Below are 57,671 nucleotides of genomic sequence, written 5' to 3' on the forward strand. Positions count from 1 at the left end.
GCTTGGCCACTCCGAACATCTCGGCGATGGCCGGGATGGACGGAAGCCGCTCGCCGGGTCCCCAGTCCCCGCGCCGCACCTGTGCCTTCAGTTGCGCGGCGATCTGGCGGTGCGGGAACTCGGCGGCTCCCGGATTGATCTGCATGGTGCGCTCCTCCCCAGCCGAACAGCTAGGTTCCTAGGATGCCCTGCGCGGTGTGCCGCGCGCCACCCGGCTCGCCGAAGACCGCTCCGAACAGCACGCTAAGCACGGCGTTCGCGCCGCACAACGAAACCTGCGGCGAACCCCGTCAGGGGAAGACGAACGGGCCGGACGCGTCATCCCTGACGCGTCCGGCCCGCAGAAGACGACGGACGGTTACCAGGAGCCGGCGGTGGGGCCGGCGGAACCGCCCCGGCGGCGCAGGTACTTCTCGAACTCCTGGGCGATCTCGTCCCCGGTCAACGGGGTGATCCCCGCGTCGCCGACCCGTTCCTCCAGCTCACGCACGTACTCGCCGAGTTCGGCGTCCTGCTCGGCGGCACTGCGGACCCGCTGCTCCCATTCGGCGGCCTCCTCGGCCAGGTCGGCCATCGGTACCGGCAGGTCGAGCACCTCCTCGACCCGGTGCAGCAGGGCCAGCGTGGCCTTCGGGCAGGGCGGGTTGTTGGCGTAGTGCGGCACGTGCACCCAGAACGAGACCGCGTCCACCTCGGCGCGGCCGCAGGCGTCGTGCAGCACCCCGACGATGCCGGTCGGCCCGTCGTACCGGGTGGGGGTGAGCTGGTACCGCTGCGCGGCTTCGGCGTCCGACGCGCTGCCGGTGATGGGCAACGGCCGGGTGTACGGCACGTCGGCCAGCAGCGCGCCGAGCAGCACCACCCGCTCGACCTCCAGGCTGTGGCAGATCTCCAGCACCTGCTCGCAGAAGGTGCGCCAGCGCATGCTCGGCTCGATGCCCCGGATCAGCACCACGTCCCGCTCGGTGCCCTCCGGACTGGCGACCATGAACCGGGTGGTGGGCCACTCGACCCGGCGGGTCGCGCCCTCGGCCATCGTGATGGTCGGCCGGCTGACCTGGAAGTCGTAGAAGTCCTCCGGGTCCAGCTCGGCGACCTGGCGCGCCTGCCAGACCTGCTCCAGGTGTTCGACCGCGGCGGTGGACGCGTCCGCGGCGTCGTTCCAGCCCTCGAAGGCGGCGATGGCCACCGGTGAGCGCAGCACCGGCAGCCCGTCGAACTCGGTCACGCCGTCACCTCACCCTGCTCGTTCCGGCCGACGCCGGCAGCACACCCGGTCGTGTCCCCGTCCCGAGTGCTGGCGTCCCTGTTCTCCTTCACGCCGTCAGCCTACGTGCCGGCGCGGGATGCGGCCCGTCGGCCGCGCCGGTCCGCGTGCGCACCGCCCCGGCGAAAGCCTCGAAACGGACGGATGAATCGGGTCGGAGTCGTGTCCGGCGGGATCCGGGCGGGCGAACGGGCCTGCGTCGGGCCGCAGGATCGGCCGTGGGGCCTGCCGTGCGTGCGGATCGCCGGGCTGTGGCCGGTGCTCGACGCGCGGTCCCGTCGCCAGCTGCGCTCTCCCGGGGAGGACGTAGGCCGCCACCCGGTGGGCGAACTCGGCCGGGTCCAGCCGGTGTGCGTGCAGGTGCTCTTCGAGGGCGGTTTCCGCCGCCCGGCGTTCGGGTGTGCCGACGCGTACCTCGGGCGGGTCTTCGGCGGAGTCCGGACGAGGGGCGTCGGCGGTGGTCACGGCAGCAGGTTAGCCGGGATGATCAGGCCGACGGAACGGGCGACCGGGCGGGCTACCGGTGCTCGCCGAAGAGCGGGTCGCTGGTGCGGGGCCAGGAGCCCGCCGATCCGGCCACGGTGGCCTCCAGCCGGGCGAGCCGGTCCTTGATCTGCCTGAGTTCCGCCGCGACCGCTCCCGGCACCGCTCCGGCTGTCGGGTCGGTGCCCGGAGCCGCTCCGTGCCCCAGTTGGGCACGCAGTGACGCGACCTCGGCGGTCAGCGCGGCGATGGTCTGTTCGACGGCGTCGAGGAACGCGTCCACCTCCTCCTCGTCGTAGCCGCGCTTGCCGAGCGAGGGCTTGCGGAACGCGACGTTGTGCACGTCGGCGGGGGTGAGGTGGGGCATGGCTGGGCCTCCAGGAGGGATGTCCGGACCCCGAGCCTAGGCGGGGCGGGCCAGCCCGGGTGCGGTGGTGGCCGATCGACCGCCTGCCGTCTGCCGCTGTCCGTCTGCCGCCCACCGCCGGCCGTGGACGGTGTCCGTGGTGGCGGGTCGGGCGGCTGGCCAGCGTGTGGGGTGCGGTCCGGACCAGCCGCCGTCGACTGTGGTGGGTGGGCAGCTCAGGCCGGCTGCCGCCCGGTCGATCACCGAGCGGAGTCCCTTTCGTCCCGCAGGGCAGCGTGGCCGGAACGGGATTGGCTATGGTGCGTTTTCTGCACGCGTTCCATCACGGCGCGTGACGAACCACGGGGGAAGGTAGTTCTGAGTATGTCCGTCACCCTGTCCACCGGGCGTCGTGTCGCCGCTGTCGTGCTCGGCACGGCGGTCGTTCTGGCCGGTGCCACGGCCCCCGCCGTCGCCCACCCGCCCGGGACCGGTTCCGGTACGTTGTCCGTCACCGCGCAGCGGTTGGTCCTGGAGCCGACCGCTCAGGGCTACGTCGGCATCCTCGATGTCACGGTCACGAACGGCACCCCGACGGCCGCCGGCTTCTACAGCCTGACCTTCCTGGAACCGGCGGGTGCTTCGGACGCCCGTATGGTCGTCGAGGACGCCTGCGTCCCGCAGGGCGTGGTCGGTCTGCGTCAGGTGGTGAACTGCGGCACCGGGGGCGTCGAGCTGGCCCCCGGCGCAAGCTCGACGCACAGTGTCCGGTTCCAGGTCTGGACGACCCCTCGGGACTATCCGATGGTGGTCGGCGACAGTTGGATCGGCGTGGTGCCGGACGGTGATCAGGAACCGGTGCACAGCGTTCCGTTCACCACCCTGTTCCGGTCCACCAAGGGCCAGCTCAGCAAGCCTCGGCCGTACGTGCAGGCGACGCAGACCGACGTGGCGCTGACCGCGGGCGCGGTCACCCTCGACCGGCTGCCCGACGGGAGCCTCCAGGGCCGGATGCCGGTGACCGTCCGGTACGGCAACGACGCTCCCTCCAGCGACCTCAAGGTCGACGCCCTCCTACCGGCCGGGGTCGTGGTGGACCACACCGAACCGGAGGACGTTCCGGGCTCCTGGCACGCGTTCATCGTGCCGGGCGGCCGGTTCATGCCGGGCGAGGTGCGCACCTTCGACGTCATCCTCACTGCGCCGGCCGGTACTCCGGCGGGTGTGCTGGGCACCGCCTCGTACACGGCGGGCTCGCGCTACCAGGTCAGCCTGACCGACGTGGATCCGGCGGACGACACGACCTCGTTCACCGTCACGGCGGGCTGAACCCGGGTCGGCACCGGACGGCCCGGACTCCGCCCCGGTTCCGGGCCGTCCGCCTTCCGGGCAGGGTGGTGCTCGGCTAGGGTCCGTCCACATGGGAGAGAACATCGCCGTGCGGGTGGCGACGCCGGACGACGTCGACCGGCTCGTGGAGGTGCACACGCAGGGGCGGCTGGCGTACTACACGGCGGGTGGGTTGAGCCCCGAGGAGGTCGACAGTCCGGTCTGGCGGCAGGAGCGGCACACCGGGTGGTCCCGGGGGATCGAGTCGGCCCAGCAGCAGGTGTGGTGCGCCACGCTGGGTGGCGAGGTGGTCGGTGCGGCCGCGATGGGTCTGCCGCACGCACCGGAGGTCGACGACGGGGCGACCGGGCAGCTCTTCCAGATCCACGTGCTGCCCGACCGCTGGGGGCACGGGGTCGGCGGGCTGCTGCACGGGGTGTTCCTCCGCTACCTGGCCGAGGTGTCCCGCCCGACCGGGTTCCTGGAGGTGTGGGAACGCAACGAGCGGGCGCGGTCGTTCTACGCCCGGCACGGTTGGCGACCGGACGGGACGTCCCGGCCCGGTCCGGCCGGCTCCCGCTACCTGAACCTGCGGCTGGCGGTGTCGGCCGGAACCTGATCGGTGGGGTTCTCCTCGTCCGGCCCGGTGCACCGCAGGCCGTGGTGAGCGGTGGCGCATCATCCGTGCCGGGGTGGGGTACTGCTGGCCCAGCGCTGACGCCGGGGAGGGCACCGTGACGCGTGGTTCGGCAGGTTGGCTCGGTGGGTTGCTGGCGGCCCTGGTGGCGGTGGGGGCGTGTGCGGTCGGGCCGGTCACCGAGGGTGGAGAAGGCGGCCCGCAGGAGCCCGGTCCGGGGGTGACCGAGGGGGACGGCGCCACCCGGGCGGACACCCCGACGAACGTCGAGGACTTCAAGCGGGACATCACCAGCGCGGTCCGGTCCGCCGAGACGTACTGGTCGGCGCAGTTCGAGGCGTCGGGGCAGCGGTTCCAGCCGGTCCGGCGGATCATCGCGTACACCCGGGAGGGGGAGGTGTCCTGCGGCGGGCAGGGGTTGCCGCGCAACAACGCCGTGTACTGCTCGGCGGGGGACTTCATCGCCTACGACGTGAACTGGGCGGTGGCGGCGTTCCGGCAGATCGGTGACGCGTTCCTGTACTACCTGCTCGGTCACGAGTACGCGCACGGCGTCCAGATCCGGCTGGGGGTCCGCTACGAGTACACCATCCAGCAGGAGTTGCAGGCGGACTGCATGGCCGGGGCGTACCTGGGCGGGTCGATCCAGGCGGGGGTGCTGGAGTTGGAGGACGGTGACCTGGAGGAGTTCCGGGAGGGGCTGCTCGCGGTCGGTGACGATCCGGGGCAGCCGTGGTTCGCCGAGGGCGCGCACGGTACCGCCGAGCAGCGCACCCAGGCGTTCTTCTCCGGGTACGAGAAGACGCTGTCCGCCTGTGACCTGGGCTGACCGGCTGTCACCAGGGGCTGAGGTGGTCTGCGGGGGCCGGTGACCCGGGCTGACCGGCGGTTGACGCAGGTCTCGTCGGTGGGGTCCGCCGTCGGTGGCGGCCGGTGCGGCTGCGAGGATCGCACCCGATCGCCGTACCCGGGGAGGAACCGCTGAGCAGCTCGCATCCCGCCGCCGTGCTCTTCGACATGGACGGCACGCTGGTCGACAGTGAGAAACTGTGGGACGTCGCCCTGTACGAGTTGGCCGCCGAGTACGGTGGCGCGCTCTCGGATGCGGCCCGGCGGGCCATGGTGGGCACGAGCATGGCGGTGTCCATGCTGATCCTGCACGAGGACCTGGCCCAGCCGTGGCGGGATCCGGCGGCCAGCGCCGCCTGGATCGACGCCCGGATCGTGGAGCTGTTCCGTACCGGTCTGCGGTGGCGGCCCGGCGCGTTGGCCCTGCTGGATGCGGTCCGGGTGGCCGGCGTGCCGACCGCTCTGGTGACCTCCAGTGGCCGGCGGCTGGTGGAGGTGGCCCTGGATACGTTGGGTCGGCACAACTTCGACGCGGTGGTGTGTGGCGACGAGGTGGAGTCGGCGAAGCCGCACCCGGAGCCGTACCTGACCGCGGCCCGGCTGCTCGGCGTGCCGATCGGGCGGTGTGTGGCGATCGAGGACTCGCCGGCCGGGGTGGCCAGCGCGGTGGCCGCCGGGGCGGCGGTGCTGGCCGTGCCGGCGGAGGTGCCCCTCGACGCGGTCGACGGCGTGCACCTGCGGGACAGCCTGACCGGGGTGGATCTGGCGGTGTTGGCGGCCCTGCTCACCCCGCCGCCACCCCCGCCCGGGTCCGATCGGTAGGCCTCCCGCCCAGGGCCGGTCCCCCGCCCGGGACCGGGCAGGGGAACCGACCGGGACACCGGTCCGTGGGTCCCCCCGGCCGTGCGACGGCGGAGGGACCCACGGACGGGATCAGTCGTGGGCGATGGCGCCGAGGACGTTGATCCGGGCGGCCCGGATCGCCGGTACGACGGCGGCGACCACCCCGATCAGCGCGGCCAGGCCCAGGAACAGGGCCATCTGCGACCAGGGCAGGACCAGGTCGGTGATGCCCTCGTCCTTGAGGGCCTCGACCACGGCCGCGCCGAGACCGGTGCCGACCACGATGCCGAGCAGCGCGCCGAACACCGAGATCACCACCGCCTCGACGGTGATCATCCGCATGGTCTGGGCGCGGCGCAGTCCGATGGCCCGCAGCAGGCCCAGCTCCCGGGTGCGTTCCAGCACCGACAGGGCGAGGGTGTTGATGATCCCGAGGACGGCGATCACGATGGCCAGCGTCAGCAGGATCTGGATCATGGTGAGGAGCTGGTCGAAGCCGCTGGTCTGCTGTTCGACGTAGGCGGCCCGGTCGACCACCGACACCTCCGGGCTGTCGGCGACCAGCGCGTCCAGTTGGGCCTGCACCCGGGCCTGGTCGGCACCGTCGGCGAGCTGCACCAGCGCCAGGTACGCCTGCGGCACCGTGAAGTCGGTGGCGCTCTCCCGGGGCAGCAGGTACGAGCCGGGCAGCTGGTCCTCCGGCACGATCGCCGACACCGTGTAGGTGTGTTCGGCGCCCCGGGAGTACCGGATGGTGAGGGTGTCCCCGATGGCCTTGCCGCGGTTCTTCGCGAGCGGTTCACTCAGCGCGATCTGGTCGGGTCGCAGCGTGTCGAGGCTGCCGGCGGTGGCCTGCGCGCCGTAGATGCGCTGCACGGCGGCCAGGTCGGAGGCGGCGTTGACGTAGCGTCGTTCCCCGTCGACCTCGGCGAAGTCGTTGAACAGGCCCAGCGCGGCGCTCACCCCGGGCAGCGCGGCGGCCTTGTCCACCACGGCCGGGTCGAAGGTGGGCTGCCGGGGTCCGGTCTGCGCGCCGGAGATCGCCAGTTCCGCGTCGAGGTTGTCCTCGACCTGTCCGGCGATGCTGGACTTGGCCGAGTCGAGGATCACCGTGACGCCGGTGACCAGGGCGATGCCGACCATCAGCGCGGCGGCGGTGATGGCGGTGCGGCGCGGGTTGCGACCCGAGTTGAGCCGGCCCAGCTTGCCCGGCACCGACCAGGCGAACAGCGCGCCCAGCAGGGACACCACCGGCCGGCTGATCAGCGGGGTCAGCAGCGCCACCCCGACGAAGGCGAACAGCACCCCGCCGAGGATGGTGGCGAGGGTCTGCCCGCCGGCGTTGCCGGTGAGCCCGAGCGCCAGCAGCGCCGCCCCGATGGTGGTGACCACCGCGCCGGCCACGGTGACCTTCGTCAACGGCCGGTCGGGGGTGGCGACGTCCTGCATGGCGGCGATCGGGGGGATCCGGGCGGCCCGCAGCGCCGGCAGCAGCGCCGCGACCAGCGTGATCAGCATGCCGACCGCGAAGGCGCTGATCACCGCCGCCGGGGGCACCGCGATGCCGGCCAGCGCCAGGTCACCGCCGAGCTGCCCGAACAGGTACGCCAGCAGCGCGCCCACGCCGACGCCGGCGGCCAGGCCGAGTAGTGAGGCGAGCAGCCCCACCGCGAGGGCCTCCAGCACCACCGAGCCGATGATCTGCCGGCCGCTGGCCCCGATGGCGCGCATCAGCGCCAGTTCCCGGGTCCGCTGCGCCACGATGATGGAGAACGTGTTGAGGATGAGGAAGGTGCCGACGAGCAGCGCCACCCCGGCGAAGCCGAGCAGGATGCGGTTGAAGAAGGACAGCCCCTCCTTCAGTCCGGCGGACGCGTCGTCGGAGAGCTGCCGGCCGGTCTTCACGTCGTACCGGTCGCCGAGGGCGGCGGTGATGTCGTCGCGCAGCGCTTCGGGGCGTACCCCGGCGGCGGCCTCGACGGCGACGCTGCTGACGGTGCCGGGCTTGCCGAGCATCAGCTCCTGCGCGACCGGGGTGGTGAACGCGATGTTCTGCGCGCCGCCGATGCTGTCCCGGTCGCCGCTGAAACCGAAGACCCCGACCACGGTGAACTCGCGTTTCGGCGCGAGGGTCAGCACCCCGACCCGGTCACCGACGGCGACCTTCCCGGCTTCGGCCAGGCCGGCGTTGATGGCGATCTCGTCGGCGGCCTGCGGTCCGCGTCCCTCACGGAGCTGGATCAGGTCGCTCTCGCCGAGCCAGTTCTGACCGAACTGCGGTGCGCCCAGGGTGCCGACGACCTTGCCGTTGCCGCCGATGAGCCGGGCGCCGTCGGCGCTGACCATGCCGGTCGCCTCGGCCACCCCGGGTACGGCGGCGACCTGGTCGACGACGGTGGCCGGGAACGGTACGGCGCTCAGCGGGGTCTCGTTGCCGCCGGCGATGTTCGGTTTGGCGGCGACGTTGACGTCGAGTTCCTCGAACGCGTCGGCGAAGATCGCGTCGAAGGAGCGGCCGAGGGTGTCGGTGAGCACGAAGGAGCCGGAGACGAACATCACCCCGAGCACCACCGCCAGCCCGGAGAGGATGAGCCGGACCTTGCGGGCCAGCAGGCTCTTCAGCGTGGCCCGGAACATCAGCCGGTCACCTCGGTGACCGGGGTGTCCAGCTTCTTCATGGTGTCCAGCACCGTGTCGGCGGTCGGCTCGATCAGCTCGGAGACGATCTGCCCGTCGGCGAGGAAGACCACCCGGTCGGCGTACGCGGCGGCCACCGGGTCGTGGGTGACCATGACGATGGTCTGCCCGTGCTCGCGGACCGAGTTCCGCAGGAACCGCAGCACCTCCGCGCCGGAGCGGGAGTCCAGGTTGCCGGTCGGCTCGTCGGCGAAGATCACGTCCGGGCGGGAGACCAGGGCCCGGGCGCAGGCCACCCGCTGCTGCTGGCCGCCGGAGAGCTGCGCCGGCCGGTGGTCCAGCCGGTCCCGCAGCCCGACCGTGTCGATGACCGTGTCGTACCAGGCCGGGTCGGGTTTGCGGCCGGCGATCGACAGCGGCAGCAGGATGTTCTCCTTCGCGGTCAGCGTCGGCAGCAGGTTGAACTGCTGGAAGATGAAGCCGACCTGGTCACGGCGCAGCTTCGTCAGGCCGGCGTCCTTCAGCCCGGTGACCGTGGTGTCGCCGATCGCCACCGTGCCCCGGGTGACCGAGTCCAGCCCGGCGAGGCAGTGCATCAACGTCGACTTGCCCGACCCGGACGGGCCCATGATCGCGGTGAACCGGCCGCGTTCGAACTCCACACTGACTCCGCGCAGCGCGAGGACCTGTGCCTCGCCGCTGCCGTACACCTTCCACACGTCGCTGGCACGGGCCGCGACCTGCGCCTGACGGTCCACCGCAGTGGTCACCGTTCCCCCTCGAGTAGGTTCCTGTCGCCGCACCGCCCCCGCTGGCCGGTACGGCCTGTTTCTCATCCTCGGTGCCGGGCCGGGGTGATCCGTCCGTCCGTAGGCGGACCGGGAACGGATTTCCCGCTGCGGGTCAGGCCCCGATCCGTACTCAGGGTCACCCCTGAGTACGGTCCGGACGGTGCCGGCCCGGCTGACGCTAGGCTAGGAGCTGACGCCGCGTCAGGGTCCAACGACCGTACCGGAGGGCCTGACCCGCCCGTGACGCTACGTGGTCCCGTCAACCGGATTGGTGGGGACGTCGGTCAGGCCCGGGGACGGACCAGCCCGGTCTCGTAGGCCAGCACCACCGCCTGGACCCGGTCCCGGAGGCCGAGCTTGGTCAACACGTGTCCCACGTGGGTCTTGATGGTGGTCTCGCTGACCGACAACGCCCGGGCGATCTCCGCGTTGGACAGGCCCCGGGCGACCTGGACCAGCACCTCCCGTTCCCGTTCGGTCAGCGACGCCAACGTCTTCGGTGGCGTGTGCGACGGATCGGGCAGCAGGTCGGCGAACCGGTCCAGCAGCCGCCGCAGGATCCGTGGCGCCACCACCGCCTCACCGGCGGCGACCGTGCGGATCGCGGTGACCAGGTCCTCGGCCGGTACGTCCTTGGCGAGGAAGCCGCTGGCCCCGGCCCGCAGCGCCCCCACCACGTACTCGTCCAGGTCGAAGGTGGTGAGGATCAGCACCCGCACCGGCAGCCGCGCGTCGACGATCGCCCGGGTGGCGGCCACCCCGTCCATCCGGGGCATCCGGATGTCCATCAGCACCACGTCGGGCAGCAGCCGCCGGGCCAGGTCCACCGCCTCCGCGCCGTCCCCGGCCTCGGCGACGATGTCCAGGTCGTCCTCCGCGCCGAGCACCATCCGGAAGCCGGTACGCAGCAGCGGCTGGTCGTCGGCGAGCAGCACCCGCACCGGCCGGCTCGTGCCCTCGGTCATTCGGTTCTCCTGCCGTGCCGTGCGCTCGGACCGCCGTCGGCGGCGAGCTGGTCCATCGGTAACGTGGCGCGCACCTGGAAGCCGCCGCCGGGGCGGCGACCGGTGTGCAGGACCCCACCGTAGAGGCCGACCCGTTCGCGCATCCCGACCAGGCCGTGCCCGATCCGGTCGGGTTCCCGACCCGGCCCCCGGCCGGTGTCGGTGACCTCCACCACCAGCCACACCTCGCCGAACAGCAGCCGTACCTGGGCGGTCGCCGGTCCGGCGTGCTTGAGGGCGTTGGTCAGCGCCTCCTGCACGATCCGGTAGACGGTCAACGTCACCCCCTCCTCCAACGGGCCGGGGGTGCCCTCGACGGTGAGCGTCACCGGCAGCCCCGCCTCCCGTACCTGCTCGGTCAGGGCGGCGAGGCCGGCCAGTCCGGGCTGCGGGGTCAGCTCGGCGACCGGCTCGTCGGTGCGCAGCACGTCCAGCAGCCGGCGCATCTCGCGCAGCGTGGCCCGGCTGGTGTCCTCGATGGTGGCGATCGCCTCGTCGGCGGCGTCCGGGTCCCGGCGCAGCACCCGACGGGCGCCGGTGGCGAGCACCCCCATCACGCTGACGTGGTGGGCCACCACGTCGTGCAGTTCCCGGGCGATGCGCCGCCGCTCGTCGGCGACCGCCTGCTCGGCCAGGGACCGCTGGTTGGCCTCGGCGACCCGGGCCCGTTCCCGCAGCGCCTCCGTGGAGGCCCGCCGGGCGTGCACCGCCCGTCCCACCGCGAACACCCCCACCGCGACCAGGACGTTGTTCAGCACCGCGGCGGTCGGGGACACCTCCAGCACGCTCTCCAGCGGGGCCACCACGTTGAGCACCATCACCGGCACCCACAGCACCACCGTCGCGACGATCGCCGGCCGCAGCGAACGGTTCGCCGCCATGGTGTACGTGAGCACCACGAACGTGAGGCTCTGCGTGGTCGGGGCGTACCCGAGCACGGCCGGCAGGATCAGCGTCGCCACCGCCGCGCCGACCGCCACCCAGGGCACGACCCGGCGTACCGCCACCGGGGCGGCGCACAGCACGCTCCAGCCGATCGCCACCGGCAGCTGCCGGGGCCAGAACTCGCGGGGGGTCACCAGGGTGAACGCCACGTCGAGCAGCACCAGCCCGGCCGCCGCGAGGATGTCCACGGCGAGCGGGTGGCGGCGCAGCCAGGGCGGTGCCTCGATCACATCACGACGCTAGCTGCCACCGGGGCGCAGTGATCGTCGCCCACGACGAACCCGGGCTCATCCTCGCGGAGGAGAACCACTCGTCCGTACGGGCCCGGCCGGCCGGCACCCGTCGGCGCCGGGGCCACCCGGTTGGCCTCCGTCGTGGCGGCCTGTGGGGGTCACCGGTCCGCCGTCACTCGTCGGCGCCGGGGGCGGCCGGCCGGGACCGCGCGTCCTGGAGCGGGTCACCGGCCCCCGCCTCCGGGAACGGCGGCGGGGTGCCGCCGAACGTCGGGCAGAGCGCCTGGTGGCTGCACCAGTCACAGAGCCGGCTCGGCCGGGGCCGGAAGTCCCGCTGCTCGGTGGCCTGCTCGATCGCCCGCCACAACGCCACCACGGTCCGCTCGAACCGGGCCAGCTCCTCGGCGTCCGGGGTGTAGTCGCAGACCTCGGCGTCGCGCAGGTAGAGCAGCCGCAGCACCCGCGGCACCACGCCCCGGGTCCGCCACAGCACCAGGGCGTAGAACTTGAGCTGGAACAGGGCGCGCGCCTCGAACGTCTCGCGGGGCGCGCCGCCGGTCTTGTAGTCGACCACCCGCAGCGCCCCGTCCGGAGCCACGTCGAGCCGGTCCAGGTAGCCCCGGATCAGCAGCTCGTCGTCGACCACCGCGGAGATCAGCGCCTCCCGCTCGGCCGGCTCCAGCCGGCGCGGGTCCTCGACGGTGAAGTAGCCCTCCAGCAGCGCGGCGGCGGAGCGGAGGAACTCCGTCCGGGCGGCCGGATCGTCGTCGTCGCCGAACAGCGCGGCCAGCTCCGGCTGCTCGGTGACCAGCCGGTCCCACTGCGGGGCGACAAGGTCACCGGCCGCCGTCGGCGTGCGGCCCGCGGCGGGCAGGTCGAACAGCCGCTCCAGCACGGCGTGCACCAGGGTGCCCCGGGCCTGCTCCATGCTGGGCCGCTCCGGCAGCCGGTCGATGCTGCGGAACCGGTAGAGCAGCGGGCAGGTCTTGAAGTCGGCGGCCCGCGACGGGGACAGCGACGCCCGTACCGTCGGCGGCACCGCCACCGCGGCCGTCTCCTGCTGGGTGGTGGTGGTCACCGGTTGCGCCGTCATGCCCCGAAGGTTAGGCCACCGGTGTGACACCGACAGCGCGCCGCACCGCGGGACCAGCCTGACCGGGCACCGGCCCGAGGTCCGTAGCATCGGGTCGATGGAGCAGCAGCCGCGTCCGCGTCCCCGGCCCGCCCGGCGCACCGCACTGACCGTGGGACGGGTGTTCGGGGTGCCGCTGCACCTGAACACCTCGATGGTGCTGCTCGCCGTGCTGATCACCATCCTGTACGCGGTGTTCGCCCGCCGCCAGCTGGGCCTGCCCCCGCTGGCCGGGTACGTGATCGGCCTCGGTTTCGTGGTGTCCCTGCTCGGCTCGGTGCTGCTGCACGAACTCGGCCACGCGCTGACCGCCCGCCGGTACGGCATCGGGGTGCGGGGGATCACCCTGGAACTGCTCGGCGGGTACACCGAGATGGAACGCGACGCCCCCACCCCCCGCGCCGACCTGGTGATCTCCCTCGCCGGCCCGGCGGTGTCGGCGGTGCTCGGGGCCGCCGCGGTGGCCGCCACCCTCGCCCTGCCCGACCGCACCCTGCTCCACCAGTTGGCCTTCCAACTGGCGGTGAGCAACGTCATCGTGGCGGTCTTCAACCTGCTGCCCGGTCTGCCGCTCGACGGTGGGCGGGCGCTGCGTGCCGCGGTCTGGACCCTCACCCGGGACCGGCACCTGGCCACCGAGATCGCCGGCTGGGTGGGCCGGCTGGTCGCGCTCGGCACCGCGGTCGCGGCGATCCTGCTCACCCTGTACGACGTGCTGGTGCCGCTGGCGTTGCCGCTGATGCTGCTGGTCGCGGTGACCCTGTGGCGGGGGGCCGGGCAGTCCGTCCGGGCCGCCCGGATGAGCCGCCGGTTCCCGCTGGTCGACCTGTCCCGGCTGGCCCGCCCGCTGTTCGGGGTGCCCAGCGGCACCCCGCTGGCCGAGGCGCACCGCCGTCGGGACGCCCACCACCCGCCCGGGGCCGCGCTGGTCGTCGTGGACGCCGCCGGCCGACCGGTCGCCCTGGTCGACCCGGCCCGGGTCGCCGCCGTGCCGCCGGCCCGCCGGCCCTGGCTGGCGGTGGACGAGGTGGCCCGGTCCCTGGCCGGGCTGCCCGCCCTGCCGGTCGGTCTGGACGGGGAACGCGTGGTGGAGGCGGTGCAGACCCACCCGGGCGCACAGTACGTCGTGACGTCAGGCGAAGATGTGGTCGGCGTTCTGCACATCGCGGATCTGGCGCAGCTCCTGGAACCCAAACGGAAGATGAACACGTGACCGCACACCCCACCGCCCTCCCGGCCGAGAACGGCACCCCGCTGCCCGTCGACCCGCCGGCGCTGCCGCCCGTGCACCGTGGGCCGTTCCGCCCCGGCGACCGGGTCCAGCTCACCGATCCCAAGGGGCGGATGCACACGGTCACCCTGGAACCGGGCAAGGCGTTCCACACCCACCGGGGCATCCTCCAGCACGACGCGCTGATCGGCCTGCCCGACGGCAGCGTGGTGACCACCTCCGGCGGCGGCACGGCCTTCCTCGCGCTGCGCCCGCTGCTGTCGGACTACGTGCTGTCGATGCCGCGCGGCGCGCAGGTCATCTATCCGAAGGACTCCGCCCAGATCGTCGCGATGGGCGACATCTTCCCCGGCGCGAAGGTCCTCGAGGCCGGCGCCGGCTCCGGGGCGTTGAGCTGCTCGCTGCTGCGGGCCGTCGGCACCGGCGGCGAACTGCACTCCTACGAGGTCCGCGACGACTTCGCCCAGATCGCCCGGCGCAACGTGGAGGCGTTCTTCACCGGCCCGCACCCCGCCTGGCGGCTGCACGTCGGGGACGTCGCCGACTGCCCGGAGACCGGCTTCGACCGGATCATCCTGGACATGCTGGCCCCCTGGGAGATGCTCGACATGGTCGAGCGGGCGCTGGTGCCCGGCGGGGTCCTCATCGGGTACGTGGCGACCACCCCGCAGCTGTCCGAGCTGGTGGAGGCGCTGCGGGAACGCGGTGGCTGGACCGAGCCGCGCGCCTGGGAGTCGCTGGTGCGGGACTGGCACGCCGAGGGCCTGGCGGTCCGGCCCGACCACCGGATGATCGCGCACACCGCGTTCCTGGTGTCGGCCCGCAAGCTGGCCCCCGGGGTCACCGCGCCGCCGCGGCGACGCAAACCCAGCAAGGGCACCGAGGCGTACGCGCAGCGCCGTCAACTGCTGCGGGACGCCGAGGCGGCCCGGCTGGCGTCGGCCGGGACCGTGGGCCCGGACGCGGTCGACGCGGCCGGGCCGGAGGTGGTCGACGCCGTCGGACCGGACCGGTCGGGTGCCGGTGAGCCGGGCACGGTCGACGCGGCCGGGCCGGGCACGGTCGACGCCGTGGGGGCGGGCGCGACGGGGGCCGGTGGCCCTGCGGAGACGGACGCCCCGTGACGGTCGCGCCGGAAGCGGACGCCGAGCGGAGGGAGGCGGTGTCATGAGCCGACCGGGTATCGGCGGCGGTGACCTGCCCGCGGTCTTCCCGGACTGGTCGCCGTACCAGGATCTCGAGTCGGCGGCCCGTGCCTACCTGCGGGACCCGGACGTGGCGCTGGAGGCGCTCGGCGGGGTGCTGCGCGGCGCGTCCGTGCTCGGGTTCACCCTGGAACGCTTCGTCAACGAGGTCAACGGGGTGTGGCAGGAGGTGGTGGTCTGCGACGGCAGCCGGCTGATCCTCTGGCACGGTGAGGACGTGCCACCGGGGGAGGGGCCGCCCGGCTCGATGACCTCGTCACTGCGGGTGGTGCCGGTCTCCACGGTCACCGAGGTCGGTTGCCGTCGTCGCCTCACCCGGGCCGACGACGGCGGGATCCGGGTCGACAGCATCGACGTGTACCTGTTGCTGACGTCGCTGGACGAGGCGCCGCCCGGCGACGAGACGGTCGGCGCGCCCCGGCACGACGCGTTGCGGTTCGGCAAGACCCTCGACGACGGCGGCGCGGGACAGATCGCCCGGTTGGAGGAGTTCGCCCGGCTGGTCGCCTCGGTGGTCGGGCGGCCGGTGCTCTGAACGCCCGGCCGTCCCGTCCCCGGGCCGGGGTCGTTTCGTTGACGACGTGGCGCGGCTCGACGGGCCCGCCCGGGTCGGGGCCGGGTAGCCCCGGTCTGGCCGTGCGAGGTCGGTCAGTCGTCCTCGGCGTCCGGTCCGGCGACCTCGACGCCGTCGCCGCGCACCACGTGGATGCACTCGCCCGGGCACTCCTTCGCCGAGTCGATCACCTCGAGGCGCAGGTGGGCGGGGACGTCCACCCGCTCGCCCGGGTTCAGCCGCAGCTCGCCGTCGTCGCCCTTGACGTATGCCAGGCCGTCGACGTCGAATTCGAAGACCTCGGGCGCGTACTGCACGCAGAGCCCGTCGCCCGTGCACAGATCCTGATCCACCCAGACCTGCAGCTGGTCCGTCGCGACCTCCGCCACCGGTGCACCCCCCATGCTCTGCCGTCCCACCACCCGACGGTACCCGAACCGCCCCCGACGCCCCGTTGGAGACCCCGGCGATCAAGGTTCAGGGCGTTGCGTGGGACCGAATCGGGCTCATAGCGGCTAGTGTTAGGGCAGAACGTTCAAGCCCCCCGGGGAGGTGGGACGTGGCACGCAGCGACGACGCGGATTCGCGCGCCGCACGGTGGGAGAAGGAGGCCCACGATCTCTCCACGCAGGTCGCGTTTCTCCAAGAGGAACTCGCTCTGGTGCGGCGCAAGTTGACCGAGAGCCCCCGACACGTCCGGCAGCTCGAAGAGCGCCTGGCGGCCACCCAGGCACAGTTGGCGCGGCTGACCGAGAACAACGAACGGCTGGTGAGCACCCTCAAGGAGGCTCGTGCCCAGATCGTGACGCTCAAGGAGGAGATCGACCGCCTGGCGCAGCCGCCCAGCGGTTACGGTGTCTTCCTGGCCCGGCACGACGACGGCACGGTCGACATCTTCACCGGGGGTCGCAAGCTCAGGGTGGCCGTCTCCCCCTCGCTGGACGCCACCGAGCTCCAGCGCGGCCAGGAGGTCCTGCTCAACGACGCGTTGAACATCGTCGACGCGTTCGGGTACGAGCGGGTCGGTGAGGTCGTGATGCTCAAGGAGGTGCTGGCGGGTCCCGCCGGCGAGCCGGGTGACCGGGCGCTGGTGGTCTCGCACTCCGACGAGGAGCGGATCGTGCACCTCGCGGAGACCCTGATCGGTTCGGCGATCCGGGCCGGTGACTCACTCATGATCGAGCCCCGCTCGGCGTACGCGTACGAGCGGATCCCGAAGAGTGAGGTCGAGGAACTGGTCCTGGAGGAGGTGCCCGACGTCGACTACAGCGACATCGGTGGCCTCCAGTCGCAGATCGAGCAGATCCGCGACGCGGTGGAGCTGCCCTTCCTGCACGCCGACCTGTTCCGCGAGCACCAGCTCCGGCCGCCGAAGGGCATCCTGCTGTACGGGCCGCCCGGCTGCGGTAAGACGCTGATCGCCAAGGCGGTGGCGAACTCGCTGGCGAAGAAGATCGCCGAGCGGCAGGGCAAGGAGCGGCACACCAGCTTCTTCCTGAACATCAAGGGCCCCGAGCTGCTCAACAAGTACGTCGGCGAGACCGAGCGGCACATCCGGTTGATCTTCCAGCGGGCGCGGGAGAAGGCCGGCGAGGGCACCCCGGTGATCGTGTTCTTCGACGAGATGGACTCGATCTTCCGGACCCGTGGCTCCGGCGTCTCCTCGGACGTGGAGAACACCATCGTTCCGCAGCTGCTCAGCGAGATCGACGGTGTGGAGGGGCTGGAGAACGTCATCGTGATCGGCGCCTCCAACCGGGAGGACATGATCGACCCGGCCATCCTGCGTCCCGGCCGGCTCGACGTGAAGATCAAGATCGAGCGTCCGGACGCCGAGGCGGCCAAGGACATCTTCTCCAAGTACATCCTCTCCGGGCTGCCCCTGCACCCGGACGACCTGGCCGAGCACGGCGGCGACCCCCAGGCCACCGTCGCGGCCATGATCGACGCGGTCGTGCTGCGGATGTACTCGGAGACCGAGGAGAACCGCTTCCTCGAGGTCACCTACGCCAACGGCGACAAGGAAGTCCTCTACTTCAAGGACTTCAACTCCGGCGCGATGATCCAGAACATCGTCGACCGGGGCAAGAAGATGGCCATCAAGGAGTTCCTCACCTCCGGTCGCAAGGGGCTGCGGCTCCAGCACCTCCTCGACGCCTGCGTCGACGAGTTCCGCGAGAACGAGGACCTGCCCAACACCACCAACCCGGACGACTGGGCCCGGATCTCCGGCAAGAAGGGCGAGCGGATCGTCTACATCCGTACGCTCGTCTCCGGCGGCAAGGGCACCGAGGCCGGCCGGTCCATCGAGACCGCCAGCAACACCGGCCAGTACCTGTAAGGTCCATCGATCACCGGGAGCCCGCGGCGCGACACGCCGCGGGCTCCCGCGTGTCCGCGCGCCGACGCTCGCAGAAGATCCATTTCGCCGTACCGGGTAATCTGCCATGCCGCTTTATCCCGTGACGCGGACTACGCTCAACGTGACACCGGAGCACGTTGGGCGAGCGGAGCGGGCAGGTCGATGAGCGTACGACGGATCATGGGCACCGAGGTCGAGTACGGAATCTCCGTGCCCGGTCAGGCCGGAGCCAACCCGATGGTCACCTCGTCGCAGGTGGTCAACGCCTACGGCGCACGGCCCGAGCTCAACCGGGGCGGCCGGGCGCGCTGGGACTACGAGGAGGAGTCGCCGCTGCGCGACGCCCGCGGCTTCACCTACTCCGGGGCGGCCTACGACCCGGCCGAGGCGCTCGCCGACGAGGACCTGGGACTGGCCAACGTCATCCTCACCAACGGCGCACGGCTCTACGTCGACCACGCCCACCCCGAGTACTCCACCCCCGAGGTGACCACCCCGCGTGACGTGGTGCGCTGGGACAAGGCGGGGGAGCGGGTGATGGCCGAGGCGGCCCGCCGGGCGGCCACCATCCCCGGCACCCACCCGATCCACCTGTACAAGAACAACACCGACAACAAGGGCGCCAGCTACGGCGCGCACGAGAACTACCTGATGCGCCGCCAGACGCCGTTCGCCGACATCGTGGCGTACCTGACGCCGTTCTTCGTCACCCGGCAGATCGTCTGCGGGGCCGGGCGGGTCGGCATCGGCCAGGACGGCGGCCAGAGCGGCTTCCAGATCTCCCAGCGGGCCGACTTCTTCGAGGTCGAGGTGGGGCTGGAGACCACCCTCAAGCGGCCCATCATCAACACCCGGGACGAGCCGCACGCCGACGCCGACAAGTACCGCCGGCTCCACGTGATCATCGGCGACGCCAACCTGTCGGAGATCTCCACGTACCTGAAGGTCGGCACCACCGCCCTGATCCTCACCATGATCGAGGAGAAGGCCCTCACCCCGGACCTGGGCATCGCCGACCCGGTCAGCGAGCTGCGCGCGGTCAGCCACGACCCGACGCTGACCCACCGGATGCGGCTGCGCGACGGGCGACGGCTCACCGCCCTGGACGTGCAGTGGGCGTACTTCGAGCGGGTGAAGTCCTTCGTGGACGACCGGTACGGCGCCGACGCCGACGAGCAGACCCTCGACGTGCTGGACCGCTGGGAGAACGTGCTGGACCGGCTGGGCCGCGACGTGATGCTCTGCGCCGACGAACTGGACTGGGTGGCGAAGCTGCGGCTGCTGGAGGGCTACCGGGAGCGCGAGAAGCTCGGCTGGGGCTCGCACAAGCTCCAGCTCGTCGACCTGCAGTACTCCGACGTCCGGCCGGAGAAGGGCCTCTACCACCGGCTGGTGACCCGGGGGTCGATGAAGACGCTGCTGACCGACGAGGAGACCCGGACGGCGATGACCGAGCCGCCGGAGGACACCCGGGCCTACTTCCGGGGCCGCTGCCTGGCCCAGTACGCCTCCGAGGTGGTCGCCGCGAGCTGGGACTCGGTGATCTTCGACGTGGGCCGGGAGTCCCTCGTCCGGGTGCCGATGATGGAGCCGGAGCGGGGCACCCGGCGACACGTCGGCGAGTTGTTCGACCGGTGCGCCAGCGCGAAGGACCTGCTGGAGACGCTGACCGGCGGCTGAGCCGTCAGCCATCGGCGAAAGCGGGCCGCGTGACCGGTTTTCGTCGGCCCCGCGAGGTAAGTTTCTGGCAGGCGATCGTGGAGGAGGCACCAGATGGCTACCCGTGACAGCGGCGGTCAGTCCCAGTCGGGCAAGGCCCGTCAGGGCGAGGAGATCGAGGACGTCACCACCGAGGCGAACCCGGAGGTCGCCGAGCGGCACGCCGAGATCACCGAGGACGTCGACGACCTGCTCGACGAGATCGACTCCGTCCTGGAGGAGAACGCCGAGGAGTTCGTGAGGGGTTACGTGCAGAAAGGAGGTCAGTGATTATTCTGGGGTAAATCGGACATGGGATTGCCTCTGGATGATCACGACGGCCAACGTCGCTGCCGTGACTGCGGGGTGTGGAAGCCGCTGGAGGACTTCTGTGCCAGCAGCAAGCGTCCCAGCGGGCGCGGCAGCTGCTGCAAACCGTGCTTCAACCAGCGCTCGAAGGCCAGCTATGCGAAGCGTTCGAGGGAGAAGCACGGTCGGGAGGTGACACCTCGCCGGACCGTTCCCGAGGGACAGAAGTTCTGCGCTGACTGCGGCACCGTCAAGTCCCTGGCGGATTTCCCCCGCAACCGCTCCGACAGCACGGGATACGCGACGTACTGCAAGCCTTGCCACAACACGCGGACCCGTGAGGTCAAGGAAAGGCTCTACGGCGGCAATCGGGAGTACCACCTGCGGCGGCGGTACGGCATCGGCCGGCGGGAGTTCGACGAGCTGCTGGCCGAGCAGGGCGGCGTCTGCGCGATCTGTGGCGCGTCCGGGCCGCAATATGTGGACCACGATCATCGCACCGGGTGGGTGCGCGGGATACTCTGCTTCAACTGCAACGGTGGTCTTGGTCAGTTCCGTGACGATCAGTCACGGCTGGCCGGGGCGATCACGTACCTGAGAGGAACCACGTGGCAGCGGGTTTTGATCCATCCGGGCGTCTACCAGATGTGTTCACCAACGCGGGGACGTCCTCCTTCACCCAGTTCCTGAGTCGGGTGGCGCCGGAGCTGCTCCCCGGCCGACGGCCGCTGCCGCCGGGCATGGCCGCCGACCTCGCGCCGCACGCCACGACCATCGTGGCCATCACGGCCGTCGGGGGTGTGGTGATGGCCGGCGACCGGCGGGCCACCATGGGCAACCTGATCGCCCAGCGGGACATCGAGAAGGTGCACCCCGCCGACGCGTACTCGCTGGTCGGTATCGCGGGCACCGCGGGCATCGGCATCGAGCTGATGCGACTGTTCCAGGTGGAGCTGGAGCACTACGAGAAGATCGAGGGCGCGATGCTCTCGCTCGACGGCAAGGCCAACCGGCTGGCCGCGATGATCCGGGGCAACCTGGGCGCGGCGATGCAGGGGCTGGCGGTGGTCCCGCTGTTCGCCGGGTTCGACCTGGCCGCGCCGGACCCGGCCGGCGCCGGGCGGATCTTCAGCTTCGACGTGACCGGTGGCCCGTACGAGGAGACCGGCTACGACGCGATCGGCTCGGGTTCGATCTTCGCCCGGTCGGCGCTGAAGAAGCGGTTCCGGGCCGGGCTGTCCATCGACGAGGCGACCCGGCTGGCGGTCGAGGCGCTCTACGACGCCGCCGACGACGACACCGCCACCGGTGGCCCGGACCTGACCCGCCGGATCTACCCGGTGGTGATGACCGCGACGGCGGAGGGGACGCACCGGTTGACCGCCGAGGAGACCGCGGCCATCGCCGAGGGCGTGGTCCAGGGCCGGATGGAGAACCCGGGCGGCTGACCGCCGTAACCGGATTCAGCAGCAACCAGCAGCCGTCAGCACAGTGCGCTAAGGAGAACCACCGTCGTGGCCATGCAGTTCTACGCCTCGCCCGAGCAGATCATGCGCGACCGCTCCGAGCTGGCCCGCAAGGGCATCGCCCGGGGGCGCAGCGCGGTGGTCCTGAGTTACGCCGGTGGGGTGCTCTTCGTCGCGGAGAACCTCTCCAGTGCCCTGCACAAGGTCAGTGAGATCTACGACCGGATCGGTTTCGCCGCGGTCGGCAAGTACAACGAGTTCGAGAACCTGCGGCGGGCCGGGGTACGGATGGCCGACCTGAACGGGCTCAGCTACGACCGGCGGGACGTCACCGGCCGGGCGTTGGCGAACGCGTTCGCGCAGACGCTGGGCGCGATCTTCACCGAGCAGTCCAAGCCGTTCGAGGTGGAGATCTGCGTGGCCCAGGTGGGGGCCAGCGCCGAGCAGGACGAGCTGTACCGGCTCACCTACGACGGGTCGGTGACCGACGAGCCGGGTCGGATGGCGATGGGTGGGCAGGCGGAGGCGATCTCCGGGGTGCTCAAGACCGATCACCGGCCGGAGATGTCGCTCGGCGAGGCGGTGAAGGTCGCGGTGAAGGCGCTGGGCAGCGTCGGTGGCGAGGGTGGCGCGGCGCGGACGATCGCCGCCAACCAGCTCGAGGTGGCGGTGCTGGACCGGAGCCGGGTGGGCCGCACCTTCCGCCGGATCACCGGCGCGGCGTTGACCGCGCTGCTGGACGGTGGGGAGGAGCCGGCCGGGGTGGGCCGTGGCGACACGGCGAAGCCGCCGGCGGCTCCGGCCGGCAAGCCGACCACGTCGGCCGGTTCGGCGGACCTGGAGGGTCAGGCGCCGGACACGCCCACCGAGGCGAGCACCGGCGAGTCCCAGCCGTGACGGCACCGGGCGGCCGGTCGACTGGTCAGGAGCGTCGTTTCAGCGGCTCCCACCAGGCGCGGTTCGCCCGGTACCAGGCGATCGTGTCGGCGAGCCCCCGGTCCAGGTCGACGCCGGGGGCGTAGCCGAGTTCCCGGCGGCTGCGGGTGGGGTCGAGCGCGTACCGCCGGTCGTGGCCCTTGCGGTCGGCGACCGGCCGGACCCGGCTCCAGTCGGCCCCGCAGCCGGCCAGCAGCCGGCCGGTGAGGTCCCGGTTGGTCAGCGCGGCGGTGCCGGGCAGGTGGTAGATCCGGCCGGGTCGGCCGTGCCGCTGGGCGAGCACGACGCCGTGGCAGTGGTCGTCGACGTGTATCCAGTCGCGGACGTTGCCGCCGTCGCCGTAGAGGGGCACCCGCTCGCCGTCGAGCAGGTTGGTGACGAACAGCGGGATCAGCTTCTCCGGGTACTGGTACGGGCCGTAGGTGTTGGAGCCGCGGGTGACGACCACGTCGAGGCCGTGGGTGCGGTGGTAGGCCAGGGCCAGCAGGTCGGCGGCGGCCTTGCTGGCCGAGTACGGCGAGGACGGGTCCAGCGGGGCGTCCTCGGTCCAGGTGCCGGTGTCGATGGAGCCGTACACCTCGTCGGTGGAGATCTGCACGAACCGCCGGACCTGGTGCCGCAGGGCGGCGTCGAGCAGGAGTTGGGTGCCGAGCACGTTGGTGTCGACGAAGGCGGCGGCCGCGGTGATGGAGCGGTCCACGTGCGACTCGGCGGCGAAGTGGACGATCAGGTCGTGTCCGGCGACGGTGGCGTCGACCAGGCCGGCGTCGCGGACGTCGCCCCGGACGACCCGTAGCCGGGGGTCGGTGCGGACGGGGTCGAGGCTGCCCTCGGTGCCGGCGTAGGTGAAGGCGTCCAGGACGGTGACGCCGGTCGGGACGGTGTCCGGTTCGGCGCCGGTGAGCAGCCGCCGGACGTACGCCGAGCCGATGAAGCCGGCGCCGCCGGTGACGAGGATCCTCACGGTCAGCCCACTCTACGCGGGCGGTGGTGGCGGTGCCGCCGGGTCGCCGCAACTGCGGTGACCGGCGCGGATGGTGCCCGTCCGGCGACCGGCTGCGACAATGCGGGGCTCGTGCGCTGCCCAATCCGGGCTCCGGGGGGCTAATGTCTCATCATGGAGCGGCGAATCTTCGGTATCGAGACCGAGTACGGCGTCACCTGCACGTACCGGGGGCAGCGGCGGCTCTCGCCCGACGAGGTCGCGCGTTACCTCTTCCGTCGGGTGGTGTCGTGGGGCCGGTCGAGCAACGTCTTCCTGCGCAACGGCGCCCGGCTCTACCTGGACGTGGGTTCGCACCCGGAGTACGCGACGCCGGAGTGCGACTCGGTGGTGGACCTGGTGGCGCACGACCGGGCCGGTGAGCGGATCCTGGAGGGTCTGCTGGTCGACGCGGAGAAGCGGCTGCACGACGAGGGCATCGCGGGCGAGATCTACCTGTTCAAGAACAACACCGACTCGGCGGGGAACTCGTACGGCTGCCACGAGAACTACCTGGTCTCCCGGCACGGTGAGTTCGGGCGGCTGGCGGACGTGCTGATTCCGTTCCTGGTGACCCGGCAGTTGATCTGCGGGGCGGGGAAGGTGCTGCAGACGCCGCGCGGCGCGGTGTACTGCCTCTCCCAGCGGGCCGAGCACATCTGGGAGGGGGTGTCGTCGGCGACCACCCGGAGCCGGCCGATCATCAACACCCGGGACGAGCCGCACGCCGACGCCGAGCGGTACCGCCGGCTGCACGTGATCGTCGGCGACTCCAACATGAACGAGGTCACCACCCTGCTCAAGGTGGGTTCGGCGGACATCGTGCTGCGGATGATCGAGGCCGGGGTGGTGATGCGGGACCTCACCCTGGAGAACCCGATCCGGGCCATCCGGGAGGTGTCGCACGACATCACCGGCCGGCGGAAGGTGCGGTTGGCCTCCGGCAAGGAGGTCAGCGCGCTGGAGATCCAGCAGGAGTACCTCGCCAAGGCGACCGAGTTCGTGGAGCGGCGTGGCGGCGACCAGACCGCCAAGCGGGTGGTGGAGCTGTGGGGCCGGGTGCTGCGCGCGGTGGAGACCGGTGACCTGGAGCCGGTGGCCCGGGAGATCGACTGGGTGACGAAGCTCCGGCTGATCGAGCGGTACCAGCGCAAGCATGACCTGCCGCTGTCGCATCCCCGGGTCGCCCAGATGGACCTGGCGTACCACGACCTGCGGCGCGGCCGGGGCCTGTACGCGCTGCTGGAGCGGCGTGGCCAGGTGGACCGGGTGACCACGGATCCGGAGATCTTCGAGGCGAAGGAGACGCCGCCGCAGACCACCCGGGCGCGGCTGCGCGGCGAGTTCATCCGGCACGCGCAGGAGAAGCGGCGCGACTTCACCGTCGACTGGGTGCACCTGAAGCTCAACGACCAGGCGCAGCGCACCGTGCTGTGCAAGGACCCGTTCCGGGCGTACGACGAGCGGGTGGAGCGGCTGATCGCCAGCATGTGACCGTCGGGGCGTTCCGGCCGGCCCGGGGGTCGGCCGGAGCGCCCGGGTAGGCTGGCCGGACCATGGCCTATTCATCACCTCCCGATCCTGAGCGCCTGACCTGGGTCGAGCGTCGGCGCAACAAGATCCGTGACGAGATCGCGGCGAACCGCCGTGGCGAGTACACCGTGCCGACCTGGGTGTTGACGCTGGCGTTGCTGGCGATGGTCGGCGGCTGGGTGGCGCTGGTCTACTTCGCCTGACGGTCGCCCGCCTGTGCGGGCCGCCCGGCCTCACCGCCGGTGAGTGGCCCGACGGCCGGGGGCGGCGGGGTCGTGCCGGACCGGCCGTCGTTCGGGCCCTACCCGGGGTGGCGGTCAGCCGGCGAGGCGGGCGGCGTGCCGGCCGGCTGCGGCGGCGGCCAGGAAGTACGCGTGGTCGGCGTCGAGGCCCCGTCCCATCGTCGACAGCGGCACCACGCTGGCGCGCAGCGCGGCGTCCAGTCCGTCGGTGTCGACCCGGACGATGCGGTGCCGGCCGGCCAGCGGCGCGGTCGCCGCGTCCACCTGCGCGGCCAGCTCCGGGTCGAGGCCGTCCGGGACGACCAGGTCCGCCGGGGCGAGCGCGACCCGCCCGTACGCGGTCAGGCTGTGGTGGGAGACGCCCTGGTGCCGGGGGCGGGGGTCGGCGGCGGAGATCCGCAGTGATCCGACCGGCCGGCCGCCGAGGGCGGCCACGGCGTTGACCGCCTCGCCGACCGCGACACCGGAGTAGCCCCACCGGGTGCCGGTGCCGAGGTTGCCGGGACCCTGGGCGACGATGGCGACGTCGGCGTGCAGCACGTGCCGGGCGGCGAGCAGCCCGGTGTGCAGGGTGCTGGCCTCCAGGTCGCCGCCGAACGCCTGACCGACACTGATCGTGCCGACCAGGTGTCCGCGCAGTCCGGCCAGGGTGCGGGAGAACCAGGCGGGCAGGGCCCCGCCGTCGGTGAGCAGGTACGCGACCCGGCGGTCGGGGGCATCGGCGTGCACGCCGGCCAGGATCGCCGGCAGGGCCGAATGCAGGTCGGCGGTGACCACCGGCAGGCCGGCCAGGTCGTCGGCGTCGGCCAGCAGCGCGTGGTGCGGGGACGCCTCCTCGTCGACGCCGAGCAGGATGGGTTGCAGCGGGGTGTAGCGGGCCTTGACCAGGTGTCCCGCCGCGCGGGTGCCGGCGTCGGCCGGCGGGTCCGGTGGCAGTCGGTCGGGCAGGGCGACCACCAGGGCGTACCCGCCGGTGCCGAGGCCCATCAGCAGCGCGCCGGCGTTGAGCAGCACCCGGTCGCCGGGCTGCGGGTGGCCGACCAGTTCGGGGTAGGCCAGCGCGCGCATGCTGGCCCCGTCGGGCAGGGCGACGTCGAGTTCCGTCGCGCCGTGCCACTGCCGCCGCAGGGCGGTGACCGTTCCCGTCCGCCATCGCACCATGACCGGAAACGCTATCGGGCGTCGCCGGTGTGCCTCGCGTCCGGGTCGGCTGCGGGGGTGTCGCCGCTGGTCACGGTGGCGGTGGCGTCCGGTCGGGGTCCGGTGGTGGCGGTGGTGGCTGGTCGGGGTCCTGGATGTGCCGGGCGTGGCCGGTCACCCCGGGCAGCGACCGGGTCGGGTCGAGGAAGACGTACCGGATCTCCGGGTACCGGCCGGTGAGCCGGCGTTCGGCCTCGTCGGCGGCGGCCTCGATGTCGGCGCCGGTCGCGTCGTCGGCGAAGTCGACCTTGGCGGCGACCAGGATGTCGTCCGGGCCGAGCTGCATGGTGAGCAGGGTGTCGATCCGGTGCACGGTGGGCAGGCCGACGAGTTCGTGTTCGATCTCGTGGCGCATCCGCTTCGGTACGGCCCGGCCGACCAGCAGCGAGGTGTTGCTGTGCGCGAGGATGCCGGCGACCACCAGCAGCAGGACGCCGATCAGGATCGAGGCGACGCCGTCGTACAGTTCGTCGCCGGTCAGCTCGGACAGGCCGACGCCGAGGGCGGCCAGGAGCAGGCCGATCAGGGCGGCGCTGTCCTCGAGGAAGACCGCTTTGACGGTGGTGTCGGCGGTCATCCGCAGGAACCGGTGCGGGGTGGTGCGCCAGCGGCGGGACTCGCGGCGCACCTGACGTACCGCCCGCGCCAGGGACACCGACTCGATGGCGAAGGAGATCGCCAGCACCACGTACGAGACCAGGTAGTTGCCGCTGTGCTCGTGGACGAGGATGGTGGTGACGCCGTGGGTGATGGCGAAGCCGGCCCCGGCGACGAAGGTGAACAGGGCGGCGAGGAACGCCCAGACGTAGCTCTCCTTGCCGTACCCGAAGGGGTGCCGGGGGTCGGCGGGCCGGGCGCCCCGGCGCAGCGCGGCGTAGAGCAGCACCTCGGTGGTGGTGTCGGCGACCGAGTGGGCGGCCTCGGAGAGCATCGCCGCAGACCCGGACAGCAGGCCGGCGATCAGTTTGGCGACGGCGATGGCGAGGTTGGCGGCCCCGGCGACGACGACCGTGCCGACGCTCTCCGTCCGGGGTGCCGTCTGGGCCATGGGCTCACCCTACGGTCGGCGGTCGTGGTTCGCGGTCGGAGCGGGACGGCCGGCCGGTGACCTGCGGCGGGGCGGCACGTCCGCGTGGGTGCGTGCCCGCCGCGGTGGGGCTGCTAGCGTCATGCACGTGTCGCGGACCCGCACCGAACGCCTGGTCAACCTGGTGATCTGCCTGCTCTCCACGCGACGGTTCCTGACCGCCGCGCAGATCGCCGCGACCGTGCCGGGCTACGAGCACGATCCGGAGGACGTCCGTGACCACGAGGCGTTCCAGCGCAAGTTCGAGCGGGACAAGGCCGAGTTGCGGGAGCTGGGGGTGCCGTTGGAGACCGGCACGGCCAGTGTCTTCGACACCGAGCCGGGGTACCGGATCGCGCCCCGGGAGTACGCGTTGCCCGACATTCCGTTGGAGCCGGACGAGGCCGCCGCGGTGGGCATCGCCGCGCGGCTCTGGCAGCACGCCGGGCTGGCCGCCGCCGCCTCGTCGGGGCTGGCGAAGCTGCGGGCCGCCGGGGTGGACGTGGACCCGCAGGCCACCCTCGGGTTGGAGCCGATGGTCACCGTCGACCCGGCGTTCGCGCCGCTGACCGCCGCCGCCCGGGACCGCCGCGTGGTCACCTTCGACTACCGCACCCGGGACGGTGACGCGCCGGCCGCCCGCCGGCTCCAGCCGTGGGGGGTGGTCTGCTGGCGGGGCCGGTGGTACGTGGTCGGTCACGACCTGGACCGGTCCGCCACCCGCTGTTTCCGGCTGTCCCGGGTGGTGGGCGCGGTCCGGGTGACCGGGCGTCCCGGCGCGTACACCCCGCCGGAGGGGGTCGACCTGATGAGTCACGTGGCCCGGTTCTCCGGGCCGGTGGAGCGGACCGGCCGGGCCACCGTGCTGGTCGTTCCCGGTCGGGCCGCCGGGCTGCGCCGGTGGGCGGTGGGCAGCACCAGCGGCCCGGACGGGGACCGGCTGGTGCTGCCGTACGCCGACCCGGAGTCGCTGGCCGGCCAACTGGTCGGGTACGGCCCGGACGTGCGGGTGCTGGACCCGCCGGAGGTGCGGGACGCGGTCATCCAGCGGTTGAAGGAGATCGCGGCCCGGCACGACGAGGTCGCGTTGAGCGGAGGTGCCCGGTGACCCGTACCGCCACCCGGCCGGCGGGGTCGCGCGCCTCGGCCGACCGGCTCGCCCGGCTGCTGAACCTGGTGCCGTACCTGCTGGCCCGGCCGGGCATCGAGATCGCCGAGGCGGCGGGGGACCTCGGGGTCAGCGAGCGGCAGCTGCGGGAGGACCTGGAGCTGTTGTGGGTGTGCGGGCTGCCCGGTTACGGCCCGGGTGACCTGATCGACATGGCGTTCGACGGGGACCGGGTCACCATCACCTACGACGCCGGCATCGACCGGCCGCTGCGGTTGACGCCGGACGAGGCGTTGGCGCTGGTGGTGGCGTTGCGGATGCTGGTGGAGACGCCGGGCGTGGCGAACCGGGAAGCGGTCGAGCGGGCCCTCGCCAAGATCGAGAACGCGGCGGGTGACCTGGTCGGCGCGCCGGTGGCGGTGCAGCTCGCCGGGGACACCGAGCGGGCGGAGACGTTGCGCGCGACGGTGGAGCGGGGCCGGGCGTTGCGGATCACCTACTACACGGCGGCGCGGGACGAGACCACCGAACGCACCATCGACCCGCTGCGGATGCTGTCGGTGGGTGGCCGGGCGTACGTGGAGGCGTGGTGCCGCCGCGCCGAGGCGGTACGGATGTTCCGCGCGGACCGGATCGACGCGGTCACCGAGCTGGACGAGCCGGCGGTGGTGCCGCCGCAGGCCCGCGCGCACGACCTGACCGGCGGGGTGTTCCGTCCCGCGCCGGACCTGCCGCTGATCACCCTGCGGATCGGGCGCGGGGAGCGGTGGATCACCGAGTACTACCCGTGTGAGCGGGTCGAGGCGGGGGAGGGGGACCGGTGGCTGGTGTCGCTGCGGGTCACCGACCTGGGCTGGGCCCGTCGTTTCGTGCTGGGCCTCGGGCCGGAGGTGACCGTGGTCGCCCCGGCCGAGCTGGCCGAGCAGGTCCGCGCCCAGGCGGTCGCCGCCCTGGACGCGTACGCGTCGCCGGCCCCCGCGTCGCCGGAGCCGGCCCCGGCCCCGTAGTCCGCGACGGTGGGCCCCGGGCGTCGGTGCCGGAGCCGGCGGTGCCGGTCGACGTGACGACGGCCCCCGGGGTGTCGGTTTCGGGGCGTCGGCCTCGGCCGCGCGGGCGGGGGAGCCGGCCGGGCAGTAGGCTGACCGCCGTGTTGAAGTGGATCCTGCTCGCGGTGGTGCTCGTCCCGCTGGTCGTGTTCGGCCTGGCCGTCCGGCCGGTGCTGGCCCGGCTGCCCCGGCTGCGGCGGGCCGCGCTGGCCCTGCAGCGGCGGCAGGAGGAGGCGATGACCCTGGCGGCCACCGCCGAGGTGCTCCAGGAGCGGGCCGAGGTGTTGCAGCGCCAGCTCGCCACCACCCAGGAGCGGCTCGAGGTGATCAAGGCGCGGCGCGGCGGCTGAGCAGCGTCCCGGCTCCTCGTCGGTGGCTCGAGAGCTGGGGAAACGGCCGGTCAGGGCGGTTGACGCGACACGGCGGGTTGGTCAAGACTTCACCGGCCGGCCCGTACAACCAGCGGACCGGTGGGTGGCGGAACCCCTCGGCGCACGTACGATGGGCTGCGACACACCACCCGGACACACAGAGCGACTGGAGCTTCCCATGGGTGCCCTCAAGCCGTGGCACATCGCCGTACTCGTGGTCGTGCTGATCCTGCTCTTCGGTGCGAAGCGGCTCCCCGACGCGGCCCGCTCGCTGGGCCGTTCGCTGCGGATCATCAAGGCGGAGACGAAGAGCCTGCAGGACGACGACCGCGACCTGGCCGAGAAGGCGGACGCGCAGGCCGGCTACCAGCCGCTGCCGCCGAACGCCACGCCGGCCCAGCAGGCGCCGTACGCCGGTCAGGCCCAGCAGGCTCCGTACCACCCGGGGCAGCCGCAGCAGGCCCCGTACCAGGCCGCGCCGCAGCAGCCGGTCGCGCCGCCGGTCATCGACCCGGTGCAGCGCGTCCGCGAGAACTGACCGGGAGGCCGGTCCATCGTGGCCTTCGGTCTCCGCAAGCGCGGCCCGAGCAAGTTCCAGCAGGCCGCCGACGGTTCGATGACGTTGATCGAGCACGTCCGCGAGCTACGTAACCGGCTGTTCCGGGCATCGGTGGCGATCCTGGTGGGGTTCGGTTTCGGGCTCTGGGCCGCCGGCCCGGTGTTGAACCTGCTCCGCAAGCCGTACTGTGACCTGCCGAAGTTCCAGGAACCGGGGGTCACCTGCGACTTCGTGCAGCTCGGTCCGGCGGACCTGTTCCTGCTCAACCTGAAGATCGGTCTCTGGGTCGGGCTGATCATCGCCGCTCCGGTCTGGCTCTACCAGCTGTGGGCGTTCATCGCCCCCGGTCTGCACCGGCACGAGCGGCGGTACGCGTACATCTTCACCGGGCTGGCGGCCCCGCTGTTCGCCGCCGGCGCGGTGCTGGCGTTCTTCGTCACCTCGAAGGGCCTGGAGTTCCTGCTCAACGTGGCGGGCAGCGAGGTCACCACGACGTTGGACATCACCCGGTACGTCTCGTTCGTCACGAACCTGATCCTGCTGTTCGGGGTGGCGTTCGAGTTCCCGCTGGTCGTGCTGATGCTCAACTTCGTCGGGTTGGCGAGCGGCCGCAAGCTGTTGAGCTGGTGGCGGGTGGCGGTGTTCCTGTTCTTCGCCTTCTCGGCGGTGGTCACCCCCACCCCGGACCCGTTCGGCATGACCGCCCTGGCGATCTGCCTCTGCCTGCTCTACTTCGCCGCCGTCGGGGTCGCGTTCCTCAACGACAAGCGCAAGGGGCGCGGCAAGGAGGTCTACGCCGGGATCGCCGACGACGAGGTCTCGCCGCTGGAGTTCGACCGTGACCCGGTGACCGCCGGTGACCGGGTGGAGAGCGCCGCGCCGATCGCCGGTCCGGAGCCGGTGGCCGCGCCGGCCCCGATCGACCGTCGCTACGACGACATGACCTGACCCGTCCGGGTCGATCGACACGACGCCGCTCCCGTTCCGGGGGCGGCGTCGTCGTCGTTCACCGGCAGGGGACCGGCTCAGGTCGGCGTGGTCACCGTTCCCCGGGCTCGATCCGGCGTCGTTACCTTTCCCGGGCTCGGTCCGGCGTCGTCGCGGTTCCCGGCTCGGGCCGGCGTCGTCGCCGTTCCCGGCAGGGGACCGGCTCGGGCCGGCGTCGTTGCCCTCCGCCACCAGGTGGAATTGACAGGCGCTCATGTCTCACGGATGCTGAGAGAGCGCTCTCACGGGTCCGTCCCGGCCCGTCGCGTCCCCCAACTGGAGGCCCGACCGATGAGCATCCGTTCCCGATGGTGGGCAGCGCTGGCCGCGCTCGCCCTGGCCGGCACCGGCTCGGTGCTGGCCGTCACCCCGCAGGCCGGCGCGGTCGGCCCCGACCTGCTGCCGCTCACCGTCACCAACCAGACCGGCCGGGCCGACGCCGTCCACCTGTACGTGCTCGGCACCAACCTGACCACCGGCCGCCTCGGCTACGTCAACGCGGCCGGTACCTTCACCCCGTGGCCGCCCGGCGGCTCACCGCCCACCCCGGCACCGGACGTGTCCATTCCCGGCCCGGCCAACGGCGGCACCACCACCCTGCGCATCCCGCGTAACCTCTCCGGCCGGGTCTACCTGGCCCTGGGCCAGAAAATCAGCTTCGCGCTGACCCCGGACGGGCTGGTCCAACCCGCGCCCTGGGCGGCCGGTGACCCCAACCGGGACGTGCTGTTCGACTGGTCCGAGTTCACGTACAACGACGCCGGGCTCTGGCTCAACAGCTCCCAGGTGGACATGTTCGCCGTGCCGCACGCGGTCACCGTCACCGGCGGCGACGGCGTCACCCGCCGTACCGGGGACCTGCGCGCCGGCGGCCGGGACGCGGTCATCGGCGCGGTCCGCGCCCAGCCGGGCTGGTCCGGCCTGGTGCACACCCGCGCCGACGGCACCGTGCTGCGGGTCCTCGCCCCCGGCAAGGCCGCCGACGCCGGCCTGTTCAGCCGCACCTACCTGGACCCGTACATCGCGTCGGCGTGGAACGCCTACACCACCCGGACGTTGACCGTGGTGCCGTTCACCGACCGGCCCGACGTGCGGTACCTCGGCCGTACCTCGGGCACCGTCATGACCTTCACCGACACCGCCGGCCGGCAGGTCGCCTCGTTCAACCGGCCGTCCAGCGCCGACGTGTGGGGCTGCGACGGGGCCCTGCACGCCCCCAACGACCAGGTGGTCGGGCCGATCGCCCGGACCCTGTGCGCCGCCCTGCACCGCTCCACCCTCGGCACCCTCGACGTGCAGCCCAGCGGCGGTCCGGCCGACTTCTACCGGGGCGACATCACCAACCACTACTCCCGGATCGTCCACCAGAACATGGTCGACGGTAAGGCGTACGGGTTCGCCTTCGACGACGTGCTGGCCCAGGAGTCGCTGGTGCACCACGGCGACCCGCGCGGCGCCGGGATCGTCCTCACCCCGTTCGGCGCGGGCGGCCCGGTGCCGTCGCCCACCCCGACGGCCACCGCCAGCCCCACCGCCCCGCCGTCGCCCACCCCGACCACCCCGACCGAGCCATGGCGGGCCACCCGGTACCTGCAGAGCGGCGGTGGGCTCGCCGGCAGCGCCGCAACGGCCGGCAGCGTCACCCTGGCGGCGGCCGGCGGCAACCACGACGGCACCCCCACCAACCCGCAGGTGTTCACCGCCCGTGGGCTGCACGCCCGCTACCAGGGCGGAGCCACCACGTTCCAGCTCGCCGTCGACGCCGCCACCGCCGTCGGCAACGGGGTGCAGGCCCGGGTGTCGTACGACCTGACCGGCGACGGCACGTACGACCGGGTGGAGACGTACCACTACTTCGCCACCGACCCGGTTCCCGGCTTCGAGACGTACCGGCACACCCAGGGGCTCCGGTCGGCCACCGGCACCCTGGGGAACCTGGTCGGCGGCACGGTACGGGTGGAGGTGTGGAACGCCATCGGCGGCGCGGCCAGCACCGTCGGCGTCGGTGACCGCTCCACGGTCACCCTCCCGTACGCCGGCTGACCACGGGACAGCCGGCCGGCACCCGGTCGGCTAGCGTGCTCGCCGTGACCGCGCACGATCACCCGCCCGCCCCGCCGCCCGACGCCCCGGTGGCCGTCCTGGCCAACCCGACCGCCGGGCGGGGGCGGCACCGGGACGTGCTGCCCCGGCTGCTGGACCGGCTCGGCACGGCCGACCGGCCGGTCCGGCTGCTCGGGGCGACCACCCCGGAGCAGGCCGAGGCGGCCTGCCGGACGGCGGTCGCCGACGGCGCGGCGGCGGTGCTGACCGTCGGCGGCGACGGCACCGTGCACCGGGCGGTGCAGGCGGTCGCCGGCACCGTGGTCGGTTTCGGGCCGGTGCCCGCCGGCACCGGCAACGACTTCGCCGCCGACACCGGCTTCCCGGCCGACCCGCTCGCCGCCATCGAGGTGATCGTGGCGGCGCTGCGGGCCGGCCGGAGCCGCCCGGTGGACCTGGCCCGGATGACCGGCGCCGACGGCACGGTCCGCTGGTACGGGGCCGTCCTGGCGGCCGGCTTCGACGCCGTCGTCAACGAGCGGGCCAACCGGATGCGCTGGCCGCGCGGCCCCCGCCGGTACGACCTGGCCATCGTGGCGGAGCTGGCCCGGCTGCGGCCCCGCCGGTACACGCTGCGGCTGGACGGCGAACCGCAGGAGGTCGACGCGGTACTGGTCGCGGTGGGCAACACCGCCAGCTACGGCGGCGGCATGCGGATCTGCCCGGACGCGGACCCCACCGACGGGCTGCTCGACGTGGTGGTCGGTGGGCGGTTCGACCGGCGCACCCTGATGCGGGTGAAGCCGCACATCTACCGGGGCAGCCACGTCCGGCACCCGCTGGTGCGCAGCTACCGGGCCCGGACCGTGGAGCTGGCCGCCGAGGGCATCACCACGTACGCCGACGGGGAGCGGTCGCTGCCGCTACCGGTGACCGTCACCGCCGTACCGGCCGCGCTGCGCCTGCTGCGCTGACCCGCCACCACCGGGAGCGCCGGGCCGGTCAGCCTGGCGTGCCCTGCCAGCCCGGCCGGTCGGCACCGGGTCAGGCGCGGACCACCAGGTCGAGGACCGCGCCGAGACCGTTCGGCTTGCCGGCGTCGGCGGCCGGCAGCACCAGCACCGCACAGCCGGCGTTGACCGCTCCCGCGTCGGCAGGGGTGTCGCCGACCATCAGGCTCCGCTCCGGGTCGACGCCGAGCATCCCGCAGGCGCGCAGGAAGATCCCCTGGTCCGGCTTGCACCGGCCCACCTCGTAGGAGAGGACGAAGGCGTCCACCAGTCCGGTCAGCCCCCAGGCGTCGAAGAGCGGTCGCAGGTCGAAACCGATGTTGCTGACCACCGCCACCTTCACCCCGGCCGCCCGGAGCGCCGTCAGGGTGGGCGCGGTGTCCGGGTACGGCACCCAGCCGTCCGGACCCAGCACCCGCTCGTAGAGGGCGTCCGCGAAGCCGTCGATGCCGGCCTCCACGGTGCCGGCCAGACCGGTGTACGCGGCCCGGTGCGCGTGCGGGTAGAGGTCACGGTCGGCCCACACCTCGGCCAGCCGGGGCGGCACCCGGTGCGGCAGCGGCCCACCGGCCCGCCCGGCGGTGAGCAGCCGGTCGGCCAGGATCGTGGCCCGCATCCGTTCCAGGGTCACCCCGCAGCTCGCCGCGGCGGCCAGCACCCACTCCCGGGCGTCCTCCACCTGCGCCAGGGTGCCGTGGAAGTCGAACAGGACGGCCTCGACCCGGCGTCGGGGCACCGCCTGCGGGTCGGTGGCGTGGGCGCGGGGGTCGGGCGCATGGGCATGATCCGGCACGCCGTGCACCCTACCGACCGGCCCGCGGCGGCCTGCGGGACGGCCTTGCCGGGTGCCCCGGGCGGCGACGCATTAATCTTGGTGGCATGTCGAGCCCCGCCGAGCGGTACGCCGCGGCGCGCCGCCGGGCCGCGCAGGCCTCCCTCTTCCCGGCTCTTGACGAGTTCGCCCTCGACCTGGGGTTCGACCTCGACGACTTCCAACGCGAGGCGTGCCAGGCCCTGGAACGGGGCAGCGGGGTGCTGGTCTGCGCCCCGACCGGGGCCGGCAAGACCGTGGTCGGCGAGTTCGCCGTACACCTGGCCCTGCGCGGCACCCCGGCGCGGCCGGCGGACGCCGACGCGCCCCGCCGTAAGTGCTTCTACACCACGCCGATCAAGGCGCTGTCGAACCAGAAGTACCACGACCTGGTCGACCGGTACGGGGCCGAGCAGGTCGGGCTGCTCACCGGCGACAACGCGATCAACGGCGACGCGCCGGTGGTGGTGATGACCACCGAGGTGCTGCGGAACATGCTCTACGCCGGCTCGGCCACCCTCGAGGGCCTGGCGTACGTGGTGATGGACGAGGTGCACTACCTCGCCGACCGGTTCCGGGGCGGGGTCTGGGAAGAGGTGATCATCCACCTGCCCGAATCGGTGACCCTGGTCTCCCTCTCGGCGACCGTCTCCAACGCCGAGGAGTTCGCCGACTGGCTGGTCACCGTGCGCGGCGAGACCGCCGTGGTGGTCAGCGAGCACCGGCCGGTGCCGCTGTGGCAGCACATGCTGGTCGGCAAGCGCATGTTCGACCTGTTCCACGACGCCGACGCGGCCCGCAAACACGACGTGCACCCCGAGCTGCTCCGCTACACCCGGGACACCCTGCGTCGCCTGGAACTGGGGGAGGGGCGCAGCGCCGGCCCCGGCGGCGGACGGCGTGGCCCGCGCTGGCGGGGGCCGCTGCGGCCGGACATCGTCGACCGGCTCGACCGGGAGGGCCTGCTCCCGGCGATCCTGTTCATCTTCAGCCGGGCCGGCTGCGCCGCCGCCGTCCAGCAGTGCCTGGCCGCCGGGCTGCGGCTGACGTCCCCGGAGGAACGCGCCGAGATCCGCCGGGTGGTCGAGTCCCGGGTCACCGCCATCCCCGGCGAGGACCTGACCGTGCTCGGCTACTGGGAGTGGCTCGACGGCCTGGAGCGCGGGCTGGCCGCCCACCACGCGGGCATGCTGCCGGCCTTCAAGGAGGTCGTCGAGGAGCTGTTCGTGCGGGGCCTGGTCAAGGCGGTGTTCGCCACCGAGACCCTGGCGCTGGGCATCAACATGCCGGCCCGCTGCGTGGTGCTGGAACGGCTCGTCAAGTACAACGGCGAGGCCCACGTCGACCTGACCCCGGGGGAGTACACGCAGCTCACCGGCCGGGCCGGCCGTCGGGGCATCGACGTCGAGGGGCACGCCGTGGTGGTCTGGTCGCCGGAGACCGACCCCCGGCACGTGGCCGGGCTGGCGTCGACCCGCACCTATCCGCTGCGGTCCAGCTTCCGGCCGTCGTACAACATGGCGGTCAACCTGGTCGGCACGGTCGGCGCGGAACCGGCCCGGGAGCTGCTGGAGTCGTCGTTCGCGCAGTTCCAGGCGGACCGGTCGGTGGTCGGGCTGGCCCGGCAGGTGCAGCGCAACACCGAGACCATCGAGGCGTACGGCGCGGAGGCGGCCTGCCACCACGGCGACTTCGACGAGTACTTCGCGCTGCGGGTGGCGATCGGCGACCGGGAACGGGCCATCGCCCGGCAGGGGCAGACCCAGCGCAAGGCGGCGGCCGTCGCCGCCCTGGAGCGGCTGCGGGTCGGTGACGTGATCCGGGTGCCGTCCGGGCGGCGGGCCGGGCTGGCCGTGGTGCTCGACCCGGCCACCGGTGGCTTCGGCGAACCGCGTCCGCTGGTGCTCACCCAGGACCGCTGGGCCGGGCGGATCAGTCCCGGGGACTTCACCACGCCGGCCGAGGTGCTGGCCCGGATCCGGGTGCCGAAGCACTTCAACCACCGCTCCCCGGCCGCCCGGCGGGACCTCGCGGCCGAGGTCGCCGGCACTGGACTGGACCGCCACGGCGGCCGGCGCGGTGGCCGGTCCCGGCAGGCCGCCGGCGAGGACCGGCAGCTCACCCAGCTCCGCTCCGAGCTGCGCCGGCACCCCTGCCACGCCTGCCCGGAGCGGGAGGAACACGCCCGCTGGGCGGAGCGCCGCCGGCGGCTCGAACGCGACACCGACGAGCTGCGGCAGCGGGTGGCCGGGCGGACCGGCTCGCTGGCGCGCACCTTCGACCGGATCGTCGCGCTGCTCACCGCGCGCGGCTACCTGGGCGCCGACGGTGCGGTCACCGACGCCGGCCGGATGCTGGGCCGGATCTGGACCGAGGCGGACCTGCTGGTCGCCGAGTGCCTGCGCCGGGGCGTCTGGGACGGGCTCTCCCCGGCCGAGCTGGCCGCCGCCGTGTCGGTGGTGGTCTTCGAGGCCCGGCGGGACGTCGACGAGCGGGCGTCGGTGCCGCGTGGTCCGGTCGCCGACGCGGTCGACGCCACGCTGAAGCTGTGGAGCGAGATCGAGTCGGACGAGGCGGCCCGGGGGCTCAGCGTCACCCGGGAGCCGGACCTGGGCTTCGTCTGGCCGATCTACCGGTGGGCCCGGGGCGAGGCGCTGGCGAAGGTGCTCGGCAGCGGCCACGAGCTGGACGGCGAGATGCCGGCCGGGGACTTCGTCCGCTGGGCGCGTCAGGTGGTCGACCTGCTCGGGCAGCTCGCCGACTCCGGCGGGGCGTCGACCGAGCTGCGCGCCACCGCCCGGCAGGCCATCGGTGCCGTCAACCGGGGCGTCCTGGCGTATCACACCACCGGTTGACCGTCACCTGGAGTAGTTGCCTGTCGACAATCGACGCATCGCACGGTCATCACCACAGCACCCCCCGAGTTGTCGGGGGGTGCTGTTTTGCCTGGTAGGGACGTCCCCGATCATTGTTTCGGCGGGTGTGGCCCGCCGCTAGCCGCGCTGGGGAGAGGGTCGCCGTGGCAAACATCAATCACTTTGAGTACGGATGGATCACGCCCGCGCTCAGCTACGCCCTGTCCGTGCTCGGTTCGTTCCTCGGGCTGGTCTGCGTCGGCCGGGTCCGCGCCGCCCCCGCCACCGGCCAGCGGATCTGGTGGGGCGTCCTCGCCGCCTGGGCGATCGGCGGCACCGCCATCTGGACCATGCACTTCATGGCGATGCTCGGCTTCGGCGTCGAGGGCACCCGGATCCGGTACGACGTGCCCCTCACCGTGGCCAGCGCGGTCATCGCCGTCGTCGCGGTCGGCATCGGCCTGGTCATCGTCGGCACCGGCCGGGTCACCGCGCCACGCATCCTGGTCGGCGGCCTGTTCACCGGGGCCGGGGTGGCCGCCATGCACTACACCGGCATGGCGGCGATGCGGCTCAACGGTGACCTCGGCTACGACACCACCCGGGTGGTGCTGTCGGTGGTGATCGCCGTGGTGGCCGCCACCGCCGCGCTCTGGCTGGCGGTGACCGTACGCCGGCCGGCGGCACTGATCGGCTCGGCCCTGGTGATGGGGATCGCCGTCAACGGAATGCACTTCACCGGGATGAGCGCCCTGTCGGTGCACCTGCACGCCGAACGCGGCGACGTCTCCGGCGCGGGGGTGAGTACCCTGCTCGTGCCGATCGTGCTCGCCGTCATCTTCGTGGTGGTCGGACTGGTGTACGCGCTGCTCGCCGCGCCGACCGACGAGGACCGGGCCGGGGCGGCGTACCTGGACGCGCGCCGGGAACCGGCCCCGGCCATCGTGCCGCCGCCGGCCGAGCCGGACCCGGTCGGCCTGCGGGCCCGCTCCACGCTCGGCCAGCCGGGCACCCCGTTCCCGCGCCGCCGCGCGGAGGACTAGGCCCCGGCTGTCGAGCCGCTGCCGGCCTGCTGCCGGACCGTCACCGCTCCCGCTGCGGTTGCCGTGACCGTGCCGGGACCGCTACCGCTGCCGGGCCGGAGGCTGCGACCGGTGCCCGGCCCGGGACCGCTGCTGCCGGTGCCGGGGCCGGCCCGGCACCGCTCAGGGGTGACCGGCGAGGACGTCGACCAGCCGCCGCACCGCCCCGGCCAGGTTCCACCGCTCCGCCAACTCCAGCAGGGCGTCCGGGTCGACCGGCGCGGCCGGCAGGTCGGTGACCAGCGACGGGAGCGGCACGTCCCGGGCCACCCGGACCACGGTCGGCGCGACGGCCAGGTAGTCCCGGGCCGCGTCGAGCTTGCCGCGCAGCCCCGGGGCGAACCCGGAGGCCGGGTCGTCGAGAGCGGCGAGGATGCCGGCGATGCTGCCGTACCGCTCGATCAGCCGGGCGGCGGTCTTCTCACCGACCCCGGGCACGCCCGGCAGCCCGTCGCTGGGGTCGCCCCGCAGCGCCGCGAAGTCGGCGTACCCGCTGGCCGGCACGCCGTACTTGGCGCGGACCACCGCGTCGTCGCAGTCGTCGAGCTTCGCCACGCCCTTGCCGACGTACAGCAGCCGCACCGGCCGGGTGTCGTCGACGACCTGGAACAGGTCCCGGTCACCGGAGACCACCTCGACCGGGGCCGGCTGGGTGGTGGCGAGCGTACCGAGCACGTCGTCGGCCTCGTAGCCGGTGGCCCCGACCGCCGGGATGCCGAACGCGGCCAGCAGGTCGAGGATCACCGGCACCTGGGGGCTGAGCGTGTCCGGCACCACCTCGCCGCCGTCGCCCTCCGGGGCGACCCGGTGCGCCTTGTACGACGGCAGCAGGTCAACCCGCCACTGCGGCCGCCAGTCGTGGTCGAACGCACACACCATCCGGTCCGGCCGGCGGGTCCGGACCAGCGTGCTGAGCATGTCCAGGAAACCGCGTACCGCGTTGACCGGACTGCCGTCGGGGGCCTTCGCGGCGGATTCCGGGACGCCGAAATACGCCCGGAAGTAGAGACTCGGGGCATCGATGAGCAGAAGGGGTCGCTGTGCCACGGGAACAGCCTGGCACAGCCGTGCCGACGACGGGAGGGCGGCACGCGCGGCGGCCGTCGCGTCCGGCTCCGATGTCCCGGACCCGGTACACCGCGACGGCCGCCGCGACGGTGTCGCCCGCGCCGCGCCGGCCGCCGTGACGATGGCACCCGTGACGGTGTCACCGGGGCCGTGCCGGCCGCCGCGACGGTGGCACCCGCGCCGCGCCGGCCGCTGTCGCGGTGACGGTCACCCGGCGGCCGGGTGGGCTCAGTGCGCCGCGCCGGCCACCGGTACCGGGTCGAGGGCGCCGAGCCGGGCCGGTCGGACCACCACCAGCAGCACGACCACCGCGCAGACCATGCCACCGGCCACCACCAGCGCCATCGCCACCGCACCGGTACCGAGCACGCCGACCAGCGGGGCGGCCACCGCACCCGTTCCGAACTGCACCGCACCCAGCAACGCCGACGCGGTGCCCGCCGCCTCGCCGTGCCGGGACAGGGCCAGCGCGGGCGCGTTCGGCATCGCCAGACCGGCGGCGGCGAGCACCACCCACAGCGCGGCCAGCAGCGCCGGCAGCCCACCGAGACCGGTGACCGCGAAGGCGAGCAGTACGGTCGCCGCCACCGTGCCGGCGACCAGCGAACTGACCAGGATCCGTTGCGGGGTGTACCGGCGCAGCAACCGGACGTTCAACTGGGTGGCGACGATCAGGCCGACCGCCCCCGCCCCGAACGCCAGCCCGAACTCCTGCTCGTCCAGGCCGTACTGCCCCTGCATGACGAACGACGATCCGGCCACGTACGCGAAGAGCGCGGCCATGGCGAGGCCGGCGACCAGGACCAGGCCGACGAAGGTGCGGTCCCGCAGCAGCGCGCCGTAGGTCCGCAGGGTGGCGACCGGTCCCGCGCTGCGTCGCAGCGCGACCGGAAGGGTCTCCGGCAGACCCAGCGCCGCGACGACGAGCAGTACGACGCCGAACACCGCGAGCACGACGAAGATCCCCCGCCAGTTCGTCCAGCCCAGCACCCCGCTACCCAGGGTCGGTGCGAGAATCGGCGCGACACCCATCACCAGGATCAGCCGGGAGAAGAGGGTGGCGAAGGCCGCCCCGCTGAACAGGTCCCGGACCACGGCCATGGCCACGACCGCCGCGGCGGCGGTGCCGAGCCCCTGGAGGACACGCAACGCGCCGAGCACCTCGATGTTCGGCGCCATCACGCACAGCACCGAGGCGAGCACGTGCAGGGCCACCCCGGCCAGCAGCGGCCGGCGACGGCCGAAGGCGTCGGAGAGTGGACCGATCACCAACTGCCCGAGGGCGAGACCGGCCAGGGTGCCGGTGAGGGTGAGCTGTACCTGCGCCGAGGTGATCCGCAGGTCGTCCACGATCGACGGGAGCGCGGGCAGGTACATGTCGATGGTCAACGGCCCGATCGCGATGAGCGAGCCGAGGACGAGCACGAGCCGGAGCCGCTGGCGGCCGTCCATCAGCTCGCCCGGTGAGGCCACCGGCGTCGGTGGCGGGACGGTGTGCGTCTTCATCCGGCACCGTCCCTCTGATCTTGTGGGGTCATATCTGCGACCAAATGCCCTCGGCCGCCCGGCATTCCCGTCGCGGGGTGGAGGTGCGCAGGCTCACATCGCGCACGCTACCGGTTGACCGGCGCTCCGGGCGCTGATCCCGGCGGTCATCCGGCCGCGCATTCGTACCGGAAGAGGGTCCGGCCCTGGGTGGGGGTCGGCTCGGTGATGTTGATGACGGCGGTCTCCGTGGTGGAGCCGACCCCGTTGAACGCCCACTTCAGGTGCAGGGTCACCGTGCGCTGCCCCCGACCGACCCGCTGGGTGAGCAGACCGCCCGGCTCCGCCCCGCCCCGCAGCCACTGGTAGGTGATGCTGCCGGCCCGGCCGTTCGTCTCCACCGTCGCCACCACGTCCACGGTGACGTCGCACCGGTCGCCGGGCGGCTCGGCCACGGCCACCCGGACCGAACGGATCTCCAGCGGACTCATCCGCTGCCAGACGTACAGCCCGACCGCGACCAGCAGGGCGAGCGTGAGCAGCGACGACAGGATCGACCCGAGCAGCCGCCACCGGCTGCGGCGGGGAGGGACCGGGACCGGCGTGGGCCGGTGCCAGGCCGGTGCCGTGGGCGGCGTGGCCGGCACCCCGGGGCCGAAACGCACCTCCCCGGCGGAAGCTGTCGGTCCGGCGTGTGCCGTCGGTCCCGCCTGCGCCGTCGGCCCGGCGGCGGTCGGCTCGTACCGGCCGGTGGGTGTCCCCGCCCCGGCCGGGGGACGGGTGGTCCCACCGGCCAGCCGGAGCGGAGCGGTGGGTTCCGGGCCGGTGGTCGGCGCGTACCGGCCGGTCGGTTCCGGGATGGTGGTCGGCACCCGGGTGGACCGGTACGGGTCGACCGGCGGGGACATGGACAGGGCGCTGGTCGGTGCCTCGTTCGGTAGGACCGTGGTCGGCTCCTCGGTCCCCGGCCGCTGGGGCGGGAACGACCCGAACGGAAGCGCCGTGGTGGCCGCCTCGTGGGTCGGTGGCGTGGCGGCAGCCGGTGGCGTGGCGGCGGCGAACGCCTCGGTCGGCACCGCCACCGTGGAGATCGACTCGATCGGGACCGTCGTGGTGGGCACCGCCCGGGTCGGGAACGCGTCGGAGAACGGCTCGGCGGTGCGCCCGCCGGTCGGGACGGCGCTGGTGGGGATCGCCTCGGTGGGGAGAGCGCCGACCGGGATGGCTTCGGTGGGCGGCGCACCGTACGTGGTCGGCTGCGCCGGTGCGGGGGCGGCCGGTGCGGCCTGGGGGTGCGGCGGCCAGGGGCCCACCCCGGCGGTGGCCGCCGTGGCGGCGGTGCCGGTGGACCGCTGGTGGGCGGCCACCGCGGCGGCCAACGTCCCGTGCGCGCCCGCCCCGACCCGGAACGGGCCCTCCCGCAGCTCCCAGACCGCCCGGGTCAGGTCGTCCACGCCCCGGTCGGCGCAGCGCAGCAGCAGGTCGGCCTCGGGTTCGGGACCGCACCACCGGGCCACCAGCCAGCGGACCAGTTCCGCCCACGCCCGCCGGTCCGTGGCCGGGTCGGTGGGCACCCCGTGCATCGCCGGCAGCAGCCCGGTCTCGGTGAGGGTCACCGCGCCGGTGCCGCTCACCGCGACGGTACGGCCGTGCACCGCGCCGTGCCCGAGCCCGGCGGTGTGCAGGGTGGCCAGGGTACGGGCGCTCTCCGCCGCGATCGTCGCCACCGCGCCCAGGTCCAGGCCGGTCTGCGCCACCTCCGCCAACTCGGAGAGCGTCGGGCCCGGAACCCGGCCGGCGACCAGCCACAACGCGCCGTTGTGCCGGATCGGTGCGGTGGTGTTCAGCAGGCCGCCGTGGCGCAGCCGGTCGACGGCGGTGGTCGCCGCCGCCAACCGGTCCGCCAACGCCGGATCGGTGGAGGCGACCCGCAGGACGAGCTGCTCCACGCCGTCCGGCGTCCGGGCCCGCCACCAGGTGCCGCAGACGCCGGTGTGCGCCTGCCCGGTGATGCGTACGCCGTCGGGGAGGCTCGGCTGGGTCATCGGGTTCGGCCTTTCCGGCTGGTGGGGACGCGGCCACCGGTGGTGGCCGGGCGGATGGTCATCGGCGGTCAGCCCGGGGTGCAGAAGTTCTGGAAGGAGACGTACACCGTGCTGCCGGTGTTGGTGTTGCCGGCGGCGTCGGTGGCGCTCACCTCGACCGGGATCCGCTGGGCCAGCCGGGTCGGCCCGAACGACCCCAGGGTGCCCCGGTAGACCCCGCCCTTGAGGTGCGTCATCGTCACCGTGGAGCTTCCACCGTTGAACGTGTACCGGAAGCTGACCCGCAGCGCGCCGGCCGCCGTCCGGTCGTCCTCCACCGTGGCGGTGATCGCGCTGGTCGTCGGGCCGTACGGGCAGCCGCCCGGCTCGATCAGGGTCGGGCTGGCGGTGACCCCGCCGACCTTGGGCGGGCTGACGTCCGGTGGCGGCGGTGGGGTGGTGCTCACCAGCGGGCTCGGCGTCGGCGTCGGGGTGCGGCTCGGGGTCGGGGTGGGCGTCGGCGGCCGGGTGGTGGTCGGGGCGACGACGACCGGCGCGGTGGTGGTCGGGGTGACGCTCGGCGGCGCGGCCGACGGGGTCGGGGTGGGCGTGACCGCGTCGGGCGTGGGGGTCGGCGGGCCGGTCGGGTCCTTCGGGTCGTCGACCGGGGCCGCCGGGCCGGTCGCGGTCGCGTCCGGGTCCACGGCCATCGCGATCGGCTCGTCCCGGGCGGCGTAGCTGTAGCCGACGCCGCCGGTCGCCAGTACCGCCGCCACACCCCCGGCGACCAGGGCCTTGCGCGCCCAGCCCCGGCCCACCGAGGCGGTCCCCACGCTGCCGATGGCGGTGCCGAGAGTGGTGGTGGCCGTGCCGAGGCTGGTGGTGGCGACCGAGGTGCCGCCGTCGCTGGGGTCGTGTGACGGGAAGAGCAGCGCCAGCAGGGCCGCCCGCTCGGCGAGCCGGCTGCGGCCCCGCTCCTCCCACTGCGGCCCGTACGCGGCGACCGCCACCGACTCCAGCCAGTCGAGGAACGTCGCGGCCGGCTGCGGACGTTCCTCCGGCCGCTTCGCCATGCCGTGGCGCAGCAGGTCGTGCACGGACGCGGGGGCCGGTTCGGTGGGTACCGGCGCGGACGCGTGCTGGTCACGCAGGTCCAGCAGGCCGGGGCCGGCGAACGGGGCGTGCCCGGTCAGGCACTCGTAGAAGACCGCGGTGGCGGCGTAGATGTCCGACGCCGGGGTGGCCGCCGCGCCCTGCCACTGTTCGGGGGCCATGTAGCGGGGGGTGCCGGTGACCGAGGCCCCGGCCTCGCGGCCGATCGGCATGGCGATGCCGAAGTCCGCCAGTTTGCTCTCCCCGGCGGCGGTGACCAGCACGTTCTCCGGCTTGTAGTCGCGGTGCACCACGCCCCGGCTGTGCGCGGCGTGCAACCCGAGCAGCGAGCCCTTGAGCACGTACAGCGCCGACTCTGGCTCGGTGGGGCCGTTGGCGCGCAGCATCTGGCGCAGCGACACCCCGTCCACCAGCTCCATCACGATGGCCGCGCCGTGCGGCGACTCCACGTACTCGTAGAGCCGGGCGACGTGCGGGTCGTCGATCGTGGCGAGGAGTTCGGCCTCGGCCCGGAACGCGGCCCGGAACGACGCGTCGTCGCCGACCTTGCCGACCAGGTACTTGATCGCGGTCCGGGTGCCGGTGGCGTCGTGGGCGGCGAGCACGACCCGGCCGGACGCGCCCGATCCGAGTTCGCGTAGGTGGGTGTAGCCGGCGACCTGCCAGTCGTGGACGTTCACCGTGCCGCCTCCAGGGAACCACCGCGTCCGGCCCGGACGGGCAGGGAACCACCGCGCCCGGTCGGGACGCGCCGGGGGCCGACGCCGCCCGCCGGCCCCGGTGGACACCGGAGCACGGGTGACGACGACGGCGACGAGCGTACGGGGCCCCGGACCGGCCGGGGTACAGCCGATCCGTCAGTGCGGGGCGGCGAGTCGGGCAGCAGCACGACGTCACAGGTAGCAGACGACGGCAAACGCGGGCCGGCGGCGGCTCACCGGGGCCGGCCCGGCGAGCCGGCGGGGATGCCCCGGGGCCGGTCCGGCCAGCCGGCCGGGATGCGCTCGAGGACCCCGCCGGCGAACACGTCCCGCAGGCCGAGCGGCTTCAGGTGCACGTACCCGATGTGGCAGTCGCAGATGGCGTTCGGGCAGCCCCGGGGGGCCAGCGCGGTCCGCCACGAGCCGTCGTAGAGGTTGCCGATCGGGGCGGCGACGAAGTGGCAGCGGCGGACCGTGCCGTCGCCGTCCACCGACACCGCGGTCTCCCCGGCGTGGCAGGGCCGGTCCAGCGACAGGTGCGGGCGGACGCTGTACCCGAACAGCGGGTCCACGGCCGTCCACGCCGCCTCCTGCTCGGCGTCGTACCGGTGCCCGTCGGCGGCGTTGACCCACAGGTACACCCCGTCGGGCAGGGCGGCGCGCAGCGCCCGCGCCTCGGCCAGGTGCGCGGGCAGGCCGACCACCCCGACCGAGAAGCGCACCCCCAGCTCACCCAGCCGTACGCAGCGGGCCAGGAACCGGTCCCGGCTCACCTGCCCCGGGTGGTACGTGGTCCACAGTGCCACCGTGTCCCGGTCGGCGTCGGCCAGCCAGTCGGGCCGGGCGGCCAGGTTGGTCTGGATCGCCACCCGCTCGACGTGCGGCAGGTGGGACAGCCGCACCATGGCCGCCCGGTACCAGCTCCGGGTCAGGCCCTCGCCCCACGGGGTGAACAGCACCGACAGCCGGACGTCGGTGGTGGCCTCCACCCAGCCGGTGAACCGGTCCAGGGCGGCCCGGTCGGCGCGCAGCAGCTCCGGCGGGTCGTGCCGCTTGGCGAACGGGCAGTACGGGCAGTCGTAGTTGCAGCTGGCCAGCGGGCCACGGTAGAGGATCGACAGGTTCACCGCGGCGCGTACTCCGTCATCGCCCGCCGGACCGGCGCGGACACCAGCCACGGTCCGACCTGGTCGGAGCGGGCCAGTCCGGCGGCGGTGAGCCGGGTGCCGTCGTCGGTGGCCCAACCGCGCCGGGCCAGTTCGGCCAGTTCGGGGAAGTCGTCGGTGTGCGCGCTGCCGAACCGTTTCCGGTACGCCACCGGATCGAGGCCGTCGACCCGCAGCAGGGACTGGATCAGCCAGCGTCGCCGCTGCTCGGCGGCGTCGAGGGCGATGCCCACCTCGGCGTGGTCGAAGTCGTCCGCCGGGCGGGCCAGGTAGTCGTCGAGCACCGCCCGGACCTCGGTGACGCTGACCGCGTAGTCGAACGAGTAGTGCAGCGACGTGGTGTAGGACCGGGCGCCGCAGCCCAGCCCCACCATGCCGTCGTCCTGGCAGCAGTAGTCCGGCCCGTCCGGGGTGGGCACGTCGGCCCGGCGGAACTGCCGCATCGACTCCTGCCGGTAGCCGGCCGCGTCGAGCACCGCCACCGCCTCGGTGTACCGGGCCAGCCGTTCGGCGTCCCAGTCGGCGCGGCTGTGCGCCCGCCGGCCCAGCCCGGTCAGCGGTCGCACGTACAGCGGGTACAGGTACAGCTCCTCGGGCCGCCAGCGCAGGGCGGCGTCCAGGCTGGCCCGCCACGACTCGGCGGTCTGCCCGTCGATGCCGTAGATCAGGTCGACGTTGAGCACCGGCGCGCCGGACGCCCGGATCGCGTCGAGGGCCCGTTCCACCTCGGTCCGCCGCTGCGGGCGGCCGGCGGCGCGGGCCTCGGCGTCCAGGAAGCTCTGCACCCCGATGCTGACCCGGGTGACCCCCCGTTCGGCCAGCACGGCCAGCCGGTCCGGGGTGGCGGTCGCCGGGGACGTCTCCACCGAGACCGGCAGCCCGGCCAGCGGCCCGCCGGCGGTCTCCTCGGCGATGTCGAACAGCTCGGTCAGCTCGCCCGCCTCCAGGTAGGTGGGGGTGCCGCCACCGAAGGCGGCCCGGACGAACCGGGCGTCACCGAGGGCGTCCCGGACCCGCCCGGCCTGCCGGCGCAGCTGGCCGAGGTAGGCCCGGACCTGCTCGGCGGGCGGGTTGGCCCGGGTGAACAGGTTGCAGAAGCCGCAGCGCATCTCGCAGAACGGCACGTGCAGGTAGAGGAAGAGCGCGTCGCGGGGCTGCCCGGCCCACACCTCCCGCAGCGCCGGTCGGGGCCGCAGCGGCCGGTACGCGGTCTTGTGCGGGTACGCGTAGAGGTAGCCCTGGTAGGGCGAGCCGTCGAGGGTCACGATGCTCCCGGGGGCAGGGTGAAGTGGGCGTACGGGACGGTCCAGACCACCTCGTGGCCGATCCGGTGGCCGGTGTGCCCGTCCTCGCCGTAGGCGGTGCCGTGATCCGAGCACATGATCACGAAGACCGGCCGGTCGCGGCGGGTGACCAGCGAGACGAGCCGGTCGACGCGCCCGTCGACGTACTCCAGGGCGGCGGCGTGGCTGGCCCGGCTGTCCTCGGCCGCGCCGGGCAGGTAGTGCCGGTTGGGTTGGTGCAGCGCGGCCACGTTGAGGAAGGTGAACAGCGGACGGTCGGCGGGCACCCGGTCGACGATCTCGGCCAGCCGGTCGAGCTGCGTGTCCAGGCAGTCGGGCGCGGTCACCCCGAAGCCGGCCTCCCAGTGCGCCTCGGCGAACCGGCCGGGCAGCACCGCGCCGAGCGGGCTGCGCCGGTTGAAGAAGCCCACCCCGCCCAGGCACACCGTGTGGTAGCCGACGTCGGCCAGCGCGGTGGGCAGGTCGGGGGCGTCGAACACCCAGGTGTCCGCCCCGGCGGACTCGCTGCCCGGGAAGCGGGCCGCGAACAGCCGCGGGTGCGGACCCGGGCCGGTGGGGGTGGGCAGGAACCCGGCGAAGAACGCGTGGTGCGCGGCGTAGGTGAAGCTCGCCGGGGTGTGCCGGCGTTCCCACCGGCCGCCGGGCAGCAGTCGGGCCAACGCCGGGGTGCGCCCGGTCCGGGCCAGTTCGTCGGCCACGTCCCAGCGCAGCGTGTCCACGGTGACCAGCAGCAGGTCGTGGGAGCCGATCAGCTCACGCACGTCGCCTCCCGCCGCGCCCCGGCACCGACCGGCCAGGGGCCGTTCGCCCCGGCACCGGCCGGCCCCGGCCCGTTCGCCCCGGCTGTCGGACGCCAGCCGGCGAGCAGGGCGCGTACCTGCTCGGCGTAGGTGTCCCGGCCGTCGGCGAGGACCCCGGGCAGCAGGTCGCCGAACGCGTTGACCTCGGCCACCGCGTGCCGCGCCCAACCGGCCAGGAACATCAGGTCCACCGCGACGTGCAGCGTATCCGGGAAGCAGGCCGCCACCTGCTCGCAGGTGGTCATGGCCGCGGCCCAGTGGGCCGGGCCGGCCGCCGCGCGCAGCGCCGCCAGGTCGCCCCGGGCGTTGCCGAGGTGCAGGTTGGTGATCGGCCCCCGCCCGGCCCGGACCACCGCGTGGGTGGGGCGACCGGCCACCACCACGACCCGCAGGTCCACCACCCGGTCGGCGAGCCCGGCCTTGGGCAGCCACCGTTCCACGTGCAGCCCCTCGGGGGCGAGCCGGTCGACGATCGCGGCCACGTCACCCTCGTCGGTGTAGCGCCGGACCCGCAGCGAGTTGAACAGCCGGCCGTCCTCGCGTTCCACCGGGGTGGTGGCGACGATCCGGGTGCCGTTGACCGCGAGGGCGAGCACCCCGGACGCCGACGAACCGTGCGCCGGCTTGACGAACACCCGCGTCCAGCCGGCCGCCCGCATCGCCGCCCGCAGCTCCGCGTACCCGGTGACCTCGGGCAGCGCCGGCGGCACCGGCACGCCGGCCGCGTCGAGCCGGGCGTGGCAGCGCCGCTTGTCGCACATGGTGACGATGTCGGCGGGCTGGTTGAGCAGGGTGGCCCCGCCCGAGGCGAGCCGGTCCAGGGCGCGGCGCAGCCCGGCGTGCCCGGCGGCCAGCCCGACGATCTCACCGTGCTCGGCCGGTGTGGCGGCCCCGCGCAGCAGCCGGTCGACCTCGGCGTCCTCGCCGGGGGAGTCGACCCGCACCAGGGTGTCCGCCGGTGGCGGGGCGGCCCCGGCGAGCAGGTCCCGCCAGGGCAGTACGGTCGGCGCGGCCAGCCCACCGGCCAGCGCCGCGTCGGTGAACAGCCGGACCCGACGGTTGCCGGGATTGCCGACCACGGTCAGCCGCACGTCGGTCATTCCCCCACGGCGGTGTACCGGTAGACCTCGCCGTCGTCGTCCTCGTCGTCCTCGTCCGGCTCCTGCGGGTCGGAGACGTCCACGGTCACCCCGTCGAGCCGGGCGACCAGCCGCTGGGCGGCCTCCTCGGAGAGGTAGTGGTGGTACAGGTCGAGCTGCCGCAGGTGGGTCAGCGGCTGCCCGGTGAGCAGAGCCTCGGCCCCGGCGTCGGTCATGGTGCCCTTGGACAGGTCGAGCACCTCCAGGCGGGGCACCACCGGCGCGGTCGCCACGGCGGCGGCGATCTCGTCGGCCAGCTCGGTGTTGCACAGCGCCAGGTGCCGCAGCGCGGGCAGCCGCTCCCCGGTCAGCACCGGCGCGAGGTCGGCCACGGTGGTGTCGCGGCCGTAGTCCTCCACGCCGAGCCACAGCTCCAGGTGGGTCAGGGCCGGCAGGTCGGACCCGGCCACCCCGCCGACCAGCGCGGCCGGCAGGCCGCCGGACTCGAACGCCAGCTCGCGCAGGGCCGGGTGGCGCACCGGGCGCATCCGCAGCCCCTGCGCGCCGCGGACCCGCAGCACCTCCAGCGCCGGGTACGCCTCGACCAGCTCGGTGATGTCGCCGTGGCGGATCCAGGAGATCTCGCACTCCTCGTACGTCATCTCGCCGAGGAACAGGGCCCGCAGCCCGGTGAGCCGGGGCGCGAGCGAGACCAGCAGGTCGAGCGGGGGCGGGGTGTCGTAGCAACTGCCCCACTGGCCGACGATCAGCGCCCGGATCGATCCGGGCGGCACCGTGGTCAGCAGCTTGTCCAGGATGCCGGCCAGTTCCTCCGGGGCGGAGTCGTAGTCCGGCGCCTCCACCCGCCAGGCCACCGCGGACGGGTCCGCCGGCAGCTCCGCCCCGGGGGCGAAGCGGACGACCGGCAGGCCGTCGAACGTCGTCACATGGCTGTTGATGGTCACGCCAACCTCCGGCTCGGGATCTACGGCGACGGCACCGTAACAGCCACGACCGACATGGCATCCCGAAGCCGGGGCCGGACCGGTGGCAGCCCCGGTGACCTGGTCACCGGCGGTGCCGACCGGATGACGCTCCGAACTTTTGTTCACCTATCGAAAAGTATGAGCGCGGTTGACGAAAGGTCTGGACACCTCAGCGGTAGCTCAGTAGTGTCGAGTTCATCGATATGTTTCGGCGAGATGAAACCGCAGCGTAGGTAGCTCGCTCTCGACCGGCGTACCGGGCGGCGCAACCCGCCCCGGCGGCCGGTCCGTACCGGGGAGGCACCCCCGGGCAACGAGCATCCCCGAGACCACGCTGCGGACGGACGACCACCCGTGTCAGTGCCGCCACGGACCGGGTCGATCCGACTCTCGGCACCCCGCCAGCTCCGCTGTCCCGTCCGACCCTGCGCGCGATCCGGCTCGCCGCAGGCCGTCACCCGCTGCCTTCCCATCGGACGGCCGTGGCCTCGACCGCCACGGCCGAAGGGCTCGTGCGGCCAGGAGGGGCCGCACGAGCCACGAGACCAGAGCTGGAACCCCACCGACCACGGCCCGCGACCCCGTACGACGACGGACGACAGCGTCCCACCACCCACGACACCGGCGCGGGGCGATCCACCCTGCCCGGATGTCCCCCGGCACCACGAAAGGGACCCTCCGTGAACGGACTTCGACCACCCGGCCGGCCCGCACCGGGCCGCCGGCCCCGATCCCAGGTGGCGGCGCTCGCCACCGTGGTCCTGTTACTGGTCACCGCCGGTCTCGTCGGCGCGCCGGCGAACGCCCGACCGGTCGACCAGGAACGGGCCGCGCCGGCAGGCTCCGGTACCGCGTCCGGCACCGCACCACGGCAACTCCAGGCCCAGGTGCTCACCTGGACCGCCGGCGACGACTTCCTCCGCTACCAGTCGGCACCCACCACGGCGGTGGCCGGCCCCACCACGATCGTGTTCGAGAACAGCGCCGCGACCGGCAACACCACCGGCATGCAGCACACCCTCACCTTCGACACCGGTGATCCGGCGTACAACAGCGACGTCGACCTGAACATCCTGGCCGACCCCACCGACAGCAACGGCGGACGCTGGACCGTCGACGTGGTGCTGTCCCCCGGGACGTACCGCTACTTCTGCGCGATCCCCGGACACGGCGCGATGACCGGCCTGCTCGTCGTCACCGACGGCGGATCGGACACCACCGCGCCGACCGCGTCGGCCGTGGTCTCCGGCGAACGGAACGACGACGGCGCGTACCTCGGCGCGGCCACGGTGACCCTCTCCGCCGAGGACAGCGGCTCCGGCGTGGACCGCGTCGAGTACGCCGTCGACGGCGGAGCCTGGGGCACCTACTCCGCCCCGGTGACGGTGAACTCACCCGGTCAGCACACGGTGAGTTACCGGGCCACCGACAAGGCGGGTAACACGTCGGCGGCGCAGTCGGTGTCGTTCACGGTGGTGGAGCCGCCCGCCCCGGACACCACCCCGCCGACGGCGACCGCCGCCGTCACCGGTCAGCGCGACGACGACGGCGCGTACCTGGGTGCCGCCACCGTCACCCTGTCGGCCACCGACACCGAGTCCGGGGTGGAGAAGGTCGAATACTCGCTGGACGGTGGTGCGTACGCGGTCTACTCGGCTCCGGTGACGGTGAACCAGCCGGGTCAGCACACGGTGAGTTACCGGGCCACGGACAAGGCGGGTAACACGTCGTCGGCGCAGTCGGTGTCGTTCACGGTGGTCGAGCCACCGGTGCAGGACACCACCCCGCCCACCGCCACCGCGGCCGTCACGGGCCAGCGGGACGACGGCGGGGCGTACCTGGGCAGCGCCACGGTCACCCTGTCGGCCACGGACACCGGGTCGGGCGTGGAGAACGTCGAGTACTCACTCGACGGTCAGCCGTACGCGACGTATTCGGCTCCGGTGGTGGTGAACCAGCCGGGTCAGCACACGGTGAGTTACCGGGCCACGGACAAGGCGGGTAACACGTCGGCGGCGCAGTCGGTGTCGTTCACGGTGGTGGAGCCGCCCGCGCCGGACACCACCCCGCCGACGGCGACCGCCAGCGTGACCGGTCAGCGCGACGGCGACGGCGCGTACCTCGGCGCTGCCACGGTCACCCTGTCCGCCACCGACACCGGGTCCGGCGTGGAGAAGGTCGAGTACTCGCTCGACGGTGGAGCCTGGAGCACCTACTCCGCCCCGCTGACCGTGAACGCACCGGGTCAGCACACCGTGGGCTACCGGGCCACCGACCGGGCGGGCAACACGTCGGCGGTGCAGTCGGTGTCGTTCACCGTCGTCGAGCCACCCGTCCAGGACACCACCCCGCCGACGGCGACCGCCGCGGTGACCGGTCAGCGCGACGACGACGGCGCGTACCTGGGCAGCGCCACGGTCACCCTGTCCGCCACCGACGCCGGGTCCGGGGTGGACCGGATCGAGTACTCGCTGGACGGTGGGCCGTACGCGGTCTACTCGGCTCCGGTGACGGTGAACCAGCCCGGCCGCCACACGGTGAGCTATCGGGCCACGGACAAGGCGGGTAACACGTCGGCGGCGCAGTCGGTGTCGTTCACGGTGGTGGAGCCGCCCGCGCCGGACACCACCCCGCCCACCGCCACCGCCGCCGTGGCCGGCCAGCAGGACGACGACGGCGCGTACCTGGGCAGCGCCACGGTCACCCTGTCCGCCACCGACGCCGGGTCCGGGGTCGACCGGATCGAGTACGCGCTCGACGGCCAGTCCTACGCCCGATACACGATGCCGGTCACCGTCAACCAACCCGGCCGGCACACGCTCAGCTACCGGGCGACCGACAAGGCCGGCAACACCTCCGGTACCGCCTCGGTGACCTTCACCGTGGTGGCGAGCGGACCCGGACCGGCCTGCCCGGCACCCGACACCCGACCGACCGTGTGGCTGGGGACCGTGGACAGCGGCGTACCCAACCGTCCGGTCGACGGCACCTGCACCGTCAACGACCTCATCGAGGACGAGCGGACCTGGCCCAACCACGGCCAGTTCGTCGCGCACGTCAGCGCCGTCACCACCCACCTGCACCACCTCGGCGTCATCACCCACCAGGAGCACGGGCGGCTGATGAACGCCGCCGGCCGCTCCGGCGTCGGCAAGGGCGCCCGCAACTGAACCGAAGGGAAGAACCAGTCATGGCAAGACACCGGATAGACCGGCGTGCGCTGCTGCGCGGGCTCGCCGGCTCCACGGTCGCGGTCAGCGCGGCCAGCCTCACCGGCCTGGTACCGGCCGCCGCCGACACCGGGTCACCGGCCGGCACGCCGGAGTCGGCGGGGCACCTGATCCCGCGCGGACACCTGGGCATCCAGCTCTACAGCGTCCGCGACAAGGTCACCCAGCTCGGGTTCGCGGCGGTCTTCGAGGAACTGTCCCGGATCGGCTACCGCGAGGTGGAGTTCGCCGGCTACACCCAGGGCGGCGTCGGGGCGATCACCCCGGAGCAGATCCGCCGCCTGCTCGACGACAACGGACTCAAGGCGGCCGGCAGCCACCGGGGACTCACCGACTTCCGGACCAACCTGGAGTGGGAACTCGACGTCGCGCAGACCCTGGGCCTGCCCGCCGTCGGCACCGCACAGGCCCCCACCGGCGACCGGACCATCGCCGGCTACCAGGCCGCCGCCGCGGAGTTCAACGCCTGGGGCGAGGCCGCCGCCGCCCGGGGGATCAAGCTCTACCAGCACAACCACACCATCGAGTTCAGCTTCGCCGTGGACCGGCCGGACGTGCGGCTGTACGACCTGTTCCTGGAGCTGACCGACCCCCGGTACGTGTTCCTGGAGATGGACATCCTCTGGGCGTACGGCGGGGCCCGCAAGTACCCGGGGTTCCGGCCGGTCGACTACGTCAACGCCCATCCGCACCGGTACCCGCTGTTCCACGTCAAGGACGGCGTCCCACTGCCCGACCCGCAGCAGGGCAACTCCTACCTGGACGTGGAGTTCGGGGCCGGGGTCATCCCGTTCGCCGAGTTCTTCGGTGAGCTGCGCGGCGGCGGCCGGTTCGGGTACCTGTGGGAGCAGGACAGCGGCCCGGCCGCGCAACCCGCGCCGCCCGGCTCGCTGGGGGCCGCCGAGCGCAGCTACCAGCGTCTGGTCGACCTGCGGGGCACCCGGTGACCGCCGGCGGCGACCCGGCCGGTGGGCCGGCCGGCCAGCTGACCACCCCGGTCACCTCCCCGGTGTCCGGCCCGGCGGTCCGGCCCGAGCCGGCCGGCGCCAGCCGCCGCCGGCTGACGGTGGTGGCGGCGATCGTCCTGGCGACCGTGGTGGGGGCGGGCGGCATCGCCGTCGCCCGGGGCGTCGACCCCTTCTCCGCCACCCAACCCGAGGGCTGCGCCCGACCGGACCGCAGCATCCAGCTCTACGCGGTGGAGTTGCCCCGCGACGGCAACCAGATCCGGCTCGGCTACGGCCTCACCCCGCAGACGGCCTCCTACCCGGGGCCGACGATGGAGATGACCGAGGGGGAGTGCGTAGCGATCACCCTGCACAACCAGGTGCCGGTGGCGACCCTGGAACAGTTGCGCACCAACCCGGCCCACCCGATCGGGGTGTCGCTGCACGTGCACGGCGTCAAGTACACCCAGTCGTCGGACGGGACGGTGGAGAGCGCCTCGTACGTGGCCCCGGGGGAGTCCCGGACGTACACCTGGTTCGCCCAGAAGCGCGACCAGCGCACCGGCACGCCGGGCACCGCCGGCTACTGGTGGTACCACGACCACGTGGTGGGTGGCCCGCACGGCACCCAGGGTCTCGGCGCGGGACTCTTCGGCGGGCTGGTCGTCCGGCGGCCGGGCGACCCGAAGCCGGACCGCACGTACGTGAGCGTCTTCGGGGACCGGCAGAGCATCAACCTGCGGCGGGGCGCGGCCACCGACACCTGCGACCGGGACAACCCGCAGCCCGGCCCGACCTGCCTGGTGGCCCGCAAGGGGGAGAAGGTCGAGTTCATCGTCGTCGGCATCGGCAACGACATGCACACCTTCCACCTGCACGGACACTCCTGGGCCGACACCCGCACCGGGCTGGTCGCCAACGGGCAGCCGTTCGCCGACCAGGTGCCGATCATCGACAACAAGACCCTCGGGCCGGGTGACTCGTTCGGCTTCCAGGTGATCGCCGGCGACTCGGTCGGGCCGGGGCACTGGATGCTGCACTGCCACATGCAGTTCCACTCCGACGCCGGCATGTCGACGATGCTGCACGTCCTCGACGAGAACGGCCGGATGCCGCCGCACGGCGGCCACCACCAGCCCGCCGCCGGCCCGTCGACCGGCGCGGTGCAGCAGCCGGCCACCGGCGGCGGCGCGGTGCAGCAGCCGGCTCCCGCCGGCGGCGCCCACCAGCACAACTGACCCCGGTACCTCCCGCACCATCGCGCACCACCCCACCAGGTCCGCCTCAACCTGAAAAGGAGTCGAGATGGCTCATCGACGCCATTTCCGCAGCTCCCCGTGGCTCGGACGGCTTTCCGCCGACCCACCGAACCCACCCACCGACCCGCGCCGCCCCGGCCTGCCCCGCCGGATCACCGCCCTCGCCGCCAGCGCGGCGCTCACGCTCGGCCTGCTGACCCTGCCCGCCCACGCCGCCGCGCCCGCGAAACCGGCACCGGCCGCCGCGGCGGTGAAGGTGCTGGTCTTCCACGGCCCGGTCGACCGGCAGGACGACCCGGTCGCCCGAGCCGCCGCCACGATCAGGGAACTCGGCTCGGCCAACGGCTTCTCCGTCGACACGTCGGCCGACCCGCAGGTGTTCACCGGCGGCAACCTGGCCCGCTACCGGGGCGTGGTGTTCCTGTCCGCCGACGGGGTGACTCTCGACGACGCCCAGGAGGCCGCCTTCCAGGCGTACGTGAAGGGCGGCGGCGGGTTCGTCGGCGTCCACGACGCGGCCCGCGCCCAGCCCGGCTCGTCCTGGTTCACCGGCCTGATCGGCACCCGCCCGGCCGCCAGCCTGCCCAACTCGGAGAAGGCGGTGGCCGCCACGGCGAGCGCCGAGAACCCGCCGAACGAGACCGCCGCGAAGGCCGTCGACCGGTCCACCAGCACCAAGTGGCTGACCTTCACCTCCACGGGGTGGCTGGCCGCCCGGCTGGAGAAGCCGGTCGCGGTGAAGCAGTACGCGCTGACCTCCGCCAACGACTTCCCCGGCCGCGACCCGAAGAACTGGACCCTCCAGGGCTCCACCGACGGCGCGTCCTGGACCGACCTGGACACCCGCACCGGGGAGACCTTCCCGCAGCGGTTCCAGACCCGGCAGTTCACCGTCGACAACACCACCGCGTACCAGCACTACCGGCTGAACATCACGGCCAACGCCGGCGAGAAGGACCTCCAGCTCGCCGAGCTGTGGCTGATCGGCCCGGACGCCGGACCCGCGCCGGACGCCACCGTGCAGCGCGCCACGGTCGACCTCACCGACCGTCAGCACCCGGCCAACGACGGGTTGCCGCTCACCGTCACCCGCTCCGACCAGTGGATCAACTGGGACCCGAGCCCGGTCGGCCGGGTACACACCCTCGCCCAGGTCGAGGAGGGCACCTACGACGCCGGGCTCAGCGGCAACGGCGCGTTCCACCCGGTCTCCTGGTGTCAGGACTACGACGGCGGCCGGTCCTTCTACACCGGGATGGGCCGTACCGAGGCGAGCTGGACCGACGACCGGCAGTTCCAGAGCCACCTGGTCGGCGGTATCCGGTGGGCCGCCGGCCTGGTCCGGGGCGACTGCCAGG

General features: G+C 73.4%; 48 protein-coding genes and 2 pseudogenes (2 of these 50 cut by a window edge). 28 read left to right on the forward strand and 22 right to left on the reverse strand.

Annotated features, from left to right (window positions below):
• The 3 genes from PVK37_RS19075 to PVK37_RS19085 form a co-directional block, all read right to left on the reverse strand.
• Window positions 1-145, reverse strand: the start of a protein-coding gene (locus PVK37_RS19075; RefSeq protein WP_275028838.1) for a GntR family transcriptional regulator. 647 nt of this gene lie to the left of the window's left edge; 145 of the gene's 792 nt are visible here — the first part of the coding sequence; the start codon lies at window positions 143-145; its stop codon lies off the left edge, out of view.
• 213 nt (window positions 146-358) lie between these two features.
• Window positions 359-1,228 carry a PAC2 family protein gene (locus tag PVK37_RS19080; RefSeq protein WP_275028839.1) on the reverse strand — a complete coding sequence of 290 codons (870 nt, stop codon included), beginning with the start codon at window positions 1,226-1,228 and terminating at the stop codon, window positions 359-361.
• Between the two features lie 556 nt (window positions 1,229-1,784).
• Complete coding sequence (locus PVK37_RS19085) at window positions 1,785-2,117, reverse strand: DivIVA domain-containing protein (protein ID WP_275028841.1); 333 nt, start codon at window positions 2,115-2,117, stop codon at window positions 1,785-1,787.
• Window positions 2,118-2,480: 363 nt separating this feature from the next.
• Between PVK37_RS19085 and PVK37_RS19090 the strand changes: the two genes are divergently transcribed.
• From PVK37_RS19090 to PVK37_RS19105, 4 genes are all read left to right on the forward strand, one after another.
• Entirely contained in the window at window positions 2,481-3,425 is a 945-nt protein-coding gene (locus PVK37_RS19090) for a hypothetical protein (RefSeq protein WP_275028842.1), read from the forward strand.
• Between the two features lie 91 nt (window positions 3,426-3,516).
• The gene (locus tag PVK37_RS19095) at window positions 3,517-4,044 is read left to right on the forward strand and encodes a GNAT family N-acetyltransferase (protein WP_275028843.1); all 528 of its coding nucleotides are present in this window, start codon (window positions 3,517-3,519) and stop codon (window positions 4,042-4,044) included.
• Window positions 4,045-4,159: 115 nt separating this feature from the next.
• The gene (locus PVK37_RS19100; protein ID WP_275028844.1) at window positions 4,160-4,891 is read left to right on the forward strand and encodes a neutral zinc metallopeptidase; all 732 of its coding nucleotides are present in this window, start codon (window positions 4,160-4,162) and stop codon (window positions 4,889-4,891) included.
• 176 nt (window positions 4,892-5,067) lie between these two features.
• A complete protein-coding gene (locus tag PVK37_RS19105) occupies window positions 5,068-5,733 on the forward strand; it encodes an HAD family hydrolase (RefSeq protein WP_275035174.1) in 666 nt (221 codons plus the stop codon).
• Between the two features lie 111 nt (window positions 5,734-5,844).
• Here PVK37_RS19105 and PVK37_RS19110 read toward each other — a convergent pair whose 3' ends face one another.
• The 5 genes from PVK37_RS19110 to PVK37_RS19130 all read right to left on the reverse strand — a co-directional run bounded on the left by PVK37_RS19110 (window position 5,845) and on the right by PVK37_RS19130 (window position 12,457).
• Window positions 5,845-8,391 carry an ABC transporter permease gene (locus PVK37_RS19110; RefSeq protein WP_275028845.1) on the reverse strand — a complete coding sequence of 849 codons (2,547 nt, stop codon included), beginning with the start codon at window positions 8,389-8,391 and terminating at the stop codon, window positions 5,845-5,847.
• Window positions 8,391-9,161, reverse strand: a complete 771-nt coding sequence (locus tag PVK37_RS19115; RefSeq protein ID WP_275028846.1) for an ABC transporter ATP-binding protein — start codon at window positions 9,159-9,161, stop codon at window positions 8,391-8,393. The genes PVK37_RS19110 and PVK37_RS19115 overlap by 1 nt, the downstream gene beginning before the upstream one ends.
• A gap of 305 nt (window positions 9,162-9,466) precedes the next feature.
• On the reverse strand, window positions 9,467-10,147 hold the full coding sequence (locus PVK37_RS19120; RefSeq protein WP_275028847.1) for a response regulator: 681 nt from the start codon (window positions 10,145-10,147) through the stop codon (window positions 9,467-9,469).
• Window positions 10,144-11,361, reverse strand: a complete 1,218-nt coding sequence (locus PVK37_RS19125) for a sensor histidine kinase (RefSeq protein ID WP_275028848.1) — start codon at window positions 11,359-11,361, stop codon at window positions 10,144-10,146. The genes PVK37_RS19120 and PVK37_RS19125 overlap by 4 nt, the downstream gene beginning before the upstream one ends.
• Before the next feature lie 175 nt (window positions 11,362-11,536).
• A complete protein-coding gene (locus tag PVK37_RS19130; protein ID WP_275028849.1) occupies window positions 11,537-12,457 on the reverse strand; it encodes a RecB family exonuclease in 921 nt (306 codons plus the stop codon).
• 160 nt (window positions 12,458-12,617) lie between these two features.
• On the opposite strand from PVK37_RS19130, the gene PVK37_RS19135 reads away from it, so the two are divergent.
• From PVK37_RS19135 to PVK37_RS19145, 3 genes and pseudogenes are all read left to right on the forward strand, one after another.
• Window positions 12,618-13,709, forward strand: coding sequence for a site-2 protease family protein (locus PVK37_RS19135; RefSeq protein ID WP_423791090.1), 1,092 nt, complete (start codon window positions 12,618-12,620; stop codon window positions 13,707-13,709).
• Window positions 13,706-14,668 (forward strand): annotated as a pseudogene (locus PVK37_RS19140) (tRNA (adenine-N1)-methyltransferase); the annotation flags it as partial. The gene PVK37_RS19135 and the pseudogene PVK37_RS19140, both read left to right, overlap by 4 nt.
• A gap of 226 nt (window positions 14,669-14,894) precedes the next feature.
• Complete coding sequence (locus PVK37_RS19145; protein WP_275028850.1) at window positions 14,895-15,467, forward strand: hypothetical protein; 573 nt, start codon at window positions 14,895-14,897, stop codon at window positions 15,465-15,467.
• 113 nt (window positions 15,468-15,580) lie between these two features.
• Here PVK37_RS19145 and PVK37_RS19150 read toward each other — a convergent pair whose 3' ends face one another.
• A complete protein-coding gene (locus PVK37_RS19150; protein ID WP_275028851.1) occupies window positions 15,581-15,874 on the reverse strand; it encodes a ferredoxin in 294 nt (97 codons plus the stop codon).
• A gap of 170 nt (window positions 15,875-16,044) precedes the next feature.
• Between PVK37_RS19150 and arc the strand changes: the two genes are divergently transcribed.
• The 6 genes from arc (at window position 16,045) to prcA (ending at window position 22,217) form a co-directional block, all read left to right on the forward strand.
• On the forward strand, window positions 16,045-17,826 hold the full coding sequence (gene arc, locus PVK37_RS19155) for a proteasome ATPase (RefSeq protein ID WP_275028853.1): 1,782 nt from the start codon (window positions 16,045-16,047) through the stop codon (window positions 17,824-17,826).
• Window positions 17,827-18,009: 183 nt separating this feature from the next.
• On the forward strand, window positions 18,010-19,527 hold the full coding sequence (dop, locus tag PVK37_RS19160; protein WP_341483390.1) for a depupylase/deamidase Dop: 1,518 nt from the start codon (window positions 18,010-18,012) through the stop codon (window positions 19,525-19,527).
• Window positions 19,528-19,620: 93 nt separating this feature from the next.
• Window positions 19,621-19,836: a ubiquitin-like protein Pup gene (locus tag PVK37_RS19165; RefSeq protein WP_074477166.1), complete on the forward strand. Its 216-nt coding sequence runs from the start codon at window positions 19,621-19,623 to the stop codon at window positions 19,834-19,836.
• Between the two features lie 21 nt (window positions 19,837-19,857).
• Entirely contained in the window at window positions 19,858-20,544 is a 687-nt protein-coding gene (locus PVK37_RS19170) for an endonuclease VII domain-containing protein (protein WP_275028856.1), read from the forward strand.
• A complete protein-coding gene (gene prcB, locus PVK37_RS19175) occupies window positions 20,463-21,302 on the forward strand; it encodes a proteasome subunit beta (protein ID WP_275028857.1) in 840 nt (279 codons plus the stop codon). The genes PVK37_RS19170 and prcB overlap by 82 nt, the downstream gene beginning before the upstream one ends.
• Window positions 21,303-21,368: 66 nt before the next feature.
• Entirely contained in the window at window positions 21,369-22,217 is an 849-nt protein-coding gene (gene prcA, locus PVK37_RS19180) for a proteasome subunit alpha (RefSeq protein WP_275028858.1), read from the forward strand.
• A gap of 25 nt (window positions 22,218-22,242) precedes the next feature.
• Here prcA and rfbB read toward each other — a convergent pair whose 3' ends face one another.
• On the reverse strand, window positions 22,243-23,220 hold the full coding sequence (rfbB, locus tag PVK37_RS19185; protein WP_275028860.1) for a dTDP-glucose 4,6-dehydratase: 978 nt from the start codon (window positions 23,218-23,220) through the stop codon (window positions 22,243-22,245).
• A gap of 153 nt (window positions 23,221-23,373) precedes the next feature.
• Between rfbB and pafA the strand changes: the two genes are divergently transcribed.
• Complete coding sequence (gene pafA / locus PVK37_RS19190; protein ID WP_275028862.1) at window positions 23,374-24,732, forward strand: Pup--protein ligase; 1,359 nt, start codon at window positions 23,374-23,376, stop codon at window positions 24,730-24,732.
• A 62-nt stretch (window positions 24,733-24,794) separates the two neighbouring features.
• Window positions 24,795-24,974 (forward strand): hypothetical protein, encoded by a 180-nt coding sequence (locus PVK37_RS19195; RefSeq protein ID WP_275028863.1) that lies wholly within the window; start codon window positions 24,795-24,797, stop codon window positions 24,972-24,974.
• Window positions 24,975-25,088: 114 nt separating this feature from the next.
• Here the strand turns inward: PVK37_RS19195 and PVK37_RS19200 are convergent, their stop codons facing one another.
• Window positions 25,089-26,174, reverse strand: coding sequence for a DUF3866 family protein (locus PVK37_RS19200; protein WP_275028864.1), 1,086 nt, complete (start codon window positions 26,172-26,174; stop codon window positions 25,089-25,091).
• Between the two features lie 70 nt (window positions 26,175-26,244).
• Window positions 26,245-27,261 carry a cation diffusion facilitator family transporter gene (locus tag PVK37_RS19205; protein WP_275028866.1) on the reverse strand — a complete coding sequence of 339 codons (1,017 nt, stop codon included), beginning with the start codon at window positions 27,259-27,261 and terminating at the stop codon, window positions 26,245-26,247.
• Window positions 27,262-27,388: 127 nt separating this feature from the next.
• Here PVK37_RS19205 and PVK37_RS19210 point away from each other — a divergent pair, with 127 nt between their 5' ends.
• The 7 genes from PVK37_RS19210 (at window position 27,389) to PVK37_RS19240 (ending at window position 34,367) form a co-directional block, all read left to right on the forward strand.
• Entirely contained in the window at window positions 27,389-28,387 is a 999-nt protein-coding gene (locus PVK37_RS19210) for a helix-turn-helix transcriptional regulator (RefSeq protein WP_275028867.1), read from the forward strand.
• Entirely contained in the window at window positions 28,384-29,394 is a 1,011-nt protein-coding gene (locus tag PVK37_RS19215; protein WP_275028869.1) for a helix-turn-helix transcriptional regulator, read from the forward strand. The genes PVK37_RS19210 and PVK37_RS19215 overlap by 4 nt, the downstream gene beginning before the upstream one ends.
• 140 nt (window positions 29,395-29,534) lie before the next feature.
• Window positions 29,535-29,783: a hypothetical protein gene (locus tag PVK37_RS19220; RefSeq protein WP_275028871.1), complete on the forward strand. Its 249-nt coding sequence runs from the start codon at window positions 29,535-29,537 to the stop codon at window positions 29,781-29,783.
• 199 nt (window positions 29,784-29,982) lie between these two features.
• Window positions 29,983-30,342 (forward strand): Sec-independent protein translocase subunit TatA, encoded by a 360-nt coding sequence (gene tatA / locus PVK37_RS19225; protein ID WP_275028873.1) that lies wholly within the window; start codon window positions 29,983-29,985, stop codon window positions 30,340-30,342.
• Between the two features lie 18 nt (window positions 30,343-30,360).
• Window positions 30,361-31,311: a twin-arginine translocase subunit TatC gene (gene tatC / locus PVK37_RS19230; RefSeq protein ID WP_275028874.1), complete on the forward strand. Its 951-nt coding sequence runs from the start codon at window positions 30,361-30,363 to the stop codon at window positions 31,309-31,311.
• 330 nt (window positions 31,312-31,641) lie between these two features.
• The gene (locus PVK37_RS19235; RefSeq protein ID WP_275028876.1) at window positions 31,642-33,393 is read left to right on the forward strand and encodes a beta-1,3-glucanase family protein; all 1,752 of its coding nucleotides are present in this window, start codon (window positions 31,642-31,644) and stop codon (window positions 33,391-33,393) included.
• A 35-nt stretch (window positions 33,394-33,428) separates the two neighbouring features.
• Window positions 33,429-34,367, forward strand: coding sequence for a diacylglycerol kinase family protein (locus tag PVK37_RS19240; protein WP_275028877.1), 939 nt, complete (start codon window positions 33,429-33,431; stop codon window positions 34,365-34,367).
• A gap of 70 nt (window positions 34,368-34,437) precedes the next feature.
• On the opposite strand, the gene PVK37_RS19245 is transcribed toward PVK37_RS19240, so the two are convergent.
• On the reverse strand, window positions 34,438-35,205 hold the full coding sequence (locus tag PVK37_RS19245; RefSeq protein ID WP_423790824.1) for an HAD family hydrolase: 768 nt from the start codon (window positions 35,203-35,205) through the stop codon (window positions 34,438-34,440).
• Between the two features lie 77 nt (window positions 35,206-35,282).
• On the opposite strand from PVK37_RS19245, the gene PVK37_RS19250 reads away from it, so the two are divergent.
• Together PVK37_RS19250 and PVK37_RS19255 are read left to right on the forward strand one after the other, a co-directional pair.
• A complete protein-coding gene (locus PVK37_RS19250; RefSeq protein ID WP_275028878.1) occupies window positions 35,283-38,069 on the forward strand; it encodes a DEAD/DEAH box helicase in 2,787 nt (928 codons plus the stop codon).
• Between the two features lie 164 nt (window positions 38,070-38,233).
• Window positions 38,234-39,112 carry an MHYT domain-containing protein gene (locus PVK37_RS19255; RefSeq protein ID WP_275028880.1) on the forward strand — a complete coding sequence of 293 codons (879 nt, stop codon included), beginning with the start codon at window positions 38,234-38,236 and terminating at the stop codon, window positions 39,110-39,112.
• Window positions 39,113-39,274: 162 nt separating this feature from the next.
• Here PVK37_RS19255 and PVK37_RS19260 read toward each other — a convergent pair whose 3' ends face one another.
• The 9 genes from PVK37_RS19260 to PVK37_RS19300 form a co-directional block, all read right to left on the reverse strand.
• A complete protein-coding gene (locus PVK37_RS19260) occupies window positions 39,275-40,198 on the reverse strand; it encodes a 5'-3' exonuclease (RefSeq protein ID WP_275028882.1) in 924 nt (307 codons plus the stop codon).
• Window positions 40,199-40,447: 249 nt separating this feature from the next.
• Complete coding sequence (locus PVK37_RS19265) at window positions 40,448-41,725, reverse strand: multidrug effflux MFS transporter (protein WP_275028883.1); 1,278 nt, start codon at window positions 41,723-41,725, stop codon at window positions 40,448-40,450.
• 146 nt (window positions 41,726-41,871) lie between these two features.
• A complete protein-coding gene (locus PVK37_RS19270) occupies window positions 41,872-43,749 on the reverse strand; it encodes a protein kinase family protein (RefSeq protein WP_275028884.1) in 1,878 nt (625 codons plus the stop codon).
• Window positions 43,750-43,817: 68 nt separating this feature from the next.
• Window positions 43,818-45,521, reverse strand: a complete 1,704-nt coding sequence (locus PVK37_RS19275; protein ID WP_275028885.1) for a serine/threonine-protein kinase — start codon at window positions 45,519-45,521, stop codon at window positions 43,818-43,820.
• Window positions 45,522-45,775: 254 nt separating this feature from the next.
• Window positions 45,776-46,669: an STM4011 family radical SAM protein gene (locus PVK37_RS19280; RefSeq protein ID WP_275028886.1), complete on the reverse strand. Its 894-nt coding sequence runs from the start codon at window positions 46,667-46,669 to the stop codon at window positions 45,776-45,778.
• Window positions 46,666-47,973: an STM4012 family radical SAM protein gene (locus tag PVK37_RS19285; RefSeq protein ID WP_275028887.1), complete on the reverse strand. Its 1,308-nt coding sequence runs from the start codon at window positions 47,971-47,973 to the stop codon at window positions 46,666-46,668. The genes PVK37_RS19280 and PVK37_RS19285 overlap by 4 nt, the downstream gene beginning before the upstream one ends.
• Window positions 47,970-48,773: an STM4013/SEN3800 family hydrolase gene (locus PVK37_RS19290; protein WP_275028888.1), complete on the reverse strand. Its 804-nt coding sequence runs from the start codon at window positions 48,771-48,773 to the stop codon at window positions 47,970-47,972. The genes PVK37_RS19285 and PVK37_RS19290 overlap by 4 nt, the downstream gene beginning before the upstream one ends.
• Window positions 48,761-49,912, reverse strand: coding sequence for an STM4014 family protein (locus tag PVK37_RS19295; protein ID WP_275028889.1), 1,152 nt, complete (start codon window positions 49,910-49,912; stop codon window positions 48,761-48,763). Before PVK37_RS19295 ends, PVK37_RS19290 begins: the two co-directional genes overlap by 13 nt.
• Window positions 49,909-50,856 carry an STM4015 family protein gene (locus PVK37_RS19300; RefSeq protein ID WP_275028890.1) on the reverse strand — a complete coding sequence of 316 codons (948 nt, stop codon included), beginning with the start codon at window positions 50,854-50,856 and terminating at the stop codon, window positions 49,909-49,911. Before PVK37_RS19300 ends, PVK37_RS19295 begins: the two co-directional genes overlap by 4 nt.
• A 701-nt stretch (window positions 50,857-51,557) precedes the next feature.
• Here PVK37_RS19300 and PVK37_RS19305 point away from each other — a divergent pair.
• The 4 genes and pseudogenes from PVK37_RS19305 to PVK37_RS19320 form a co-directional block, all read left to right on the forward strand.
• A pseudogene (locus PVK37_RS19305) lies at window positions 51,558-54,032 on the forward strand (OmpL47-type beta-barrel domain-containing protein); the annotation flags it as partial.
• A gap of 35 nt (window positions 54,033-54,067) precedes the next feature.
• Window positions 54,068-55,054: a sugar phosphate isomerase/epimerase family protein gene (locus PVK37_RS19310; protein ID WP_275028892.1), complete on the forward strand. Its 987-nt coding sequence runs from the start codon at window positions 54,068-54,070 to the stop codon at window positions 55,052-55,054.
• Window positions 55,051-56,292, forward strand: a complete 1,242-nt coding sequence (locus tag PVK37_RS19315; protein ID WP_275028893.1) for a multicopper oxidase domain-containing protein — start codon at window positions 55,051-55,053, stop codon at window positions 56,290-56,292. Before PVK37_RS19310 ends, PVK37_RS19315 begins: the two co-directional genes overlap by 4 nt.
• A 67-nt stretch (window positions 56,293-56,359) precedes the next feature.
• Window positions 56,360-57,671: the 5' portion of a ThuA domain-containing protein gene (locus tag PVK37_RS19320; RefSeq protein WP_275028894.1), read on the forward strand. 2,723 nt of this gene lie beyond the right edge of the window; only the first 1,312 of its 4,035 coding nucleotides appear in the window; its start codon is at window positions 56,360-56,362; the stop codon falls past the right edge of the window.

The organism is Micromonospora cathayae (assembly GCF_028993575.1).
GTDB lineage: Bacteria > Actinomycetota > Actinomycetes > Mycobacteriales > Micromonosporaceae > Micromonospora > Micromonospora cathayae.

Excerpts from the sequence above, each read along its gene's own strand:
- PVK37_RS19085 (WP_275028841.1), bottom strand. The coding sequence starts at position 2,117 with ATGCCCCACCTCACCCCCGCCGACGTGCACAACGTCGCGTTCCGCAAG.
- PVK37_RS19090 (WP_275028842.1), top strand. The coding sequence starts at position 2,481 with ATGTCCGTCACCCTGTCCACCGGGCGTCGTGTCGCCGCTGTCGTGCTC.
- PVK37_RS19095 (WP_275028843.1), top strand. The coding sequence starts at position 3,517 with ATGGGAGAGAACATCGCCGTGCGGGTGGCGACGCCGGACGACGTCGAC.
- PVK37_RS19110 (WP_275028845.1), bottom strand. The coding sequence starts at position 8,391 with ATGTTCCGGGCCACGCTGAAGAGCCTGCTGGCCCGCAAGGTCCGGCTC.
- PVK37_RS19120 (WP_275028847.1), bottom strand. The coding sequence starts at position 10,147 with ATGACCGAGGGCACGAGCCGGCCGGTGCGGGTGCTGCTCGCCGACGAC.
- PVK37_RS19130 (WP_275028849.1), bottom strand. The coding sequence starts at position 12,457 with ATGACGGCGCAACCGGTGACCACCACCACCCAGCAGGAGACGGCCGCG.
- PVK37_RS19145 (WP_275028850.1), top strand. The coding sequence starts at position 14,895 with ATGAGCCGACCGGGTATCGGCGGCGGTGACCTGCCCGCGGTCTTCCCG.
- dop (WP_341483390.1), top strand. The coding sequence starts at position 18,010 with ATGAGCGTACGACGGATCATGGGCACCGAGGTCGAGTACGGAATCTCC.
- PVK37_RS19165 (WP_074477166.1), top strand. The coding sequence starts at position 19,621 with ATGGCTACCCGTGACAGCGGCGGTCAGTCCCAGTCGGGCAAGGCCCGT.
- PVK37_RS19170 (WP_275028856.1), top strand. The coding sequence starts at position 19,858 with ATGGGATTGCCTCTGGATGATCACGACGGCCAACGTCGCTGCCGTGAC.
- pafA (WP_275028862.1), top strand. The coding sequence starts at position 23,374 with ATGGAGCGGCGAATCTTCGGTATCGAGACCGAGTACGGCGTCACCTGC.
- PVK37_RS19195 (WP_275028863.1), top strand. The coding sequence starts at position 24,795 with ATGGCCTATTCATCACCTCCCGATCCTGAGCGCCTGACCTGGGTCGAG.
- PVK37_RS19200 (WP_275028864.1), bottom strand. The coding sequence starts at position 26,174 with ATGGTGCGATGGCGGACGGGAACGGTCACCGCCCTGCGGCGGCAGTGG.
- PVK37_RS19205 (WP_275028866.1), bottom strand. The coding sequence starts at position 27,261 with ATGGCCCAGACGGCACCCCGGACGGAGAGCGTCGGCACGGTCGTCGTC.
- tatA (WP_275028873.1), top strand. The coding sequence starts at position 29,983 with ATGGGTGCCCTCAAGCCGTGGCACATCGCCGTACTCGTGGTCGTGCTG.
- PVK37_RS19235 (WP_275028876.1), top strand. The coding sequence starts at position 31,642 with ATGAGCATCCGTTCCCGATGGTGGGCAGCGCTGGCCGCGCTCGCCCTG.
- PVK37_RS19250 (WP_275028878.1), top strand. The coding sequence starts at position 35,283 with ATGTCGAGCCCCGCCGAGCGGTACGCCGCGGCGCGCCGCCGGGCCGCG.
- PVK37_RS19265 (WP_275028883.1), bottom strand. The coding sequence starts at position 41,725 with ATGAAGACGCACACCGTCCCGCCACCGACGCCGGTGGCCTCACCGGGC.
- PVK37_RS19270 (WP_275028884.1), bottom strand. The coding sequence starts at position 43,749 with ATGACCCAGCCGAGCCTCCCCGACGGCGTACGCATCACCGGGCAGGCG.
- PVK37_RS19295 (WP_275028889.1), bottom strand. The coding sequence starts at position 49,912 with ATGACCGACGTGCGGCTGACCGTGGTCGGCAATCCCGGCAACCGTCGG.
- PVK37_RS19310 (WP_275028892.1), top strand. The coding sequence starts at position 54,068 with ATGGCAAGACACCGGATAGACCGGCGTGCGCTGCTGCGCGGGCTCGCC.